Here is a 57354-nt window from a genome sequence, read left to right on the forward strand (position 1 = left end):
ACTGACCCAACTTGTGCACCCGGGTGCGCAGGTTGGGTCGACACGCCGGGCCAATCACCCAACTTGCGCACACGCAACGACCGGCCGACCCCGCGTACGCTCCCTCCCATGCATCGCATCTTCACCCCGAGCTTCGCGTCGGTCTATCCCCACTACGTCACGAAGGTGGAGAGGAAAGGGCGCACGGTCGAGGAGCTCCACACGGTCATCGCGTGGCTCACCGGCTTCGACGAGGCGACGCTGCAGCAGCACCTGGCCGACGAGACCACGTTCGAGGGCTTCTTCTCGGCGGCGCGGATGAACCCCGGCGCGGCCCTGATCACCGGCTCGGTCTGCGGCGTACGCGTCCAGGACGTCGAGGACCCGCTGATGCAGAAGATCCGTTATCTCGACAAGCTCGTCGACGAGCTCGCGAAGGGCCGGCCGATGGAGAAGATCCTGCGTACCTGACAGAACATGTCTGCACGCTGCCGTGAGTACGCGGCAGCGTGCAGACACCTATCGGTACGCCTCAGCCCAGGTTGACCTTGGCACCCTTGGAGAAGAAGCCGTCCTTCAGGACGGCCTGCACAGGCTTCACGTCCTCCGGGACGTCGATGTAGACGATCCCCTTGAGCGTGTTGCCGGGGTTGATCGCCTCCAAGAACATGGCGCCATCCACGAGCCAGGTCTCGCTCGACGACTTATATTCGGCTCCGTTCGCGTCCAGAATCTTGATGTCGTCGTCCGACAGGCGGACCTGGCGCTTGCCGACGTTCTTCGCGGTCACCTTCAGCTGGCAGAACTTGCCCTGCGGCTCGATCTTCTGGAGCGGATCCGACACCTTCACGCCGCAGGCGAAGGACGTCACGGTGAACTGGATGTCGGAGCCCTGCACCGGCGTGTTGAGACCCACCGCGGCATCAGCCGGCTTCTTGGCCGGGGCCTGCGTGGCAGGAGCGGCAGGGGCCGGCGGCGCTGCCGGCGCCGGCGCCTGCGTCGCGGCCGGAGCCTGCGTCGCCGCCGGAGCCGGGGCCTGCGTCGCGGCCGGAGCCTGCGTACCACCGGCGGGCACCGCCGCAGGCGCCTGCGACGCGGCCGCCGGCTGACTCGCCGCCACCGGACTCGCCGATGCCGCCGGTGCCGCCCCCTCCGACCCCCCGCCACATCGACCCAGCAGCGACATGCCGACGATCCCCACGATCACCCAGAACCACCACTTCTTCGTCAGCGGCTTCTTCTGCTGCGGCGGCGGGCCCTGCGGCGCCATCTGCGGGGGGTACGCGGCGTACGCGGGGTTGCCCTGTTGGGGCTGGCCGAAGTTCTGGCCGGGCTGCTGCGGGGGCTGGTGCTGGGACATGCTGACTCCTGATGGTCGGCCGCCGGGTCCGGCGGGTACGACATGATGAGGGAATGATCATCACCGGACTCGTCCTCGCCGCTGCTGCGGCCGCCTTCCACGTCTTCATCTTCGCACTCGAGTCCCTCAAGTGGACCGAACCCGCGACCCGCAAGATCTTCGGCGTCGCCAGCGAGGCGGATGCTGTCACGATGAAGCAGCTGGCGTTCAACCAGGGCTTCTACAACCTGTTCCTCGCGCTCACGGCGCTGCTCGGCGTGGGCCTGGTCATCCTGGGCGCCGTCACGGTCGGCCTGACCCTCGTCTTCGCCGGCACCGGCATGATGCTCGCCGCTGCCCTCGTGCTGATCCTCTCCGACCGCTCCAAGGCGCGCGCCGCGATCATGCAGGGCACGCTTCCGCTGCTGGCCGTCGTCGTCACCGCGATCGGCGTCGCACTGAACTGAGCCGACCCATCGGGGGGTGACAGCGCCTCGCTCAGCCGCCACACTCGTGTGCATGGCTGAGTGGGTGCTGCACGTCGACATGGATCAGTTCATCGCAGCCGTCGAGGTGCTGCGCAGGCCCGAGCTGGCGGGTCTCCCCGTAATCGTCGGCGGGCGGGGAGATCCGACAGAGCGCGCGGTGGTCTCGACCGCGTCCTACGAAGCGCGCGCGTTCGGGATCGGCTCGGGGATGCCGCTCAAGATCGCTGCTCGCAAGGCCCCGGAGGGAGCGGTGTTCCTGCCCGTGGATCACGAGGCGTACGAGGCGGCGTCGCACGTCACATGCGTTCCGGCGCCTCGATCCCCAGCAGGCCCAGGCCCGCGCCCAGCACGTCGCGCGTCGCCGCGACCAGCCCGAGGCGAGAGGTCAGCACGTCGCCCTCCGACCGCAACACCGGGCACTGCTCGTAGAACGACGAGAACGCCGTCGCGACCTCGAAGAGGTAGGCGCACAGCTTGTGGGGCTGCAGGTTCTCGGCGAGCTCGGCGACGACCTCCCCATAGCGCGACAGCGCCATCGCGAGCGTCTGCTCGGCCGGCTCGTCGAGCACGGCGATCGGGCCCACGGCCGGGGCCGGCTCCAAAGCCTCGGCGTTGCGGAGCACCTGGCAGCAGCGCGCGTGGGCGTACTGCAGGTAGGGGCCGGTGTCGCCGGTCGTCCGGCTCATGCGCTCGGCGTCGAACACATAGTCCTTCTGCAGCCCCGACGACAGGTCGGCGTACTTGATCGCCGCCAGCGCGATCTCCGGCGCCGCGGCCTCCTCGGCCGCGTCCAGCAGGTCGACCAGCAGCGCCGCCGAGCCGTCGCGCGACTTCAGCGGGCGGTTGTCGTCGCCGAGGACCATGCCATAGCCGACGTGCTCGGCCGAGACCGTGTCGGGCAGCCAGCCGGCGCGGCGCGCGGCGCCGAACACGAGCTTGAAGTGGCCGCCCTGGCGGGCGTCGGTCACATAGATCATGCGGTCGGCGCCGATCTCGCGCACGCGGCGGCGTACGGCGGCGAGGTCGGTGGTGCCGTAGCCGTAGCCGCCGTCGCGCTTGCGGACGATCAGCGGGGCCTCGAAGCCCTCGACGAAGACCACGAGCGCGCCGTCGTCGATGACGCCGACGCCCGACTCCTCGAGCTCGGCGCACACGCTGGCGAGGTCGGCGTTGTAGGTCGACTCCCCGGCGAGGTCGGCGTCGGTGAGCTTGACGTTCAACCGTGCGTACGCGGCGTTGAAGCCCGCCTTGGACACGTCCATCAGCTGGTGCCAGATCGCGAGCGACTCCTCGTCACCGCCCTGGAAGATCGAGACGCGGGCCCGGGCGCGGGCGGCGAACTCCTCGTCGTCCTTGAAGTGCTGGTTCGCGCGCTTGTAGAGGGCGTCGGCCTCGGCGAGCGTGAGGGTGGAGGCGTCGAGGCCCTCGTCGAGGATCTGCTCGATGAGCATGCCGAACTGGCGGCCCCAGTCGCCGATGTGGTTCTGGGGCACGACGGTGTGGCCGACGGCGGTCAGGACGCGGTTGAAACAGTCGCCGATGATGGTCGTACGCAGGTGGCCGACGTGCATCTGCTTCGCCACGTTCGGGGCCGAATAGTCGATGACGACGGTCTTCGGCTCGGCGGCGGGGACGACGCCGTGGCGGGGGTCGTCCAGCACCGACTGGGCCGTGCGGGCGAGCACGTCGTTGCGGAGCCGGAAGTTGATGAACCCCGGGCCCGCGACCTCGAGCGGCTCGCACAGGTCGGCGACGTCGAGCTCGTCGACGATGCGCTGGGCCACCTCGCGGGGCGGCCTGCCCTCCTGCTTCGCCAGACGCAGGGCCACGTTGGACTGGAAGTGGCCGAACTGGGGCTTGGTGGCGGCGCGCAGCTCGGGGTCGGCGCCGGCGACGGCGAGGACCCGGGCGGCGAGCTCGGAGGGCAGTGAAGACATGTGACCCATTCTTCCACGGGTCCCGCGTACGCCCGGCCGCATTTCGTCTCGTGCCGACCCCCGCCGAGGGAACAAACCGACCATGCGGTTTGCTGTCATGGAGGAAGACCCGTTCGACCACTGAGGAGTGACCATGACGCAGGTTCCCACCATCACCCTGAACGACGGCACCACCATCCCCCAGCTCGGCTTCGGCGTGTGGCAGGTCTCCGGCGACGACATCGTCGACGCCGTGAGCACCGCCCTGGAGGTCGGCTACCGCCACATCGACACCGCCGCCATCTACGGCAACGAGGAGGGCGTCGGCGAGGCCATCAAGAAGTCCGGCATCGCCCGCGACGAGCTCTTCGTCACCACCAAGCTGTGGAACAACCGCCACGACGACGCGAAGGCCGCGCTCACCGAGTCGCTCGGCAAGCTCGGCCTCGACCACGTCGACCTCTATCTCACCCACTGGCCGGTGCCGCAGCAGGACAAGTACCTCGAGGCGTGGCTGTCGATGGAGAAGCTGCAGGCCGAGGGCCTGACGCGCTCGATCGGCGTGTCGAACCACCAGAAGGACCACCTCGAGAAGGTCCTCGACCAGGCCACCGTCACCCCCGCGGTGAACCAGATCGAGATCCACCCGACGTTCGCGCAGCGCGAGCTGGTGGCGTTCAACGACTCCCACGGCATCCGCACCGAGGCGTGGAGCCCGCTCGGCCAGGCGCAGGACCTCGAGTCCGACGAGGTCACCTCGATCGCCGAGGCCGTGGGGCGTACGCCGGGCCAGGTCGTGCTGCGCTGGCACATCCAGCGCGGGCTGATCGTGTTCCCGAAGTCGGTGACGCCGGAGCGCATCCGCTCGAACTTCGCCATCTTCGACTTCGAGCTGTCGGCCGACCAGATGAAGGCCATCGACGGGCTGGACGCGGGCAACCGCATCGGGGCGGACCCGGACACGATGAACAACGTGTGACGTGTGACGCTCCCGTGTGACGTGTGAAAAGTGCACACGTGCGCGCAGAACGCTGCCTGGGTCGGAGTCGGCTCGGCGTGTCTGGCGCACGTGTGCACTTTGCGCGTTCTGGGCGCGGCGGCCGACGCCCCGTACGCTGGCCCTCGACATGACGACATCTCTCCTCCTCCTCGCCCTCACGATCGCGCTGATCCTCGCCAACGGGTTCTTCGTCGCCGCCGAGTTCGCGCTCGTGACGGTTGACCGCACCGCTGTACGCCGGGCCGCTGACGGCGGTGACGCCAGCGCAGAGTCGGTCGGCAAGGCGCTCAAGACGCTGTCGACGCAGCTGTCGGGCTGCCAGCTCGGCATCACGGTGACCAGCCTGATCGTCGGCTACATCGCCGAGCCGGCCATCGCCGAGCTGCTCCGCCCGGGGTTGGCCGCCGCCGGACTGCCCGAGGCCACGTCGGTCGCCGTCGCGGTCACCGGCGCCTTCGTCATCGCCACGATCACCCAGATGGTCTTCGGCGAGCTCGTCCCCAAGAACTGGGCCATCGCCGAGCCGCTGCGCCTCGCGCGCTGGGTCGCGACGCCCCACCGCGCCCTCTCGGCCGCCACGAAGCCGCTCCTTGTCGCGTTCAACGGCGCGGCCAACGTGCTCGTCCGACTGCTCGGCGTCACGCCGCAGGAGGAGCTCGCGTCGGGGCGCTCGGTCCAGGAGCTCAGTGCGCTCGCCCAGCGCTCGGCCCGCGAGGGCACCATCGACCCCGACCTCGCCCACCACCAGCGAGCACAGGGTGATGCCGAGCTGGGCGCCGGCCATCATCAACGAGACCTGCGTCGAGCACGGGTTCTCGCGCTTCCCCGTGGTGGACGACGACGGCCACTGGGTCGGCTATGTGCACGTGAAGGACGCGCTGGCGTTGGGCGACGACCGCGCCGACGAGCCGTTGGCCGATGACGTGATCCGGCCGCTGGCGACCGTGCGGCGCGACGACCCGGTGCGGGACGTGCTGTCGCGCATGCAGAAGGTGGAGTCACACCTGGCCGTCGTCACCGACGAGGACGGCGAGGTCGTCGGCACCGCGATGCTCGAGGACGTGGTCGAGCTGATGATCGGCGAGGTGCGCGACGCGGGGCAGGAGACGCGGCGATAGGTGCGTTCGCGGGGCGATGGCGATTGCCGGTCGTTGATGACCGACGATCGTCATGTCCTCGACGAGGGGCGCGCGAATCCGTGACGATCGTCGGGGGTGTACCCACGACGATCTGCATGGTCGGCCAGCGGTGCCTCGGGCAGCCCTGCGCTGACCGCTCGGTTCGGGCATGATGGGGCCGTCGACGTCGACGCCCGACCCGGAGGAACCATGGCTCACCAGCAGCCCCTGCACCAGCTCGTCACCTCGGTGGCGGCCCCCACACTCGTGCTGTCCCGTCCGAGCGGCGACTTCGGCAGCGGTGACCTCTGGCCCGCCGGTGGCGAGGGCATCTATCACGCGGACCAGCGCGTGCTGGCGGTCGGCCGGCTGACGGTCGACGGCCGTCCCCCCGTCGCCCTGGCCCATCACGCGCGAGACGGCCACGCGGTGTTCAGCTCGCTGGCGCTGGTCGCGACCGAGAATCCGATGCAGGACCCGCAGCTGCGGATCGACCGGCGCCGCGTCGTCACGCCCGGGACGGTGCGCGAGGAGCTGACCGTCAGCTCGATGGCCGACGAGGAGTCGAGGTTCACCCTTGAGCTGCGCCTCGGCACCGACGGGGCGTCGATGAGTGAGGTGCGCGCGGGCGACGACCGCGAGTTGGTGCCCCATGACGCGCGGGAGATCGGCGGCGGGGTGCAGTGGACCCGGGGTGAGGCGACCTACCGGCTCGCGGGTCCCGGGGCGATCATCGACCTCGTCGACCCGACCATGATCACGCTGCGCTGGCTGGGAACGCTCGCGCCCCACGCGACGACGGAGCTGGCGTACAACCTCGAGTGCGACGACCCCGGTGGCGCGGTCGTCGCGGCGAGGGGTGAGGGGCTCGACGTCGCCGGTATCAGCGAGCGACTGGTCGAGGGCACCGACCCGGCCGTGCGCGAGGCCGCCGCCGACTGGCTGACCCAGTCGCTGCACGACCTCAACGGCCTGCGGATGGCGACCGCCGCCCGCCCCGACGACGCGTTCTTCGCCGCCGGTTCCCCCTGGTATCTCACCCTCTTCGGCCGCGACTCGCTGTGGACCGCGCGCTTCCTGGTCGGTGTCGACCTCGCCCACGCGGCCTCGACCCTGCGTACGCTGGCCGCGCTGCAGGGGACGAAGGACGATCCGGAGGCGGCCGAGCAGCCCGGCAAGATCATGCACGAGCTGCGGCGGGCGACCCTGGCGTACGGGTCGCTGCAGCTGCCGCCGCTCTATTTCGGCACAATCGACGCCACCGCGCTGTGGGTCTGTCTGCTGGTGGACGCCTGGCGGGCCGGGCTGCCGGAGGCGGAGGTGCGGGCGTTGCTGCCGAACCTGCGCGCGGCGCTCGCCTGGATCACCGGGCCGGCGGACGCGGACGGCGACGGGTTCGCCGAGTACATCGACACGACCGGCCACGGGCTCGCGAACCAGGGCTGGAAGGACTCCGCCGACGCGGTGAGGTTCCACGACGGGCGCCAGGCGGTCGGCCCGGTGGCGCTGTGCGAGGTGCAGGGGTACGCGTACGAGGCGGTGATGGGGGCGGCGGAGTTGCTGGACGCCCTCGGAGGGAACGACTCGAACGCTCTCCGAGCGAGCGAGGACCCCAACGCTCTCCGAGCGAGCGAGGACCCCCACGCTCTCCGAGCCAGCGCCAGCGAGACGAGGAGCGCCCTCCACGAGACCCAGACCCTCCGCGACTGGGCCCACCACCTCCGCGAGCGCTTCCATGATCAGTTCTGGGTCGGCGAGGGCGATGACCGGTTCGTCGCGCTGGCCCTCGACGGCGACAAGCGACCGGTCGACTCGGTGACCTCGAACATGGGCCACCTCATCGGCACCGGCATCCTGTCGCCCGACGAGGAGCGCCTGCTGGCGCGGCGGCTGGTCGCCGACGACATGGCGTCCCCGCTCGGCCTGCGGACGATGTCGGACCATGATCAGGGATATTCGCCCCTCAGCTACCACTGCGGCTCGGTGTGGCCCCACGACACCGCCGTGGTGATCATGGGCATGCTGCGGGCCGGGCTGACCGACGAGGCCGGCGTACTCGCCCGTGGGCTGTTGCGCGCCGCCCGCTCCTGGGACAACCGCCTGCCGGAGCTGTGGTCGGGCGAGGACGCGAAGGTGCCCTACCCGGCGGCGTGCCGTCCACAGGCGTGGTCGGCGGCGGCGGCCGTAGTGGCCGTGCGGGCCCTGTGACCGGCGCCTGAGCCCTCAGTGCAGCGCGTCCTCCACGCCCGTCTCGTGGCGGCCGAGGGTCGGCGTACGCCGGCTCAGCACGTCCCAGAACGTCTTGAGGTTCGCCGGCACCTCGCGCGCCCGGCCGATCGGATAGAAGTTCGTGCCCCGCTGGCTCGTGTCGCCGACGCCGACCGCCTCGACCCCGACCATGCGGCACGTCGCGATCGCGCGCGGCACGTGATAGTCCTGCGACACGATCGTCAGCCGGTCGACCCCGAAGATCTTCTGGGCCCGCACGCACGAGTCGTAGGTGTCGAAGCCCGCATAGTCGGCCACGACCTGGGTCGCCGGGACCCCCGCGCGGATGAGGTAGTTCCGCATGCCGTCCGGCTCGTTGTAGTGGTCCACCCCGTTGTCGCCAGACACCAGCAGGGCCCGCACCTTGCCGGCGCGGAACAGCTCGACGGCCAGGTCGAGGCGCCCCTTCAGGAACGGCGACGGCGTCCCGTCGGGATAGATCTGCGCGCCCAGGACCAGGGCCACGTCACCCTTCGCCACCGATTCCACCGTGTGCTGGCGGCCGGCCGCGTACGCCTGCACGACCAGCCACGGTACGCCGACCCCCGCGACCGCCAGCCCGGCCAGGGTCGCGGCCGCGACCACGAGCCGCCGACGCAGGGTCACCGTCGGTGCTCGAGGTAATAGTCGATCAAGGAACGCGTCGACGGGTCCTGCGCCGCGAGTGCGTCGGCGTCGCCTCCGACAGCCGGGGTGACCTCCTTGGCGAGCTGCTTGCCGAGCTCGACGCCCCACTGGTCGAACGAGTCGATGCCCCACACGACGCCCTGGGTGAAGGTGATGTGCTCATAGAGCGCGATCAGCTGGCCGAGCACCGACGGCGACAGCTCCGGCGCCATGATCGACGTCGTCGGGCGATTGCCGGCGAACACCCGCGCGGGCACGATCGCCTCGTCGGTGCCCTCGGCCCGCACCTCGTCGGCGGTCTTGCCGAACGCCAGCGCCTTGGTCTGGGCGAAGAAGTTCGCGAGGAACAGCTCGTGGACGTCCTGGTCGCCGTCGCGCGTCGGGTGGGCCGGGTTGGCCACGGCGATGAAGTCGGCCGGGATGAGCTGGGTGCCCTGGTGGATCAGCTGATAGAACGCGTGCTGGCCGTTGGTGCCGGGCTCGCCCCAGAAGACCTCGCCGGTGTCGGTCGTGACGGGGCTGCCGTCCCAGCGTACGGACTTGCCGTTGGATTCCATGGTCAACTGCTGGAGGTACGCGGGGAAGCGGTGGAGATATTGCGCGTACGGGAGGACGGCGTGCGTACGCGCCTGCCAGAAGTTGCCGTACCAGACGTTGAGCAGGCCCATCAGGGCGGGCACGTTCTGGTCGATCGGGGCGGCGCGGAAGTGCTCGTCCATGGCGTGGAAACCGGCGAGCAGCTCGCGGAAGCGCTCGGGACCGATGAAGATCGCGATGGCCGTGCCGATCACGGAATCGACCGAATAGCGGCCGCCGACCCAGTCCCAGAAGCCGAAGGCGTTGTCGGGGTCGATGCCGAACTCGGCGACCTTGTCGAGCGCGGTGGAGACAGCGACGAAGTGTTGGGCCACGGCACGCGACTCGGCGTCGTCGCCGCCGAGCGCGTTCTGCTCGCGGAGGCTGTCGAGCAGCCAGGCGCGGGCGGAGCGGGCGTTCGTCAGGGTCTCGAGCGTCGTGAACGTCTTCGAGGCGACGATGAACAGCGTGGTCTCGGGGTCGAGCCCGAACAGCTTCTCGGCGCAGTCGGTGGGGTCGATGTTGGAGATGAACCGGCACTCAAGACCCAGTTGGCCGTAGGGCTTCAGCGCCTCATAGACCATGACCGGACCAAGATCAGATCCACCGATGCCGATGTTGACCACGGTCTCGATGGCGCGGCCCGTGATGCCGGTCCACTGGCCCGAGCGAACCTGGTCGGCGAAGGCATACATCTTGTCGAGCTCGGCGTGGACGTCGGCGACGACGTCCTGGCCCTCGACCTCAAGCTCGGCGTCGCGCGGCAGGCGGAGCGCGGTGTGAAGCACCGAGCGGTTCTCGGTCACGTTGATGCGGTCGCCGCGGAACATGGCATCGCGGTGCTCGGGCAGCCCGACCTCGTGGGCCAGGCCGATGAGGGCGCCGGCGATGCGCGGGGTGAGGAAGTTCTTCGACAGGTCGACGTGGAGGTCGCCCGCGGTGAGGGTGAGGTGCTTGGCCCGGTCGGGGTCGACCTCGAACCACTGCCGCAGGTCGGGGGTGAAGTCACGGCGCAGGCGGGTGAGCTCCTGCCAGGCGGGGGTGGTGGTGGCATCGACGGGCTTCTGCATGGCCCCATGCTATGCGGGGCGTACGCGGTCTCGCGGCGGGGCTGCGGTGGCACGGTAGGTTCGGACCATGGTTCCAGACGACCCGATCGACCTCGCCGAGCGCCGAGTCCAGCGTGCCATGGCCGAGTCGACGATGTGGCAGCCGCTCACCGCCGGGGCCGAGTCGGAGTTCCGAGTCGACCTCGAGCGGCTCAGGTTCGCTCCCTCGTTCGCGAGGTTGGCCGAGGTGACGCAGGTCGTGACGCCGGGCGCCACCGACGGCGTCGTCCACAACCGGCTCACCCATTCGATCAAGGTCACCGCCCTTGCGCGCGCCATCGCCGTCGGGCTGCGCCAGCTCGCCTCGCCCGACGAGCTCGACCGCTGGGGCGGCCTCGACCACGTGGTCTGCCAGGCCGCGGCCGTCGCCCATGACCTTGGTCACCCGCCGTTCGGACACCTCGGGGAACGTACGCTGGATCGCGTCGCCCGCGAGCGCTTCGGGCTGACCGACGGCTTCGAGGGCAACGCCCAGACGTTCCGCATCATCACCGCACTCGAGGTCCACGGGCCGGGCGATGAGGGGCTGAACCTGACGGCGGCGGTGCGAGCCGGCGTACTCAAATATCCGTGGGGGCGCTTCCATGTCCCCTCGCCCCATCCGACGACCTGGGACGACCGACCGCGCGGGGCCGGTTCAGGGCCCGACGGCGAGGGGGCGGCGAAGTTCTCCGCGTACGTGCCTGATCTTGAAGAGATGATCATGGTACGCGACGCCTTCGGCCTCGCGCCCGGGCGGCAGACACTCGAGTGCGCGGTCATGGACCTGGCCGACGACATCGCGTACTCGCTGCACGACCTGGAGGACTTCCACCGCTCCGGCGTCCTGCAGTTCTCGCCGATCTCGGGCGAGTTCCGCGGCTGGCAGGAGGAGCGGGGGTCGCTGGCGGCGATCCCGGACCGCTATCTGGCCGGCGACCTGCGGCTGGCGGGCGTGGGGCTCGAGCGACTGCGGCGGAATCTGGAGTCGAAGGACCGCTGGATCTATGACGACGACGCGTTCGCCGACGCCGTGCAGACCGTGGGCGAGGAGTTCGTCGACGAGGTGCTCGCGCTCCCCTATGACGGTTCGCGTGCGGCCGAGCGGGCGATCTCTGGCTTCGTCGGCAAGTGGATCGACTACTTCACGTCATCGATCCGCCTGCTGGACGACCCGACGCCGCGGTCGCCGCTGGTGACGCTGCAGCCGGTGGCGTGGCACCAGATGCAGGTGTTGAAGTTCGTCCACCAGTTCTTCGTGCTGCACCGACCCGACCTCACGATGGTGCAGCGGGGCCAGTCGCTGGTGTTGCAGCAGCTCGTCGAGACCTTCGACGCGTGGCTGTCGGACCGATGGGACGCGGCTCGGGCGCCGCGGCGACTGCTGGACCTGGTGGCGCTGTCGCAGGAGGCGTACGCGGTGACGCGCGACCGGCATCCGGCGTGGCTGGACGGCCACACCGACGACGCGGACGTGGCGCGCATGGCTCGGGGCCGGGGGATCATCGACTTCGTGGCGGGACTGTCGGACGGGCAGGCGCTGCGGTATGCGACGAAGCTGGGGCCGAGCAGCTCGGGGCTGCTGTGGGCGTCGGGGGTGTAGGGGCTGGGCGTTCTGGGCTGGGCTCGGGGCTGGGCTCGGGGTGTGGAAAGTGCACAGGTGTGCGCAACACGCTGGGTGGAGCTCGGCTCGGGGTGTGGAAAGTGCACAGGTGTGCGCAACACGCTGGGTGGAGCTCGACTGAGGCCGCGAAAACTGCACACGTGGGCACATTTCGCACGTGCGCAACGCAAACAGGCCCCAACCTGAGGTTGGAGCCTGGGCATCGGGCGGGTCGTCGTCGACCCGTCGGATATGAGCGATCAGAAGTTGCGGGCGTACTGGCGCTGCGACACCATGATCAGTTCGTCGCGGAGAGCGGGGGTGGCGGCGTTGTTGATGGCCTTGTTGATGGCGCGGTTGGTGCGAGCGGCCTCACGACGCTGACGGAGGTTCTGCGCGAACGACATTCGGATCAATCCTTCTGGGAAGTTGGGCGAGCGGGCCCCGATTTCGCGTCGCCGGCCTTCTGCGCGGCAACATCTCCATGATAGACGGGGCTATACGCAATAATCCACCTAGATATGCGCTTCGTGAGTTAACTCACACGTGAGATGAGCCACATCGGTTGGCCCGGGAAGCCGTCATGTGTGCCCCTGCGCGCATTTCGCGGCCTCAGCCCAACTCGGCCGTGCGTGTTGCGCACACCTGCGCGCATTCCGCGGCCTCAGCCCAGCTCCAGCCAGCGTGTTGCGCACACCTGTGCACTTTCCACACCCCGAGCCCAGCTCCACCCAGCGTGTTGCGCACACCTGTGCACTTTCCACACCCCGAGCCCAGCTCCACCCAGCGTGTTGCGCACACCTGTGCACTTTCCACCCCCCGAGCCCAGCCCGGCCCCACCCCCACCCAGAAATGACCACGACCCCCGCCGTCATATGACAGGGCGGGGGCCGCGGAGATCGGGGTCAGCGAACGCTGATGTGCACGTGGTCGCGGTGGTTGGCCGTGGCCGAGCCACGATCGCTCATCGAGCGCCAGCCCTCCGACGCGCGCTGCGTCGTCCAGATCTGCTGGTTGAAGATGACCTCGGTCACGCCGAGCGAGCCGGCGTTGGCGCGGACATAGTTCGCGATGGCCTGGCCCGTCGAGATGTCGGAGACCATCGCGTCGACCGCACGGCCCGACGGGTGCTCCACGTCCCAGTCGGGGCGCACGCCGATGTAGGACGACACACCCGAGCCGAAGCGTGCGCAGATCGCTTGGTGGACGCGCTCAGCGTTCGCGGTCACGCCCGGCAGGGGCCTGCACGCGCCGGTGGTCACCGGTGCCTGCGAACCGGCCTTCGGCGCGGCCGCGGCGGACTTCGTCGCCGGGGCCGGCGCCGGCGCCTTGGCGGCGAGGGCCGGCGAGTTGGCCGGAGCCGACTTCGACAGATATTCCGACGAGGCCCACGCAGCGCGATCGTTCAGGACGACCTGGTGGAAACCGCTCTGGGTCTTGCCGGTGATCGACACCTTGTCGCCACGGGACAGCGAGGCGACCTTGTCGCCCGAAGCGCTCGGAGTGGCGCGCACGTTGAGCGTCTCCGTCGCGAACATCGTGCCGTTGACCGAGGGCTTCTCGCTCGGCTTCGCGGTCTTCGACTGCTCGGGCGAGGCGGGAGCCGCGGGGGCGGCCGGCGCAGCGGCGACCAGGTTCGCCGGGGCCTGGCTCGGGGCGGGGGCCTCCGACGGCGTGGGCTCTTCGGTCGGCGTCGTCGTCGGCTCACCCAGCGGCTCGCGGTCCATGTCGCGCGAGATCTCGGGGGCCAGCGTACGGACGTCGGCCGGCGCCGCGGCCGTGACGGCCTCGGTCGAGCGGGCCGGCGTCATGGCGCCGCCCAGAACACCGAGGCCGACGGAAGCGGCCAGGATGCCGGGGAGGGCATACCTCCGGACGAAGGGGACCAAACCGGTCGCAACTTCGGCGTCAGGGGTGACGGTGGTGCTGGCGGGTGCGTCCGCGAGCTCCTCGCGGTGGGGCTCCTGCTGCAAGATGAAAGTCCTTCGTGTGATGTCTTCGTGACCTGTCGCGAGGAGTCTAAGACGAAGAACCCCAATTTTCATAGAATCCTCAGGAACGAGTCTCCCGTGCGCCGTCCCCACCGAAGAAGGCGCGCTGGATCGTCGGGGCGATCAGCCCGATGGTGCGACGAGCGGCGGCCTCGTCGCCATCGCTGAGCAACACCGTCACCAATCCGTCGGCGATGACCATCATCATGTGCGTGACGACCTCGGGATCCCCGCGCAGCGGGCCGAGCTGCTGCTCGCAGAACGCGATCGCCTGACGCACCGTCCGGCGCGCCGACTCCGTGCGTACGTTCGCCAGGTCCTCGAGGCCCGGCGTACGCAGGGCGTAGTGGTTGATCTCGAACGCCGCGAGCTGGGACCCGCGGTTGGCGAGCACGTGGTCGAGGAAGGCGTCCAACATGGCCTTGACGCTGAACTCCTGGCCCTCGGGGACCTCGACCGAGGCGAGTGCTCCCGACTCCTCCTCGGCCACCGCGCGGATGAGTTCGCGCATCAACTCCTGCTGGGACTCGAACACATAGTGGAAGCTGGCCAGCGGCATCTCCGCCTCGGCCGCCACCGCACGGGTCGTCGCGCTCGCCACGCCGTCGCGGGCGATGACACGCTTGGCCGCCTCGATCAACTTCTGCCGACGCTCTGCTGCGGGCATTCGCTGCATGGTCACACCACTTTCCATCGACGAGCCGGAGGCGCCCGTCGTCAGGGCATTGTTTCACGCCTCGTCACGCGGTGAGACCGCTGTGACCAGATCGTTGGAACGTCCACGGGTCGCGGATCTGCAGGGGTTGGGCGACCGCCTAGGGTTCCGGTGACGACGCACGCGCCACCCGCCTCCAGGAGACACCGTGACCGACCCCGCGCCCAGGACCCCGCCGCAGACACCGGCGGCCAGTGCCGGCGACCGGACCGTACGCCGCCCCGGCGCCCGTATCGGCTGGATCGCCGCGTGGGCACTCAGCCTCGTTCTCGCGTTCGTGCTGGGCCTGCAGAGCCGCCCGGCCGCGCGTACGACCGCGGCCGAGCCCGCAGCGCCGGGCGCGCCGGCCGCCACCACCCAGCCCGGCGCCGACACCCCCGCGGCGCGTCCTTCCCAGGACCCGAAGGTCACCGAGTTCCTGAAGACGCTCCCCCGCCGCACGCCGAACGACCCCACCGCGAAGGGTCGGCCCGACGCCAAGGTCGTGCTGATCGAGTGGTCCGACTATCGCTGTCCGTTCTGCGCGGTGTGGGCCAAGCGGACGATGCCGGAACTGCAGCGCTATGTCGACGACGGCACTCTGCGGATCGAATACCGCGACCTGCCGCTGTTCGGCGAGCAGTCCCTCAACGTGGCGGTCGCGGCCCGCGCGGCGGGGCGCCAGGGGAAGTTCTGGGACTACTCCAACGCGGTCTTCGCCGCCGCCCCCGGGTCGGGCCACCCCAACATCGGGCCGGCCGAGATCCAGACCTTCGCCAGGACCGCGGGCGTCCCCGACCTCGCGCGCTTCACCGCCGACCTGGCCGACCCGCAGCTCAAGGACCAGGTGCTCGCCGACGGCCAGCAGGCCCAGCAGATGGGGATCACCGGCACTCCCTTCTTCGTCGTCGGCACCACGCCGATCAACGGCGCCCAGCCGACCGCCACGTTCGTGCAGGCCATCGAGGCCGCGAAGCGCGGCTGAGCACGCCGTGATCGACATCGGGTACGCCGGGGCGCTGCTGGGCGGCATCGCCACGATCCTGTCGCCGTGCTCGGCGATGATGCTGCCGGCGTTCTTCGCGTACGCGTTCGCCAGCACGCGCCTCATCGTCGTGCGCACCGGAATCTTCTATCTCGGGCTACTGACCACGCTCGTGCCGCTCGGCGTCGCCGCCGGCTCGTTCGGCGCGCTGTTCACCCACCACCGCGGGACGTTCGTGACCGTGGCGGCGGCGGCCGTCGTCGTGCTCGGCCTGTTGCAGGCGCTCGGCGTGACCGTCCCCCTGCCGGGCCGGAGATCGGACGGCCCACCCCAGACCGGCGCGCTGTCGGTCTATCTCCTCGGCACCGTCTACGGCATCGCCGGGACCTGCGCCGGACCGATCCTCGGCTCGGTGCTCTCGGTCGCGGCGGTCGGCGGCAACGCGGTCCGCGGCGGCGTACTGCTCGGGATCTTCGCCGCCGGCATGGTCCTGCCGCTGATGGTGTTGGCGCTGCTCTGGGACGCGCTCGACCTCGGGCGGAGGGCGTGGCTGCGGCAGCGACCGGTCGCGCTGGGGCCGATCAGGACCACGGCGGGCCAGCTGGTGTCCGGCCTGCTGTTCGTCGCGATCGGCGTCGCCATGTGGCTCACCGACGGGTTCGCCGACCTCGGTGGGCTCGTCGGGGCCGAGCAGCAGCAGGGCATCGAGGTCTCCATCCTCGGCGTCGCCGCGCAGGTCGCCGACCTGGTCGTCGTGCTCCTGCTGGTCATGGTGACGGCGAGCTGCGTGGCGGTCCACCAGTGGGCGAGCGCGCGGAAGTGACCCGCGTACGAACCGACCCCGCGTACGCTTCGCCGCATGGACCTGCACGCACTCGCCCGCCGCTACTACGCGCTCGTGGACGCCGCGGACTTCCCGGCCATGCACGACCTGTTCACCGACGACTGCACCTATGAACGGCCGGGCTATGACCCGATCGTCGGGCGGGAGGCGATGGAGGCGTTCTATGGCGGCACGCGGGTGATCAAGCGGGGCCGCCACACGCTGCGCGACGTGGTCGTCGAGGGCGACGTCGTCGCCGTGCACGGCGACTTCGACGGCGAGCTGCGCGACGGATCGCAGGCCCACGAGTCGTTCGCCGACTTCCTGCACTACCGCGACGGGCTCATCGAGCGCCGGCGCTCCTACTTCTTCCGTCCCGCGGTCTGAGCCGGTTCCCGCGCAGGCCTACCCGCGGGTAGGCCGCGGTCCCTACGATGGGGACATGAGCGAACCGATCTCGTACGCCGACACCGTCGCCTCCCTGCGCCGCACGTTCGACTCGGGGCGTACGCGGCCCCTCGAGTGGCGGGAGGCCCAGCTGCGCGCGATCCAGGAGATGGTGGCGACCCACGAGGCCGAGTTCGCCGAGGCCCTGGCCGCCGACCTGGGCAAGCCCGCCGACGAGGCGCGCATGTTCGAGCTCGCCGTGATCTCGGGCGAGGTGGACCACTTCCTCCGCAACCTCCACACGTGGACCGGGCCGAGGCGGGTCGGCGTACCGGCGTCGTTGCTGCCGGCGAGCGCGGCCATCGTGCCGGAGCCGCTGGGCGTGGTGCTGGTGATCGCGCCGTGGAACTATCCCGTGCAACTGCTGCTGTCGCCGCTCATCGGCGCGCTCGCGGCCGGCAACGCCGTCGTCCTGAAGCCGAGCGAGGTGACGCCGACGACGTCGGCGACGCTGGCGCGGCTCATCCCGCGCTATCTCGACCCCGAGGCGGTCACGGTCGTCGAGGGCGGGGTCGCGGAGACGACGGCGCTGTTGAAGGAGCGGTTCGACCACATCCTCTACACGGGCAACGCGGCGGTGGGTCGTGTCGTGATGCGGGCGGCGGCCGAGCACCTCACGCCGGTCACGCTCGAGCTGGGAGGCAAGTCACCCGCGTACGTCGACGAGCACGCCGACCTGGTGACGGTCGCCCGCCGCATCGTCTGGGCGAAGTTCATCAACGCGGGCCAGACGTGCGTGGCGCCCGACTATGTGCTGGTCACGCCGAAGGCCCACGACGAGCTCGTGCGCCAGCTCGGGCTGGCGATCCGGGCGAGCTATGGCGAGCAGCCGCGCACGAGCCCGGACTATTCGAGGATCGTGAACACCAAGCACTTCGACCGGGTCGTGGGGCTGCTCGCGAGCGGGACGGTGGCGCACGGCGGCGAGTCCGATCGCACCCAGCGCTATGTCGCGCCGACGGTGCTGACCGACGTGGCCGAGGACGCGCCGGTGATGGGCGAAGAGATCTTCGGGCCGATCCTGCCGGTGCTTCAGGTCGCGAACCATGACGAGGCGATCGCCTTCGTGAACGCGCGCGAGAAGCCGCTGGCGCTGTATGTATTTTCGGGTGACAGGGACGTACGCCGGGCTTTCCGCGAGCGCACGTCCTCGGGCGGGCTGGTCGAGGGGGCCGCGCTGCTGCACCTGTCGTCGCACGACCTGCCGTTCGGCGGCGTCGGCGAGTCGGGCATGGGCCGCTATCACGGCAAGGCGTCGATCGACACGTTCTCCCACCTGCGCGCGGTGTTCACCAAGCCGCTGACGCCGGACACGCTGAAGATGATCTATCCGCCCTACACGGAGTGGAGCCGGAAGATCATGAAGGCGATGATGCCGTTGAAGGGGCGGAAGGGCTGAGGGGTTGTTGTGGCCGCCCGGGGGTGAAAAGTGCACAGGTGTGCGCATTTCGCGGTCTGGGAGGCGATGAGCTCGGCGTGTTGCGCACAGGTGTGCGCATTCCGCGGCCCGGGAGCGGTCGGACGGGTGAAAAGTGCACACGTGTGCGCACTTCGCGGTCTGGGAGGCGATGAGCTCGGCGTGTCGCGCACAGGTGTGCGCATTTCACATTCTTCCCCTCAGCGCCCCAGAACCCTGTCCAGATAAGGGTTCGCGAACACACGACCCGGGTCGAGCTCGTCGCGCAGCGCCAGAAAGTCGCCGAAGCGCGCATAGCGCGGCTCGAGGTCGACGCGTGACAGCGTGTGCATCTTTCCCCAGTGGGGTCGGCCGTCGTGGGCGAGAAGGATCTCCTCCACCGCACGGAAATAGGCCCGCTCGTCCTCGCGGTGATAGCGATGAACCGCGATATAGCCCGACTCGCGGCCGTGGGCGGTCGACATCCACAGGTCGTCGGCCGCCACTGCGCGACACTCCAGCGGGAACGAGATCTGCCAACCCCGCCTGGCGATCAGCGCCTCGATCTCCCGCATCGCGATCGGCAGTGCCTCCAGCGGCACGCTGTATTCGGTCTCGGTGAACCGCACCGTCCGCTTCGTCGTGTAGACGCTCGTCGACCAGTCGGTCATGGTGCGGTTGCCGGTGAAGCGGTCGGCGACCCTGTTCATCGTCGGCACCACGGCGGGCACGCGGGACCCCAGTCGGCACGTCAGCTCATAGAGCCCGTTGGCGACGAGGTCGTCATCGACGAACCGGCGTACGCGTCCCAGAGGTCTCAACTCCGTGCCGGCCGGCCGACGGTGTTGGGTCTTCGTCAGCGCCGTCGCGGTGTGGGGGAACCAGTAGAGCTCGAAGTGGTCGACCTCGGAAACCCTGTCACCGAAGCGATCCAGCGCGTCGGCGAGGGGTTCGGAGCGCTCCACCGCCTCGAGCACGAACCGGTCGACGCACTGCAGGGTCACCTCGGTGACGATGCCGAGGGCGCCGAGCGACACGACAGCGGCTTTCGCCTCGTCGCCCTCGAGCCGGTGCACCCGGCCGACCCCGTCGACGAGCACGAGACCGACGACCTGGGTCGCCACCCCCCCGAAGCGCAGGCCCGTGCCATGGGTGGACGTCGACACGGCCCCGGCCAGCGACTGCTGGTCGATGTCGCCGAGGTTCTCCATCGCCAATCCCAACGGGGCAAGGATTCCCGGCATCTGGTGCAACCGCGTGCCGGCCTTCAGCGTCACCCGCTTCGCCTCGCGGTCGACCGACACCAGGCCCTGGCAGCGGTCGAGCGACACCTGCACGCCGGGAGCCTCGGCGATCGGCGAGAAGCTGTGCCCCGCACCGACGGCCTTGACGGTGAGCCCGCGGACCGCCGCGTCGACGACGAGCGCCGCGACCTCCTCCGTCGTCGCCGGAAGCGCCACCGCCACGGGATCGCAGCCGACGTTGCCGGCCCAGTTCGTCCACCTCACAGGAATGCCTTCCCCTCGCCGCGATAGGTCGTGAGCTCGTCGACCACGGCCCACCTGTCATCGGAATCGCTGGAATCCACCACCAGGAAGCGATCCACGTGTTCGCTCAGCTCACCGGCCTTGGCGTGGCGCAGCCAGACGCGGTCGCCGACGCGGAGCGTACGCGCGCCCCGGCCCACCAGTGGCGTCTGCACCTCACCGGCCATCTCATTCGGCAGCAGATGCAGGTGCTCGGGCCAGACCGGCGTCGGCTGGCGGTCGACCCCCGGCGGCCCCGACGCGATCCACCCGCCACCGAGCAGCGTCGCGGTGACGGGGTTGGGCCGGCGTACGACCGAGAGGCAGAAGGCCGCCGCCGGGGCCGGGGTGAACGCCCGGTAGTGGTCGAACAGGCGCGGCGCGAACAGTCCCGAGCCGGCGGCCACCTCCGTCACCGACGGGTCGGCCGACGTCGACTCGATCGAGCCGGTGCCCCCGCCGTTGACGAACTCGAGGTCCGCGACCTCGCGTACGGCTGCGACGACCTGCCCGCGGCGCTCGGTGAGCTCGGCGACCGAACGGCGCTGGAACTGACGGATCACCAACGTGCGGGCGCGGGCCGCCACCGCACCGGTGAGCACGTCACCGAGCCCGGCGATCTGTGCCTCGTAGCCCATCAGGCCCACGAGCCGGAACCCAGGTCGTTCGACCACGGCGCGGACCAGGGCGACGGCGTCGGCCGGCGTACGCACCGGCGAGCGGAAGACGCCGACGCGCAGGCCCGGCAGGTCATAGGAGACATCCATCTCGAGGCACACACGGATGACTGCGCGCCGGTCGGGCGCGACGGCCGCGTCCACCAGGTCGAGCTGGTCGACCGAGTCGATCATGATCGTGACGCGGCGGGCGAGGTCGGGGTCGGCGCCCAGCCGGGCCAGGGCCTCGCGGTCGGCCGTCGGATAGCCCACCACGACGTCGTCGATCCCCTGCTCGGCGAGCCAGAGCGCCTCCGGCAGGGCGTACGCGAGGACGCCGGCGAAACCGGGACGCCCGAGGATCTCCTCGAGGACCCCGCGGACGCGTACGGACTTGGAGGCGACGCGGATCGGGGTGCCCGCGGCCCGGCGTACGAGGTCGTCGGCGTTGGCGCGCAGCGCCGCACGGTCGAGGGTCGCGAGCGGGGTCGCGTACGCGCGGGTCGCCTCGGTGAGGGCGGGCCAGTACGCCGGGTCGTGCCAGGGATCGGCGCTCATGTCCCCATCCTATCTGGGTCAGGCGTCCCAACGGGAGGGTTTCGACGCGGAGGCCATCAACTCCGCCGTGGACGAGCTGATCCCGGCCAAGTTCCGTGGGCGCATCGACGTGGTGATCAACGGGTCCTACTGGCTCGGCGCTGCGGGCGGCGCGCTGTTGACGCTGCCATTGCTCGACCCCAATGTCGTGGATCCCAAGTGGGGTTGGCGTCTGGCGTTCGGCCTCGGCGCGGTCTTCGCGCTGGCGATCCTGGTCGTCCGCAAGAACGTGCCGGAGAGCCCCCGCTGGCTGTTCATCCACGGGCGCGCGAGGAGGAGGGCGAGCGCATCGTCCGCGATGTCGAGGACACCGTGGCGAAGCAGACGGGGACGAAGCTGGACAACCCGGACGACTCGATCACGATCCGCCAGCGCGAGTCGATCCCGTTGACGCTGATCGCGAAGACCGTGTTCACGATGTATCCGAAGCGGACCATCCTCTGCCTCGCGCTGTTCATCGGCCAGGCGTTCCTCTACAACGCGTTCTTCTTCACCTATGGCGACGCCCTGGGCTAGTTCTTCAAAGTGGAGAAGACGGGCTGGTACATCGCGGCGTTCGCCATGTCGAACTTCGTCGGCGCGCTGGCGCTGTCGCCACTGTTCGACACGCTGGGCCGCAAGAAGATGATCTCGGCGACCTATCTGATCTCGGGCGTGCTGCTGGCGGTGGCCGGGTTCATGCTGGGCGGGCTGTCGGCGGTGACGCTGACGATCTTCGGCTGCGTGATCTTCTTCTTCGCATCGGCGGGGGCGAGCGCGGCGTACCTCACGGCGAGCGAGATCTTCCCGATGGAGACCCGCGCGCTGTGCATCGCGTTCTTCTATGCGGTCGGGACGGCGGCGGGCGGCATCGCCGGCCCGCTGTTCTTCGGCAAGCTGATCGAGGACGCATCGAAGGCCCACGACATCACGCAGCTGGCGATCGGCTACTACGTGGGCGCGGCGCTCATGATCATCGGCGGCATCGTGGCGATGTTCCTCGCGGTCGCGGCCGAGGGCCAGAACCTGGAGAAGATCGCGGCGCCGCTGACCGCCGACGACGAGACGAGCGAGGACGCGGCGCCGGCGAAGGCGTGAGGGCCGGGTCCGCGTACAGGCCTCGGCTTCGGGTCCGCGTACAGGCCTCGGCTTCGCCTCGGCGCAACTTGTGCACACGCCTGCACGAGTTGCGTCGGGTTGCCGGCGTGTCGACGCAACTTGTGCACAGTCTGCGACCGGGCGTACGCGGCCTCGATGAGCCTGCGTACGACGGCGGCACCTGGATTGCTGACCTCGTACGCCGGCGTCGATGTCACGCATCGTCCAGAGTTCTCCGCCCATAGCCCTCTGTGGCCCTTCTGGAGCATCGAGTGGCCGATTCGTGACACACGGTCCAGCGGACGATTCGTGCTACCAGTCTGCCCCACCCGTCGCGTGTGCACGTACTGCGTCGACACGCCGGGGCGTACACCCAACTCGTGCAGTCGTGTGCACAAGTTGCGCCCGAGGCGGAGCCGAGGCAAGTTGCGCCCGAGGCGGAGCCGAGGCAAGTTGCGTCCCGAGGCGGAGCCGAGGCCGCAGCCGTACCGTGTTCAATACCCCATGGCCCACGATCCGATCACTCGCGCCCTTCGCCTCGCCGTACGCGCCGCCGGTGCACTGCCGACCCCGCTCAAGCGGCGCATCGCCGGGCCCCCTGTCGTCATCGACGGCCAGGAGCTCGACGTCGACGTCCAGCTCGCCCTCAAGGCCCTCAACGCCAACGGTGACACGTTCGAGACCAAGCCCCTCGGCGAGGCCCGCGAGGAGCTCGACGCCGAGGCGTTCGTGTTCGGCGCCGAGCCCGAGGTCGCCACACGCGAGACCACGATCCTCGGCCCCGCCGGCCCCATTCCCGTCCGCGTCCACACGCCGCCCCACACCGACCCCAGAACCAAGACCGCCGGCGCCCTCGTCTATTTCCACGGCGGCGGCTGGGTCCTCGGCGGCTTCGCCAGCGCCGACTCGTTCGCCCGGCGCCTCGTCCTCGACGCGGCCGTCACCGTCGTCAGCGTCGACTATCGCCTCGCCCCCGAGAACCCTTCCCGGCTGCGGTCGACGATGCCGTCGCCGCTTTCCGCCACGTCCGCGACCACGCCGCCGACTTCGGCACCACCCCCGACCGCGTCGCCGTCGGCGGCGAGAGCGCCGGCGGCAACCTCACCTGCGTCGTCGCCCAGCTCACCGCCGCAGACCCCGAGGGAGGCCCCCGATTCCAGCTGCCGATCTTCCCGGTCACCGACGCGAGCCGGCGTACGCGGTCCTATGAGCTCTTCGGCAGCGGCTTCTTCCTCACCGCCGCCCAGATGGAGTGGTATTTCGACCGCTACGTCCCCGACCACGCCGATCGCCGCGACCCGCGCTGCTCGCCCCTGCTCGCCGAGGACGTCGCCGGCGTCGCCCCCGCGTGCGTCGTCGTCGCCGGGTTCGACCCGCTGCGCGACGAGGGCCTCGCGTACGCCGAGAAGCTCGAGGCAGCCGGCGTTCCCACCGAGACCGTGCTGTTCGACGGGTTCATCCACGCGTTCGTCAATGCCCAGGGCTACGGCCTCAAGCCCGCCGCCGCCGCTCGCCGCAGCGCCTCCGCGCTCGCCGACGGCCTGCGCTGACCCCATGAGCCACCCACCCGTACGCCTGGTCGCCACCGACCTCGACGGCACCCTCCTGCGCCCCGACGGCATCGGACCCCGTACGCGCGCGGCCCTCGACCGCGTCCGCGCCCTCGGCGTCGCCGTCGTCCCCGTGACCGCCCGCCAGCCCATCGGCCTGCGGGACCTGATCCCCGCTGCCGGCTTCGACGGCTGGGCGCTCTGCTCCAACGGCGCCTTCTCCTGGCACACCGTGACCGGCGAGGTGGGCTTCGCCACCACCCTCGACCCCGCGGTCCAGCTCGACCTCGCGACCGCCCTCACTCACCATCGACCCGGCGTACGCTTCGCCTCGGTGCGCGGTCACGCCGCCGAGGGATTCCTGGCCCAGCAGGGATATCCCGACCTCGCCGCCTTCTCCGACCACAAGCGCCACCCCGCCGAGATGCCGACCGGAAACCTCCAGGAGGTGACCGCCGAGCCCGCCCTGAAGCTCGTCGCCCGCGAGCCCGACGCCACCCCTCAGGAGACGCTGGAGGCCCTCGAATCCCTTCGCCTCAACGGGTTCACCGCGACCCGCTCCGGCGCCCCGTTCATCGAGATCGCCCATCCCGACGTGACCAAGGCGTCCGGCCTCGCCCGCCTCTGCGCCCAGCTCGGCGTCGACCGCAGCGAGGTCGTCGCGTTCGGCGACGCCCCCAACGACGTCGAAATGCTTGCGTGGGCAGGGATCGGGATCGCCATGGGCGACGCCGACCCGGCCGCCAGGGAGGCGGCGGACATCACGCTGGAGGGCACGAACGCCGACGAGGCGGTGGGGGCGTGGCTTGACTCCTCGACTCGCTGGCGCTCGCTCGCAGAACGGTGAACCACTCGCTCCCAGAACGACGCCTCACCCGCAGGCCGGCGCCCCCGCGTACTTCTTGTCGGCGTCCGCCCACTCGTCGAACGCGTAGCGGCGGCCCAACCAGCCCCGCTCCCAGTCGCCCTGCGTCTTCGGGTCGGCCGCGTGGGCGGCCTCGTCCTTCAGGTGGCGCGTCCAGTCGCTGACCGGCCGATCGGCCGAATCCATGGCCCGCTTGACCATCGTCAGCCGCAGCGAGCACGCGTCGAGCCGCTTCGCCAGGTCCCCCGGCGCACCGGCCACCCACTGACACTCGGGCACCCCCGCGTACGCGGTGATCGCCTCACTGCGGCGCTTCAGCGACGAGCCGGCATCCGCCGCGGTGCGCTGCCACGTCGAGGCCCGCGCCTCGATGGTGATCTTCTGGGCGTCGAAGTCGGCGGTCGCGCCGAGGTGTTCCGCCCATCCCGCGAGGACCGTGCGCGACTCCGCGAGTACGCGGTCACCCGCGACCGCCTTCAGCCGGCAGTTCGCCAACTGGCGCTCGGCCACGGCCTGCTCACTCTCCGTCGGCGTCACGTCCGCCGACGCGGGAGCGACCGGCGCGGCGACCGCGGCCGGCGCGACTCGCTCCACCTCGCGTGAACCGATGGCCCAGAACACGAGGGCTGCCGCAAGCGCGACGCAGATGATGCCGCCGATCACGGCGAGGGCTATACGGGGCGATCGGCGCGGTCTGGGCTGCGGATCAGCTGCTCGGCGGGCGGGCGTGGACATAGGTGCCTCTCGGGGGTGGGATGGCGCCGTCATCGTAAGCAGATGGGGGTCAATCCCGCGAGAGTCCCCTTGCAGGTGTTACCGGTGAGTAGCATACTCGTACCAGAACCGTGAGTGACGTCACAGCGGCGTGCACGAGCCAATCACCACACCTGAGCCACGAGGGATCATGAGCCACTACAAGTCGAATCTGCGCGACACGAAGTTCAACCTGTTCGAGGTCCTCGGCCGCGACGCCGTCCTCGGCACCGGCCCCGCCGAGGACATGGACCGCGAGACCGCCGAGGCCGTCCTCGACGAGATGGCCAACCTCTGCGAGACGAAGATGGCCGACGTCTTCGCCGAGGCCGACCGCGAGCCGCCCGTCTACGACCCCGAGAACCGCACCGTGACGATGCCGGAATCGACCAAGAAGGCCTTCAAGGCCTACATGGACTCGGAATGGTGGCGCGTCGAGCTGCCGGCCGAGCTCGACGGCCAGCCGACCCCGCCGTCGCTGCGCTGGTCGATCATGGAGTTGATCCTCGGCGCCAACCCCGCCCTCTACATGTATTCCGCCGGCCCCAAGTTCGGCGAGGTCGTCTGGCACAACGGCACGGAGCGCGACAAGTTGATCGCCAAGCACATGGTCGACCGCCAGTGGGGCGCCACCATGATCCTGACCGAGCCCGACGCGGGTTCCGACGTCGGCGCCGGCCGCACGAAGGCCTTCCCGCAGGAGGACGGCACCTGGCACATCGAGGGCGTCAAGCGGTTCATCACCTCGGGCGAGCAGGACATGACCGAGAACATCATGCACCTCGTCCTCGCCCGCCCCCAGGGCGTGGAGGGCGTCGGCGGCCCCGGCACCAAGGGCCTGTCGCTCTTCCTGGTGCCCAAGTTCATGTTCGACCTCGAGACCGGCGAGGTGCACACCGACCAGCGCAACGGCGTCTATGCCACCAACGTCGAGAAGAAGATGGGCCTCAAGGTCTCGACCACGTGCGAGATGACGTTCGGCGACGGCGCCCCCGCGGTGGGCTGGCTGCTCGGCGAGGTCCACAACGGCATCGCCCAGATGTTCCAGGTCATCGAGCACGCCCGCATGATGGTCGGCACCAAGGCGATGGCCACGCTGTCGACCGGCTACCTCAACGCGCTGGAGTACGCGAAATCGCGCGTCCAGGGCGCCGACATGCTCACCCCGGCCAAGGACGCGCCGCGCGTCACGATCACCCATCACCCCGACGTACGCAGGTCCCTGATGACCCAGAAGGCCACGTCGGAGGCGCTGCGCCTGCTGGTGCAGTACACCGCGACGCTGCAGGACGACGTCTGGTTCTCCGCCGCCCGCGGCGAGGTCGACGAGATGGCCGAGCGCGTGAACGACCTGCTGCTGCCGATCGTCAAGGGCTATTGCTCCGAGCGCGCCTGGACCCTGCTCGGCACCGAGTCGCTGCAGACGTTCGGCGGCTCGGGCTTCCTGCAGGACTATCCCATCGAGCAGTACGTCCGCGACGCCAAGATCGACACCCTCTATGAGGGCACCACCGCGATCCAGGGCCAGGACCTGTTCTTCCGCAAGATCGTGCGCGACAAGGGCAAGGCCATCGGCAAACTCGCCCAGGACGTCGAGGACTTCCTCGAGGCCGGCGGCCCGCTCGAGGCCGAGCGCGCGCTCCTGCAGCGCGGTGCCGAGGACGTGGCGCTGATGATCCAGCACCTCATCGGGCTGCTCCAGGGCGCCGATCCCCGCAACGGGGGCGACCCGCGCAATGTCTACAAGGTCGGCCTGAACACCAGCCGCCTGCTCATGGCACTCGGCGACATGATCTGCGCGAAGCTGATGATCCAGGCCGGCGAGGTCGCGCTGGCCAGGCTGGAGGGTGCGTCCGGTGCCGACAGGGACTTCTATGAGGGCAAGGTCGCGTCGGCGAAGTGGTTCGCCCGCACCTACCTGCCGAAGCTGACCTCTGAGCGCAAGATGCTCGAGGCCACCGACGTCGACATCATGGAGCTGCCGGAATCGGCGTTCTGATCTTCCCCCCACGTACGCAGCGCCCGGCCGGTCCTCCGGCCGGGCGCTCCTCGACTCGCTGGCGCTCGCTCGGAGAACGTGAGGCTGCGGCCGAGACGAGGAGGCAGCTCCTCGTCTCGCTACGCTCGCTCGGAGAACGTCAGTACGCGCCCGGCCGGTCCTCCGGTCGCGCGCTCCTCGTCTCGCTTCGCTCGCTCGGAGAACGTGAGGCTGCGCTTCGAGACGTCGTCGGCCACGCAATGGTCACGGTCTGTTGAACGAAACGAGAACTTCTTGGGCGGGTGCTTGCCGCGTACCCCCTCCCCGTAGGAGGTTGGCTCAGGCATCCCATGGGCACGAGCCGTGGGGACCCGACACCAAGGAGAGTCAATGCAGATCCCAGGCTGGATTCGAGGGGCCGCATCCGTTTGCGCCCTCGGTCTCGTCGCCGGGACCATGGCCTCGAGCGTTGCGTACGCAGCGCCGACGGCCGCCCCGACCGCGACCCCCACCACCACCGCGACGCCCACCACCACCGCGACGCCGAGCGCCACCGCGACCACGCGTACGCCGGCCACGCCGCAGGCCGCCCCGGCCGAGACGTGCCAGGTCCCGAACAAGCTGACCATCCTCAGCTTCAACGACTTCCACGGGCGCATCGCGAAGTCCGGACCCGACACGGTCGGGTTCTTCGGCGACATCGAGAAGCTGCGCAAGGCGGCGGGCGAGGCCAACACCCTGCTCCTCTCCAACGGTGACAACATCGGCGGCTCGCTGTTCGAGTCGGCCTCCCAGCAGGACAACCCGACGATCGACGTGCTGAACGCGGCCGCGCTCGACGCGTCGGCGGTCGGCAACCACGAGTACGACAAGGGCCAGGGCGACTTCAACGACCGGGTCCAGCCGCGCGCGAAGTTCGGCTACCTCGCGGCGAACATCATCCGCAAGCCCGGTTCCGCGGCGAACGCCAACGACCCCAAGCCCTACCAGATCTTCGACCGCGCCGGCGTGAAGGTCGCGGTGATCGGCGCTGTGACCAAAGACCTGCCGGCGCTCGTCTCGCCCGCCGGCCTCGAGGGCCTGGAGGTCACCGACCCCGTCGACGCCGTCAACAAGGCCGCCGGCGAGCTCAAGGACGGCAACCCCGCCAACGGCGAGGCCGACGTCATCATCGCCTCCTACCACGAGGGCGCCATCGGCAGCGGCGCCTACGCCGACGAGGCCGCCCGCTCCGCCGTCTTCAAGAAGATGGTCGAGGGCACCGACGCCCGCGTGAGCGCGATCTACAACGCCCACACCCACCAGACGTACGCGTACGACGGCCCCGCCGCCGGTGGCGCGCGCCCGGTCATGCAGTCCGGTCAGTACGCCGGCCTCATCGGCAAGGTCGAGATCGCCGTCGACGCGACGACCAAGCAGGTCGGCTCGTGCTACACGAAGGCGAACATCAAGCCGTCGATGACCGCGGCCGACGCCGTGGCCGCCTACCCGCGGGCGGCGACCATCAAGACGATCGTCGACGGCGCCATCGCCCAGGCCGCCGTCGTCGGCGCGAAGGTCATCGGCAACGCCACGGCGCCGGTCACCCGCGCGCTGCCCGGCGGCAAGGAGGACCGCGGCCGCGAGTCGGCGATGACGAACCTCGTCGCCCAGATGTTCAAGGACCAGCTCGGCAAGACCGACCCGAACTTCATCGGCGTCCAGAACCCGGGCGGCACCCGCGCCGACTTCGACGCCGGCGACATCACCTACAAGGAGGCCGCCTCGGTCCTCCCCTTCGCCAACACCCTGAAGACCACCCAGCTCACCGGTGCCCAGCTGAAGACGGTGCTCGAGCAGCAGTGGCAGCGCGACGCCACGGGCGCTGTGCCGAGCCGCGCGTACCTGCAGTTGGGCCTTTCGCAGAACGTGCACTACACCTATGACGAGTCGCTGGCCGAGGGCAGCCGCATCACCGGCATCTGGGTCTCCGGCAAGCCCGTCGACCCGGCGGGGGTCTACACCCTCGGGTCGGGCAACTTCCTGATCGAGGGCGGCGACAACTTCCGCGAGTTCCTCAAGGGCGCCAACACGCGCGACACCGGCCGCGTCGACCTGGAGGCGTGGGTCGACTACATCCAGCAGGTCAAGAGCGTCACGCCCGACTTCGCCAAGCACGGCGTCTCGGTGAGGCCGACCCCGAAGCAGTTCGAGGCCGGCGTCGCCCAGACCTTCGCGGTCGGCGTACCCGTCACCGGCGCCAAGGCGCCCGACACGCTCGACCAGACCTCGACCGGCGCCACGCCGAACACGACCCTGGTGGCCGAGTTCATCCCCGCCGGCGGCAACCCGCGCAAGGTCGGCGAGGCCGCGGTCGTCAACGGCCAGGTCGCGTCGCTGTCCGTCACCATCCTCGGTGGCGGCCCCGGCACGTTGCGCCTCACCGCCATGCCGACCGCGACCATCGCGGAGTTCCCCGTCGTCGCGGGCGGCGGCACCTGCGGCCTGCGCGACAACGGCTGCTTCACCGTGACGCCCGAGGGCTCCACCTATTGGTCGGACAACTCCCCGGCCTCGCTGGTCAAGGGCGCCATCTATGAGAAGTGGGCCTCGCAGGGCTGGGAGAACGGCGCGCTGGGCTATCCGGTCATCAGCGAGGTCTGCGGCCTGGCGCAGTCCGGCTGCTTCCAGCGCTTCCAGGGCGGCCTGATCTATTGGACGCCCGCCACCGGCGCCCACATCGTCACGGGCGCGATCTTCGACAAGTGGGCCTCGATGGGCTGGGAGAACTCGGTGCTCGGCTATCCCGTCACCGATGAGTTCTGCGGCCTGCGCGACGGCGGTTGCGGCCAGCACTTCCAGAACGGCTCGATCTATTGGTCGCCGAACTCCGGCGCCTGGTCGGTCCGCGGCGCGCTCCGCGTGGCGTACGAGGCCACCGGCTGGGAGACCTCCCCGCTGGGCTATCCCACGTCCGACGAGTTCTGCGGGCTCCGCGACAACGGCTGCGGCCAGCGCTTCCAGGGCGGCCTCGCCCTGTTCTCGCCGGCCTCGGGCGCCCACCCGGTGTGGGGCGCGATCTATCGCGAATACGAGCGACTGGGCTGGGAGACCGGCTCGCTGGCCTACCCGACCAGCGGTGAGCGCTGCGGCCTGAAGAATGGCGGCTGCTTCCAGACGTTCCAGGGCGGTTCGATCTATTGGTCGCCCTCGACCGGTGCCCACCAGGTCTGGGGCGCGATCGCCGGCCACTGGGCGCGCAACGGCTGGGAGGCGGGCCGCTACGGCTATCCGACCGGCGGCGAGACCTGCGGCCCGGTCGGCAGCGCCTGGGAGTGCCGTCAGGACTTCCAGGGCGGTCGCATCACCTGGAACTCGGTGCGCGGCTTCATCTGATCCGTACGCAGGACCCCCGACTGTCACGTCGGGCGACCTCGGCCGGATGGCGGGCCCGGTCCCTTCGGGGGCCGGGCCCGTCGGCGTCCCGGGGCGGTCGCGACTCGCTGGCGCGATCAGCGCGTACGCGACCCCGCGTACGGTAAGAATGCAGCCATGTCCCACGACCAGTATGGCCAGAACAATCCCGCTGCAGGCGGGTCCAACCACGATCCCGCGCAGGGGGGCTACGGCCAGGGCTATGGCCAGCAGGGCCAGGCGTACGGCTCCGGGGCCTCCAACAGCTGGGGTGACCCCATGGGCCAGCGCTCGGCCGGCTATGTCGACGAGGGGGCGTACGCGCAGTCGCAGGGCTCGGCGCCCTACGGCCAGCCGTCGGCCCAGTCGCAGGGGTCGGCGTCCCACCAGTGGCAAGCGCAGCAGGGCCAGACGCAGCAGCAGCCGGCGTACGTCGCCTCGGGCAACCAGGGCGCACCCGGCAACCCCGGTGGCGACGAGGACAGCTTCTTCAGGGCGCTGTTCGACTTCGGCTTCACGCGGTATGCGACCCCGACGCTGGTGAAGGTCTATTACATCGTCGGCATCGTGATCGGCGCCCTCTATTGGCTCGGCGGGGCCCTGATGATGATGGTCATGGGCTCGGCCGCCAGCGTGTACAGCTCGGGCAGTGGCAGCGGCGGCGTCGCCGCCTTCATCTGGCTTCTGTTCGGCGCCCCGGTGTTCTTCTTCTACGTCATCGCGCTGCGCGTGCAGCTCGAGATGATGCTCGCGATGGTGCGGACGAACCAGGACACCAAGGTGATCCGGGCCCGCGTCGAGCAGGGCTGACCGCTGGGGGAACCCAACCCGCGCACGCGTGTGCGCAATTTGGGAAAGGGGGGTACGCGGGCCTCAGCGACCCATCACGTTCTCCGAGCGAGGCCGCCTGCGGCCGAGACGAGGAGCGCTCCTCGTCTCGCTGGCGCTCGCTCGGAGAACGTCATGACACGCTCGGAGAACGTCCGACTCAGAACAGCAGCGCCAGCCCCGGGTTCGACAGCACCTGCGCCACGTCGGCCAGGAACTTCGACCCCTGCTCGCCGTCGACGAGGCGGTGGTCGAACGAGAGCGCGAGGGTCGTGACCCAGCGGGGCTCGATGCGCTCGTCGGCGCCCGTGCCGACGACCCACGGGCGGCGCTCGATGGCTCCCATCGCGAGGATGCCGGCCTCGCCCGGGTTGAGGATCGGCGTGCCGGCGTCGATGCCGAACACCCCGATGTTGGTGATCGTGAACGTGCCGCCCGCCATGTCGGCGGGCTGCGTACGCCCGGACTTGGCGACCGTCACGAGCTCGGTCAGCGCGTTCGCGAGGTCGAGCAGCGACAGCTGCTCGGCGCCCTTGATGTTCGGCACGACCAGCCCGCGCGGGGTGGCCGCGGCGATGCCGAGGTTCACCGAGCCGCGATAGACGATCTCCTGCGCCGCCTCGTCCCACGCGCTGTTCAGCTCGGGGTTGCGGCCCATCGCCACGAGGCACGCCTTGGCCACCAGCACGGTCGGCGACAGGCGTACGTCCTTGAACTCGCGGCGGGCCTTCAGCGTCTCGAGCAGTTCCATCGTCGCCGTGGCGTCGATGGTGGTCCACTCGGTGACGTGCGGCGCGGTGAAGGCCGAGTCGACCATCGCCTGGGCCGTCATCCTGCGGACGCCCTTGATCGGTACGCGGCGGTCCTCCAGCCCGGCGACGACGCGCGCGGGCGCCTTCGCGGCGGAGCCGGCGGGCGGCGCGGAGTCGGCCGATGCGCCCTGCGACCGGTACGCCTCCACGTCGTCGCGCGTGACGACCCCGTTGGGGCCGGTGGCGGGGACCTGGGACAGGTCGATGCCGAGGTCCTTCGCGAGCTTGCGTACGGGCGGCTTGGCCAGCACCTTGCCGGGCTTCACGCCGACCTCGGGCTCGGGGGCGTGGCCGGGCGACGGCAGCGCCTCGCCCGACGCCTCGACCGGCTCGGCCGGCAGCGCCTCGCGCACGTCGGCGCGGCGGCCGACCGGCTGCGACGTCGCGAACACGTCGGCGACCTGGTGGTGGGTCTTCGCGGCCGACAGGTCCTTGCCGGTGGGCGACTTGCGGGCGCGCCGCGTGGTCGAGCCCTCGCTCGGGCCATAGCCCACGAGGTTCGGCGTACGCTTTGCCTTCTCGCCCTCGGACTCGCCGCCGGCGGGGGCGGCGGGGACCATGTCGTCGCTTCGACTCGCTGGCGCTCGCTCAGCAAGCGTTCCGGCGGGGACCATGTCGTCGCTTCGACTCGCTGGCGCTCGCTCAGCAAGCGTTCCGGCGTCGCTTCGACTCGCAGGCTCAGCGCCACCGGCGTCGCCCGCGGGACGCCCCTTCTCGTCCACGCCCGTGCCGTCGTCGATCGTGATGATCGGCGCGCCGACGTCGACGGTGTCGCCCTCGGCCGCCATGATCTTCACGACCTTGCCGGCCCACGGGATCGGCAGCTCGACCAGCGACTTCGAGGTCTCGACCTCGACGACGATGTCGTTGACCTTCACGGTGTCGCCCTCGGCGACGCGCCAGGTGATGATCTCGGCCTCGGTGAGTCCTTCGCCGGGATCGGTCAGGTTGAACGTCTTCATGGGTGGGTCACCAATCCTGGTCAGTACGCCAGCGCGCGGTCGACACCGTCGAGCACGCGGTCGAGGTCGGGGAGGTAGTCCTCTTCGACGCGGCTCGGCGGATAGGGCGTGTCATAGCCGCCGACGCGGATCACGGGCGCCTCGAGCGCATAGAAGCACTGCTCGGTCAGGCGCGCGGCCAGCTCGGCGCCGAGGCCGAGCGAGACCTGGGCCTCGTGGACGATCACGACGCGGCCGGTCTTGTTCGCCGACGCGAGGATCGTCGGCATGTCGAACGGCGACAGCGTACGCAGGTCGATGACCTCCAGCGACTTGCCCTCCTCGGCCGCCGCGTTGGCGGCGTCGGTGACGGTCTTGACCATCGGGCCGTAGCAGAGCACGGTCACGTCGGTGCCTTCGCGCAGCACGGCCGCCTGGTGGAGCGGCATCGGCTCGGCGGCGGTGTCGACCTCGCCCTTGACGTGGTAGCGCCGCTTCGGCTCGAGGAAGATGTAGGGGTCGTCGGACGCGATGGCCTGCTGGATCATCCAGTACGCATCGCTCGGGCTCGAGCAGGCCACGACCTTCAGGCCGGGCGTGTGGGAGAAGTACGCCTCCGGCGACTCCGAGTGGTGCTCGACCGCGCCGATGCCGCCGCCGAACGGGATGCGGATGACCATCGGCATCTTCAGCCGACCCGCGGAGCGGAAGTGCATCTTCGCGACCTGGGTGACGATCTGGTCGTACGCGGGGAACACGAACCCGTCGAACTGGATCTCGCAGACGGGGCGATAGCCGCGCAGGGCCATGCCGACCGCGGTGCCGACGATGCCGGACTCGGCCAGCGGCGAGTCGATGACGCGGTGCTCGCCGAAGTCCTTCTGGAGGTGCTCGGTCACGCGGAACACGCCGCCGAGCTTGCCGATGTCCTCACCGGCGAGGACGACCTTCGGGTCGGCCTCGAGCGCCTTGCGGAGGCCGGCGTTGAGCGCCTTGCCCAGGGTCATCTTCTCGATGCTCATCAGTTCTCTCCCTCGAAGGAGGCGGCGTACTCGCGGTAGGCAGCCTGCTGCTCGGCGAGGTGGGGGGTCTGCTCGGCGTACACGTTGTCGAACATGTCGGCGAGGTGGGGGTTCGGCAGCGACAGCGTGCGGCTGCGGAGGTCGGCGGCGATGTCGTCGGCCTCGGTCTCGAGGTCGTCGAGGAACTTCTGGTCGATCGCGCCCTTGCGCGTCAGGTAGGCCTTCACGCGCGCGATCGGGTCCTTGAGGCGCCAGTGTTCGAGCTCGTCGGCGAGGCGATATTTCGTCGGGTCGTCGGACGTCGTGTGGGCGCCCATGCGGTAGGTGTAGGCCTCGATGAAGGCCGGGCCCTCGCCGGCGCGGGCGCGGTCGAGCGCCCACTGGGTGACCGCATGCACCGCGAGCACGTCGTTGCCGTCGACGCGCAGGCCGGGGAATCCGAAGCCGTGGGCGCGCTGATAGAGGGGGATGCGGGACTGGCGCGTGATCGGCTCCGAGATGGCCCACTGGTTGTTCTGGCAGAAGAACACGACGGGCGCGTTGTAGGACGAGGCGAAGATGAACGACTCGTTGACGTCGCCCTGCGAGGTCGCGCCGTCGCCGAAGTAGGCGATGACGGCCATGTCGCGCTCCTTGTCGCCGTTGCCGACCAGTCCGTCGGTGGTGACGCCCATCGCGTACCCCGTCGCGTGGAGGCACTGCGAGCCGATGACCACGGTGTAGAGGTGGAACTGGTTCGCCTGCGAGTCCCACCCGCCCATGTCCACGCCGCGGAACAGACCGGTCAGGCGGACGGGATCGACACCGCGGCACCAGGCTACTCCGTGCTCGCGGTAGGTCGGGAAGACATAGTCCTGCGTACGCAGGGCGCGGCCGGAGCCGACCTGGGCGGCCTCCTGGCCGAGCAGCGAGGCCCACAGGCCGAGTTCGCCCTGGCGCTGGAGGGCGGTGGCCTCGGCGTCGATGCGGCGGGCGAGGACCATGTCGCGGAGGAAGCCCGCGATCTGCTCGTCGTCGCCGTCGAAGGAGAAGTCGGGGTGCGACACGCGCTCACCCTCGGGGGTGAGCAGCTGGACGAGGTCGGGCTCGTCGGCTGCCGCGCTTCGGAGATCGCTCACCGGAGCCGTCCTTTCGGTTGGTGCGGGGTCACCGCACGTCGGGGTGGGCGCGACACGGCAGGCTCGTCGGCCGGAGCATCTTTGCCCGGGGCGGCTCGCCGGGGGTCACCCGCACGAACCTTGGGTAAAGGTAGTCCGTCGCCGTGCCCGCTGGAAAGCCGGGCTGAGAGCCAGCCAAGCAGATGGGAGGGAGGGGGCGTACGCGGGGGCGCGTCAGCCGCGCTCCAACCCCTTCGCCCCGCCCGACAGCTCCGAGATCGCCGCGCCGAGCTCGTCCGGCGTACGGTCCAGGCGGTCGAGCGCGAACGCGTACCCGATGGGGCTGACCAGCAACTGCGGCTGCGTACCGTCGGTGAGCACGAACCGCACGTCGGCCCACGCCGTCGGGTGGTGTCGCGGGAAGTGGACGCCCTCGCGGTCGAGGCGGAACATCCAGACGGCCTCGGCGGCGCGGTCGCGGTCGCGGACGTGGGTGGCCCAACCGCTCCACAGGGCGACGAGGCCCCCGACGACGATGACGATGCCGAAGAAGAGGTTGTTGCCCTGACCGAACAGCCCGGTCAGGACGACGCCGACCACGACCATGATCACGCCGGGAGCCGTCATCAGCGCCAACCCGGCGCGGCCGCCCCAGAACTCGCGGTTGCGCGCGATGGCGCGGCTGCTGGGGCCCACGACGAACTCGTCCACCGCGCCAACCTATCCTGCAGAGGCCGGACACCGGCCGCGGGAACCCGCGGCCCGATAGCGTCGTCACAGGCAACGTTAACGATTGCAAATCGCCGAGCGTCCCCACAGGAGTCGTCGTGTCCGTCCCGCAGCACAACCTGCAGCCCGCCGCGCCGTACGCGCCCCACCACCCCGCCGCGTTCCCGCCCGGGTGGCCGAACCTGCGCCGCAAGCCCCAGGCCATGGTCGTCCCGATCCTCGTGATCGCGCTCGGCGCGATCGTCGCGCTGGGCCTGATCCTCGTCTTCGGCGCCATCAGCCTGAGCAAGAACGGCGGCGGCTCCTGGATCGTCGCCATCGTCTTCAGCGCCGTCATCGCGACGATCGGCATCATCTATCTCAACTGGCTCGACCGCTGGGAGCCCGAGCCGCCCCACCTCCTGTGGGCCGCCTTCCTGTGGGGCGGTGGCGTGTCGATCCTGCTCGCGCTGATGTTCGGAGCCCCGTTCGGCGGGCTTCCTGCGGGCCTGCAGGCCGCGATCGTCGCCCCCCTGACCGAGGAGTCGGCCAAGGGCCTCTTCCTCGTCGTGGTCATGCTGGCCTCGCGCCGCGCCCGCTCGGAGTTCAACACCCTCACCGACGCGATCGTCTATGCGGGCTTCATCGGGATCGGCTTCTCGGTCGTTGAGGACATCATGTACATCGCCGGCAACGCGACCGTCGGCGAGGCGGGCGTCGTCGCCGTGGTCCGCGGCCTGGGAGGCGCGTTCGGCCACTCGGTCTACACCGCCATGACCGCGATCGGCCTGTGGAAGGGCCTCATGTCGAGCGGGCCGATGCGGTTCGTGTGGCCGGTGCTCGGCTGGTCGGTCGCCGTGGTGCTCCATGGGCTCCACAACGGCTCCACCCTGTTCGGCATCGGCGCCGTGATCGCCGCGCTCCTGATCTTCGACCTGGGCGGCTTCATCGCCTTCCTCATCATCGGCATCCGCTCCCACCGCAACGAGGGCCGCGTCATCGCCGCCCAGCTCCACCCCATGGTCGCCAACGGCTGGGTGACCCCCGCCGAGGCCACCTGGCTGTCGACGAAGCAGGGGCGCAGAGCCCACCTCAAGTCGGTGCCCCCCGCCGACCGCAAGCGCCTTCTCGGGTTCCGCGACGACGCCACCGAGCTGGCGTTCGTCCGCGACCGGCTCGACGCCCAGGTCGCTCGAAACGTCCAGCCGAGCCCCGAGCTCCTCGCCCACCACGACGAACTCGTCGGCCTGCTGAAGGGCAGCCAGCAGTGGGTCGGCGGCCACCTGCCGGCGGCCAACCCGGCCGCGCTCGGCGGCTGGAACTCACCGGGCTGGGGCGGGCCCGAGCTGCGCTGACCCCGCGTACGCGGTTCCCCGTCGGACCCCGCCCCTAGACTTCGGGACATGTCAGCACCGTGGGGTCCCGGGCCGCCCGCGTGGGGTCCGGCACCCACCGCCCCGTGGCGGCCGGCCGCGCCCAACCTGCGCCGCCCGCAGGCCGTGGCCTACCCCCTGGTGACGACCATCCTCGGCTCGATCGTGCTGGTGTGGATCGTGGCCGCCAGCCTCGTCGCGCGCCGCGACCCCGGCACGGGGGGCGCCGCCATCGCCCTGTGCGCCCTCGCGGCAGCGCTCGGCGCCGCGGTGCTCCTCTGGTTCGATCGATGGGAGCCCGAACCGCGCCACCTGCTCGTCGCCGCGTTCTTCTGGGGCATCGGGGTGGTGCCGCTGGCCGGCCTGTTCACCGAGATCTTCGACGCGTTCGCCCGGAGCGGCAGCTGGCAGGGCTATGTCCTCCGTCCGCTGTTCGCCGAGCTGTTCAAACTCTGCTTCCTCCTTCTGGTCCTGCTCGCGTCGCGGCGGGGCCGCAACGAGCTCACGTCGCTGGCCGACGCGGTCGCGTACGCGGGGTTCGTCGGCCTGGGCCAGGGGTTCGCGCTGTCGGTGATGACGGTCGGCGGCATGCACACGTGGTCCAGCGTGCTGCGGACGGGCTTCGAGGAGCTGGTGCTGGGCGCATACGTGCAGCCCGTCGCCGCCATCATCGCCGCGTGCGGGTTGTGGCTGGCGATCACCGCCCGCATGCCGAGCCGCGTCGTCGCGCCCGTCCTCGCCTTCGCTGGCGCCGTGTGCCTGTCGATCCTGTCCGGATGGGCGTCCGACTGGGTCGCCGTCGTCGCGCGCCTGGTCGCGCTGGCACTTCTCATCTGGTGGGTGCGCCGGGCCGCGGGCGAGCAAGACGGCGTCCTCTCCCGCCACCTCCCCGCACTGGTCCAGCGCGGCTGGGTCGACCCTCGTGACGCCGCGTGGCTGGGCGACCTGGAGGCCAGGCGTACGCGGCGGAAGGCCGCGCGGGCCGCGGGGCCCACCGAGCTGAACCGCGTCGACGCCCTCCGAGACAACGTCAGCGAGCTGGCCTTCGTGCGGGAGCGGCTGGACGCCCAACACGCTGCGGGACGGAAGCCCGGTCGTGAGCTGCTGGCCCAACACGACGAGTTGGTAGGGCTGCTGCAGGCTTATCGCGACACCGCTCCGCCTCCGCCAGCGCCGCCCACGCCACCGCCGCCTCCGTCCGGGTGGACGATGTGACGCGGCCCACACCAGCCATTGTGAACAGTTAACGCCCCACGTGAATTGTTAATCGACTCCTGAGTGCCCTTGGGCCTTCCGCGACCCCGGCGTGCGCTGCCAGTCTTCGGTCACCCCCGAAACCGACCTCACGATGAGGTCACGCAAGGAGTGAGAGATGACCCGACCCCTGGCACGTCTGGCGGCGCTCGGCGCCGTCACGGCCCTGACCCTGACCGGCGCCCTGACCGCCACCTCGCACGCGGCGCCGCACGCCGACCCCGACGCCCACGCCCACCCCGAGCCCGACGCCGACGCCGATCCCCGGCGGGAACCTGATCACCAACGGCACCTTCGAGGCCGGCCCCACGGGCTGGACGGGTGACACGTTCACCATCAACCAGGACGACTACGCCGCCGCGAGCGGCACGTGGAAGGCCTTCCTGGTCGGCTATGGCACCTCGAAGACCGAGAAGATCGAGCAGGCCGTGACGGTCCCCGCCGACGCGACCCGCGTACGTCTGGCCTTCAAGCAGCGCGTCGACTCGGCCGAGAGCGGCACCACGGCGTACGACACGCTGAAGGTGCAGGTCTACAGCACCTCCGGCACGCTGCTCAGCACCATCGCGACGTTCTCGAACGCCGATGAGACCGCGACCTACCAGGCGAAGTCGTTCGACATCTCCGGCCTCGCCGGACGCCAGGTCGTGCTGCGGTTCACCGGCGCCGAGGACTCGTCGCTGCAGACCTCGTTCCTCGTCGCCGACGTGTCGCTGGCGAAGGTCTGACCCCAGGAACGTTCGACCCACCCACCCCCACCGAGGGCCGGCCCATTGCGGGTCGGCCCTCGCTCTTTCTCGCGATCTGGGCGATCGTCCACGCTGGCGGACGGCGCCCGGTGACTCGCTGGTAGCCTCCACCCCACCCCCCGACGAGAAGGCTGCCCATGAACGATTGGCGTGACGACGCCGGCGACCCCAGCGCGACCGCCGAGTTCGCGGACGCCCTGAACCGGGCCATCCGCAACAAGGGGCTGACGCTGGAACGCGTACGCGCACGCCTGGGCGCCACGGGGACGCCCGTGTCCATCGCGACGCTGTCCTATTGGCAGACGGGCCGCTCCCTGCCCACGCGCTCGGCGAGCCTGAAGGTCGTCACCGAGCTCGAGCGCATCCTCGGGCTCGAGGAGGGCACGCTGTCCGACCTCGTCACCGACCAGCGTCGGCGGCGGCAGCACGACCTGCAGGACTGGGAGGCCGTCGTCCCCTCCCCCGACATCGTCGCGCGGCTCATCAGCGACATGGGGCTCGACCCGACGGGCGACCTGACCAGGCTGACCCTGCACGACTCGCTCACCATCGCTGCCGACCGCACCGAGTCGACCGAGTTGACACGCCTGGTGCTGCGGTCGGAGCGGACCGGGGCGTGCCGGTGGGCGGTGGTCTACGAGCAGGACGCGGACCCGGGCGTGATCCCGCAGGTCGAGGCTGTCTCGGGCTGCATGGTGGGCGAGACCGTCGTGATCCCGGAGCGCAACCTCACGATCGCCGAGATGATCCTGCCGCGCCCGCTGGAGCGGGGCGAGATGGCGCTGGTGGAGATCATGGTCACGTGGGCGCCGACCGACGTCCACAGCTTCCGGGTCGAGCGGTCATGCGTGACGGCGATGCGCGAGCTGGCGCTCGAGGTGAAGTTCCACAAGTCGGCGCGGCCGCGGCGGGCGGTGGCGTACCAGCGTCCGCAGATGGAGGGCGAGACGGAATATGACCTGGTCGAGCTCCCCATCGGCCCGGGCCCGGTGCAGAGCATCCGGCACGACGCGAACCCGGGGGTGTACGGGGTGCGGTGGGAGTGGGACTGACTCCCTCCTCGTCTCGTTCGGGTCCTGTCGGTCGCGCCCGGTAGATTCGGGGCCGTGACGATCACCGTACGCACCATCCAGCCCGCCGAACACCTCGCCTTCATCGAGTCACAGGGCTCCGCGAGCTTCCTCCAGACGCCCGCCTGGGCGAAGGTGAAGAGTGAGTGGCGCGCCGAGTCGCTGGGCTGGTTCCGCGACGGCGAACTCGTCGGGGCCGGGCTCGTGCTCTATCGCGCGCTGCCGAAGATCGGGCGCTCGCTGGCCTACCTGCCCGAGGGGCCGGTCATCGACTGGGCCGCCCAGGACCTGGCCGACTGGCTCACCCCGATGGTCGCCCACGTGAAGACGGTGGGCGCGTTCGGCGTCCGCATCGGCCCACCGGTCGTGCAGCGCACGTGGGACACCGAGACCGTGAAGGCCGCGATCGCCGACGAGGCCGTCGACTCGCTGGAGCAGGTCGCGCCGACGACGCGCGAGCAGGTCGCGACCCGCGTCCACAACACTCTGCGCCACGCGGGCTGGCTGCCGCCCAAGCCCGAGGGCGAGGGGTTCGCCGCGGGCCAGCCGCGGTTCAACTTCTGGCTGCGGCTCACCCACCCCGACGGCACGCCGAAGACCGCCGACGAGCTCAGCAGGGGCATGAACCAGCTCTGGCGCCGCAACATCAAGAAGGCGGCGAAGGCGGGGGTCGGCGTACGCCTGGGTGGGCGCGACGACCTGGCCGCGTTCCACCGGGTCTATGTCGAGACGGCCGAGCGCGACAACTTCACGCCGCGGCCGCTGGCCTACTTCGAGACGATGTGGGACGCGCTGACGGCCGAGGACCCGGGCCGCATCAGGCTCTACCTCGCCGAGCACGAGGGCGACCTCGTGGCGGCGACGACGTGGGTGCGGGTCGGAACGCACGCGTGGTATTCCTACGGCGCCTCCACCAACGCCAAGCGCGACGTGCGGGGGTCGAACGCGATCCAGTGGCAGATGATGAGCGACGCGCTCGAGGCCGGTGCGACGATCTATGACCTGCGCGGCATCACCGATTCGGTCGCGAACGACGACCCCCACCTCGGGCTGATCCAGTTCAAGATCGGCACCGGCGGCGAGGCCGTGGAATACCTGGGCGAGTGGGACCTCCCGCTGAACCGCCCGCTGTATCTGCTTTTCGACGCCTACATGAACCGCAACGCCCTGAAGGCGAAGGCGCGCGGGCTGGCCGGCCGCGCCGGTCGCGTGGCGGGGTCGGCGAAGGGACTGGCCGGGAAGGTGCGCGACCGCACCCGATAACGTGGCGTCCGTGACCGGACTGACGCTGACCATCGACGAGACCCGCTGGCGCGACCACCTGCGCGCGGTGGCCGACCGTACGCCGGGGCTGGTGCCCGTCGCCAAGGGCAACGGCTATGGCTTCGGGCTGGAGCGCCTGGCCGACGAGGTGACGCGCCTGGGGCTGCGTACGCTCGCGGTCGGCACGCCCACCGAGGCCGCGCGCCTGCGGGAGGTGTTCGACGGCGACATCGTCGTGCTGCTGCCGTGGGAGGCGAACGACCCCGAGGCCGTACGCCTGGCCCGCGACCCGAAGGTGATCATCACGGTCGCGCGGCTCAACGACTTCGAGGTGCTGGCGAACCTGGGCGGCGACCGGCCGCGCGTACTCGTCGAGTGCCTGACCTCGATGAAGCGCCACGGGCTCGACGCCGACGAGATGCAGGCCGTGGTCCACATGGCCGACGCGCTGCAAGTCGAGGGCTGGACCATCCACCTGCCCGTGTCGGGCGACCACGCGACCGAGGCCGAAGCCGTCGGGCGCCGCGCGCGCGACATCCTCTCGGCGCCGCTGTGGTTCTCGCACGTGCCGCTGGGGGTCTACACGCGACTGGCCGAGACGCTCGGGCCCGACGGTGCGCGGCTGCGCATGGGCACTGACCTGTGGCTGGGCGCGTCGTCGGCGCTGTCGGTGACGGCGACGGTGCTGGACGTCCACCCCATCAAGCGTGGCGAGCGGGCGGGCTATCACCAGCGCCCGGTGTGGACCGATGGGTCGGTCGTCGTGATGTCGGGCGGCACCGCCAACGGCATCGGGCTGGAGGCGCCGACGTCGGCGAAGAGCGCGCGCCAGCGGGCGATCTCGCTGGCGACGGGCGGGCTGGAGGCGGCGGGCCTGGCACTGTCGCCCTATGAGATCGACGGGGCGAAGCGCTGGTTCATCGAGCCGCCCCACATGCAGAGCTCGCTGGTGTTCGTGCCGGCGAAGGCGAAGGTGCCGTCGGTGGGCGACGAGATCCCGGTGAGCGTGCGGAACACGATTGCGACGTTCGATCGGGTGGTGGATAGGCCAGAGGTCTAGCGGGGTTTGGTGGTGGGGTGGGGGTCTGGGAGCTTCGGTTTGCGGCTGGGACGCCGAGCACATGGCGCCGCTCCGCGGCGCGATCGGCCTCGCGCGCACAATCCGGTGTCTTCGGACACTCTTCGCGACGCGGCCCGGCCTAGCTCGAGGGCTGCGGTTCGGTGGTAGGCCGCGCCGCTCATCGGCCCTCCAGACACCGGGCGCGCGAGTCCAGGCGTGGCTGGCCATAGACGTTCTCCGAGCGAGCACTTCGTCTCGGCCGCGGGCGGCCTCGCTCAGCACAGGCTCCGCGAGACGAGGAGCTGAGCGGCTGACCGCGTACCGCCGCACTCGTGATCGGACACCGACTCAGCGTGGACGATGTGCACCGACTGGCGAGTAGCGCCGCATCTGGGCCGTCAGGGCTCCGATCTGCGCACATCGTCCAGAGTGGCGGTGCCCCGACCACGACGGACCCTGCGTACAGACCCGCGCGCGTACCTGTTGGCGAACCGTCCTGCAGTTGGCGAACCGTAGTTGTCCTCGCGAATGCTGCAACGTTCTCCAACGCAATTTCGGCACTCCAACTGCACGAGCGTTCGCCAACACGCCTCCATCGAGCAGCTTGAGTCCCGAAAAGTCGTTCGAGTCGGTTCGAACAGCCTCAAACAACCTTTCGGGACTCAAACGCGGTCGCCCCGCTCCTCGTCTCGCGGAGCCTGTGCTGAGCGAGGCGCCCCGCGGCCGAGACGAAGTGCTCACTCGGAGACAGTGGGGCGCGGGCGGGGCGTAGGCCGGGCGACCCGCGAGTTCGGCGAAGTGGCGTAAAGGCGCCGCGAACCCAACGCGACCAAAGAAAATACGACCCGGCGTCCCAGCCGCAAGACGAAGCTCGCGGAGCCCGGCCGACGCCCCGCCCGCGCCAACCCCGCTCACGACAACAGCTTCCCCCTCATCGCCCTCGTGTCCTCCTCCGTCCACCCCAACCGCTCCAGCAGCGCCTCCACCCCGCCGTACTCCCGCTCCACGAACCCCAGGAACGCGTCCATCGACTCCGGGTTCGTCAGGTGGGACGACACCGGTCGGCCCTCGAGGTTCGCCCGATAGGTCTCCGACGCCATCAGCTTGTCGACGATCTGCTGCATGCGTTCCGAGCTCGCCGCATAGTCCGCGACGATCGCGTCCCGTTCGGCCCCGGCCAGCGAAAGGGCCAGCGCGACCGTCGTCCCCGTCCGGTCCTTGCCCGCCGCGCAGTGCACCAGCGCGACCCCGTCCGCGTACGCGATGGCGCGCAGCGCCGCCACGACCGACTCCGGGCGGTCCGCGAGATAGGACAGGTAGTGCGACGCGAACGCGTCGTCGACCTTGATCGCCGGGTCGAGACCGACCCACGGGAGGGCCTTGCCGGGCAGTTCCTCGGCCTCGACCTCCTCGTCCTCGGCGTGATCGGGCAGGTCGGTCGCCTGCTGCTCCTTGAGATAGGAGTGCTGGTGGAACGTCACCCGCGGGTGCCCGACGAGCGGGCCGTCGCCCTCGTGATGGACCTCGTACGCCGACCTCAGGTCGATCACGTCGGTCACGCCGAACGTCTCGAGCTGCTTGATGTCGGCGGGAGTGAGCGACTGGAGGTTGTCGGTGCGGATCAGCCGCAGGGGCTGGATCATGCCGCCGTCGGTGGTGGGCGTGCCACCGACGTCGCGGGCGTTGACGAGGGAATCGAAGGCGAGCCAGGAAGTCACGGTCCGAACCTAGCGGGCCCCCAGGCGACCCCCGGTTCGCGGGGTGCCCGCCGTCCACAGCGTCCTCGCGCCGGCCCGCTCGACGATGACCACAATGCCAGCGGATCCGCCCCCCACCGCGGCGATCGGGATGCCGTCCGGCCCGACGGTCTCGACACCACCACCGACCCACCGCATACGCCCGTCCCGCGCAACCACGACGCCCGGACCGTCACCGACGACCGCCAACACGACGGTGTCCGGGTCGACGGTGACCCGGGGGCAGCTCGACCCGCTCGGCAGAATGCGACGCGGCTGCGGCGCCCACGCGCCAGAGCGCCGCCTGCCCGGCGGCCACGCCTCCGATCCAGCACGCGTCCACCCCGCAGGCGACCGAATCGGCCCTACCGGCCCCTCGGACGGGAGCAGAAGGCGGCGTACTGGCTCGTCGCGGCGCGGCCACACCCAGGCCACCGGGACCCGATGCGGGGTCTCGCCGAGCTCGATCGACTCCCCCGCGACGACGACCAGGGAACCCGCGGCCCCGGCCGCCCGCGCGCCCCGCTGCGAGCTCGGCGACGACGCGAGCTCGGTCCCCTCCGACGGCATCCGCTCCCACGTGTCACCGCGGGCCTGCCAGAGGGCGATGTCCATGCCATTCGCGCCGGCCCAGCCGCCGGCCACCAGGGTCCCGTCGGGCGTGGCGACCTGCGCGACCATCGTACCCGCCTCGTGCCCGCCGAAGACCCAGAACACCTGCTCGTGTTCCACGACGCGATCCGCATCGCCCGACCAGACCGTCCAGCGGATGTTGCCGTGGGCCCCTCCGAGGAGATCGATGCGCCCACCGGGACCGGCGGCCACGGCGACGACGTCCGCGACCCGGCCGTACGGAGTGGCGGGTTCCAGCGGTACGGGTCGCCCACGCCCGGCCTCCAGGACGAAGAGAGCAGGCGCGGGTTCGGCCGGCGCGACCGCGTCCGGCGAAGGACGGGGACCGGCCTGCCCCCGACCAGTACGCGGCCACCGGCCGCGGCGAGGGCCACGGGGCGGACACCCCCGAGGTCGACCTCACGCCAGTGGACGGGCCGGCCCGCGAGGAGGCCCGACGACGCACCCACCACGAGCGCCGCCACGAGCCATCGTCGGCCCGACCCCATGTCGGCACCGTACTCGTCGCGAGGCTTCGACTCGCCGGCGCTCGCCCAGCCGGCGTGACGGGTGGTTGAATCCTCGGGACCGAGGGGGAGCATGAGCGACGAACACCTGTGGGCGCCGGGCGCCACGCCCGATCGTGTCGCACCCGCACACGACCGACTGCCTCCCCGCGCGACCGGCCGCCGCAGCGGCGGCGCTCTGCCGCCACCCCCACACCCGACACCCGAACAACGAGCCGGCTCCACCGCCGCCCCCGGCGACACCCCCCAGCGCCCCCGCCTCGCCTCGGTCCGGCGTACCCTCGCCGCCCAGCCCCTCAGCGCCTGGGTCGTCGCGGCCCTCACCTTCCTCGCGTACGCCCTGCTCTCCACCCAGCAGTGGCGCCGCTTCGAGTCGCCGTCCTACGACCTCGGCATCTTCACCCAGCTCCTCCAGCGGTACGCCGCGTTCCAGGCGCCGATCGTGACCGTCAAGGGCCCCACCTACAACCTGCTCGGCGACCACTTCCACCCGCTGCTCGCCGTGCTGGCGCCGATCTACGCCGCGTTCCCGAGCGCCTACACGCTGCTGATGCTGCAGGCGCTCCTCCTCGCCGCGTCCGCGTTCTTCGTCGCCAAGACCGCCCACGAGCACCTCGGCCGCGGCGCGGGCTGGCTGATGGGGCTCGCGTACGCGTTCTCGTGGGGCGTCCAGCAGGCGGCCAACGTGCAGTTCCACGAGGTCGCGCTGGGGGCCCCGATCCTCGCGATCAGCCTGTGGCTGCTGCTGCGCCAGTCATGGACGGCGGCGGCGATCTGGGGCGGGCTGCTGGTGTTCGTGAAGGAGGACCTGTGTCTCACCGTGGTCGTGCTGGGCCTGGTGCTGATGTGGCGGTCGCGCCGCCTCGTCCTGGGATCAGCCCTCGCGCTGTGGGGCCTGGTCTGGACCGTCCTGACGTTCAAGGTGATCCTGCCGGGCCTGAACCCTGACGGACAGTATGACCACGGCGAGAGCCTCAAGATCTCCACCGTCCTGGCCGATCCCGTCGGCGTCATCGGCGGCATCCTCACCACCGAGAAGAAGATGGCCACGCTCCTGCTGCTGTGCGTGTGCGTGATGTTCCTGCTGCTCCGCAGCGAGATCGCGCTGCTCGTCCTCCCGACCCTCGCCTGGCGTTTCCTGTCGGCGAACGAGGGCCACTGGGGCCAGACGTGGCACTACTCGCTGATGCTCATGCCCACCGCGTACGCGGCCGCGATCGACGCCTGCGTACGCCTCCGCGCGTCCCGGTGGGCGCCGCTGCGCGGCTGGGGTCTGCATGGGCCGGCGATGGCGCTGGCGGTGACGATCGCCCTGTTCAATCAGATGCCGCTGTGGCAGCTGCGTGACCCGGCCCGCTGGGAGCTCAACCGGCGCCACGCCGCCGCGCGTGCCGCGGTCGACCTCGTCGGCAAGGACGCGATCATCGCCTCCGACGTGTCGCTGATGAACCAGCTGGTGGCGCGCGGGCACGTCTACTACATCGGCAACAAGGGCAATCCCGTCGCCGACTGGATCGTCATCGACAACGTCGCCGGCGGCTGGAACATGAAGGTCGACGGAGCCCAGTACGCGTCCCAGATCCACCCCGGTACGCGGTGGCAGACGGTGTTGGACGCGGAGGGATATCAGGTGGTGCGCCGGGTGGGCTGACGCTCCCCACCCGGCCCCCAGATCACGCGTGGACGAGTCGTTTCGGCAGCATCCGCGCGAACTTCTCCGGCGACATCGTCCGCTCCCGCATCACCGCGCCCACGCTCGCGACCAGCGCCACGACCAGCCACAGCAGTGACATGCCCACCGCCCCCGTCACGCCGGGCGCGTCCGTGATGATCGCCCGCACCCCGTTGAGGACCGGCGTCAGCGGCAGGATCGGCGTGATCGCGTCGAAGAACCACGGCACCGCCGAGATGATCCCGGCCGCCGCCGTGAGCGTGACCATCACGATCGAGATGATGCGCCCCGCTCCGCCGAACCACGCCACGAGCGCGTGGTTCACGGCCACGAACACCGCGCCGCCGAGCAGCAGCAGCGCCAGCACCGAGAGGGTCTTGAACAGCGACAGCCCGAGCACCATCTGGCCGATGACCGTCAGCGCCAGCGCCTGCACCGCGGCGATCGCCAGGCCCGGCGCGATCGACCGCGCCGCGAGCCACCAGGTCGGCCGGGACGACGTCAGCGCGCGCGACGACACGGCCTGCACGACGAGATAGGTCGCGAGCGCGCCCAGCCAGAGCGCGAGCACCATCACCAGCGACGTCGACGCCGCCTCGGGGATCAGGTCACCCGCGCCGCCCCGGGCCACCGGCTCCGCGACGACCTTCTTCAGCGCCTGGCGGTCGGCCTCCGAATAGGTCGGGATCTGCGTGGCGCCCTTGGCCAGCCCGTCGGCCATCTCCTTCTGGCCCTTCGCCAGCTCCTTGCCGCCGTCGGCCGCCTTGCCGAGGCCGTCGGCGAGCTCACCCGTGCCGTCGGCCAGCTTCTGGCCGCCGTCGGCGAGCTGGTTCATGCCGGTCGCGAGCTCCCGCGTACCCACCGCGGTCTGGCTGACGCCGTCGGTGTACGCCTTCACGCCGGTCGCGTAGGTCTGCGTACCCGTCGCGAGCTGACGGGCGCCGGTAGCCGACTGGGCGATGCCGCCGACGAGCGCCGGCATCCCGTCGGCCAGCTTGTCGGAACCGTCGGCCAGCTGCTTGGCGCCGCCGACGAGCTCGGGGACGCGGGCGTTGCCGGCCTCGACCTGGGAGGCGAACTGGTCGATGCCGCCCAACAGGGCCTGGCCGCCCGGCTTGAGCTGGCGGATCTTCTGGGCCTCCTTCAGCAGCGTCGGCAGCTGCGGCAACATCGTGCGCGTCTGGTCGATCGCCTTCGTCAGCTCGGGATCGTTGGCGAACCCCTGCGCCCACTCCACCGGCGACCGGTTGCCGGTCTGCGGCGACCGGGTGGTCAGCAGTGCCTGCGTCTGCGCCCACTGTGCACAGACCTGCGCCTGCTGCTGCGGCGTCACCCCCTCGATCTTCGGGCAGGGCGCCTGCGTGGCCTTCTCGAGCTGGGCGGCGTACGCCTTGGCCTGGCTCTGGGCGCGGGCGAGTTCGGCCGAGGCGGCCTGCAGCTGCTCGGGCGTGATGCGCCCCTCGATCTGCTGCAGCGCGTCCAGGGCCGGCTCCATGCCGGTGACGAGCTGGTCGACGCCCGCGACATACTGCGCGACGCCGGGGCGCAGCTGCGTACGCAGGGCCACCGGGATCTGCTGCATGCCGTTGCCGAGGGCCTCGACGCCGGTCGCGACACCCGCGGCGCCGTCGGCCATCGCCCGCGTCTGGGCGGGCAGGTCCTTGGTCTGGGTGGCCATTGTCTCGAGGCCGGTGGCGAGCTTGCCCGTGCCCGTGGCGAGTTCCTGGGCGCCCGAGGCCAGTGGCGCCCCGCCCGCCGCCAGCTTGTCCATGCCGTCGGCGAGCTCGCCGGTGCCGTCCGCGGTCTTGCGGACGCCGTCCGCGTACGACTGCGTGCCGGTCGCCAGCTCGCGCGATCCCGTGGCCGACTGGACGAGGCCGTCCGAGAGCTGGGTCGTGCCGTCGGAGAGCTTGCGGGCGCCGTCGGCGACGGTCTGGAACTGCTTGCCCATGTCGTTGAAGCCGATGTAGATGTTGTCGAGATAGCTCTCGGTCAGCATGCGGTTCACCGTCGACGCGGCGGTGTCGGCGATGATGCGGGCGACGGCGGCGTCGGCGATGCCGGTCACCTTCGACGTCTCGACGTTGATGGTGGCCTTCTGGGCCGCCTGGGGCGTGCCGGAGAAGGACGTCGCGTTCTTCGAGAACTCCTTGGGGATGGTCACGACGGCGGCATACCGACCGGACTCGAGCCCCTGCTTCGCGTGTTTCGCGTCCGCGAGCGTCCACTTCATGTTGTCGTCGCGGCGCTCGACGAGCCCGGCCGACAGCTGGCGGCCCAGCGGGATCGTCTGGCCGTTGACCTCGACCATCTGGTCGAGGTTGACGACGGCGGCCTCCACCCGGTGGAGGCGGTCGGCCGCCCCCCAGGTCGCCCCGAGGAACCCGAGGCTGACGAGGATCGGCACGAGCAGGACCCCGACGAGGGTCCACCACTTCACGGGGCGGTCGTGGTTGGCGCGTTCGAGGCTGAACATCACAGCTCCTGACTCAGGTGGTTCGAGGTCGTGACGAGGTCGTGGTCGTGGTGGCGATCGGGTTGCGGGGTCGGGCGCGGCTCGCCGACGTGGAGCTCGTACGCCCCCGCCGGCAGCAGGTCGGCGACGACGTGGGCCTCACCGACGCCGAGGACCACGGCTGGCGGCGTGACGCCCTCGGGCGGCTGGCGCACCGCGTGGGCGAGCTCGGCGATGGCCGCGCGCTCGTCGTGGCTCGGCACGGCGTCGGCGCCGTCGATGACGACGAGGTCGATGCGCGGGTCGGACAGGGCGCGGTCGAGCTCCTCGCGGATCGACGCGTGGGCCTCGACGCCGTCGCGGTGGAGGCAGTCGACCAGGGCGACGCGGCCGCGTACGCTCGCGGCCTGCTCGGGCAGCACCTGACCCGCGATCTTCGCCTTGCCCGTGGTGCCGGTCAGGCGGCCGGCGAGGCCGAGCAGCAGCGGCGTACGCCGGACCACCGGCCCCTCGACGACGAGGACGTCGCCGGGGAGCAGGCGGATGTCGACCGGCGCGGTGAGGTCGCCGGACGGGTTGTCGTGGGTCGGGTGGGCGCGTACGCCGAAGTCCTCGACCGCGACGACGTGGGGGTCGTCGGGGGCGGGCCAGTCGCGCAGGTCGAGCATGTGGGCGAGCGCCTCGCCCTCGACGTCGAAGCTCGGCAGGCGGCGGTCGAGCCACTTCGGCAGCCACCAGGCTTTGTCGCCGAGGAGGGCGAGGACGGCGGGGACCAGGGTCATGCGGACGATGAAGGCGTCGACGGCCACGCCGACCGCGAGGCCGAACGCGATGGCCTTGATGGGCCCCTGGCCCTCGGGGACGAAGAACGCGAAGACCGCGATCATGATGAGGGCGGCCGCGACGACGACGGGCGCCGACCCGATGAAGCCGCGGTGGACGGCCTCCTTGGCGGACGCACCGTGGACGTACTCCTCGCGCATGCGGGACACCAGGAACACCTCGTAGTCCATCGCGAGGCCGAAGAGGATGCCCATCAGCAGGATCGGATAGAACGAGATCACGGCCATGGGCTTCTCGAGGTGGACGAGGTCGTTGAACCAGCCGTGGGTGAACACGAGCGCGGTCGCGCCGAACGAGGCGGCGACCGAGAGCAGATAGCCCACCGTCGCCTTGATCGGCACCGCGATCGACCGGAACACCATGGTCAGCAGCACCAGCGAGAGGCCGACGACGAAGATGCCGAACGGGATCAGGGCGCGGGCCAGCTGGTCGGAGATGTCGATCTGCACCGCGGTCATGCCGGTGACGTTGGTGTCGACGCCGTAGCGGTCCTTCCACTCCGGGGCCCTGGCGATGAGCGCGGCGACGAGTTCCTTGGTGCGCTCGTCGTCGGGGGCCGTGGTCGGCACGACCTGCATGAAGCCGGTGTCGGCGTTGCGGTTCGGGGTCGACATCGGCACCGACTGGACGCCCGGCACCTTCTCGACCTCCTTCTTGAGGTCGTCCATGAGCTTCAGCGGATCGTTCGAGCCGATGATCTCGGCGGTCACGATGAGCGGGCCGTTGTAGCCGGGCCCGAACTTCTCGGCGATCAGGTCATAGGTGACGCGGTCGGGAGCCCCCGCGGTGTGCTGTCCCGAGTTGGGCAGCGACAGCCGCAGGTCGGTCGCGGGGATCGCCAGCGCGCCGAGCCCCAGCACGACCAGGGCGATGGTAAGGGCGGGGACCTTGGTGACGATGCGTACCCACCGGCCGGACGGGCCGCGCGCGGCCTTCGCGCGGACGGCCGCCTCCTGCTCGGCGGTGTATTCCTCGCCCGGCTTCGGGGCCTTCTTCGGACGCAGCTTCTCGCCCGCGAAGCCCATCAGGGCGGGCAGGAGCGTCAGCGCGATGACGACGGCGAAGGCGACGGCGACCGAGGCGAAGACGCCCATGACGGTGAGGAACGGGATGTTGGCGAGGCCCAGGCCCATCAGGGCGATGATGACCGTCAGGCCGGCGAAGATGACGGCCGAGCCGGCGGTCGCGACGGCGCGGGCGGTGGACTCCTCCACCTCCATGCCGTGGCTGAGCTGCTCGCGGTGGCGGGACAGGATGAACAGGGCATAGTCGATGCCGACCGCGAGCCCCAGCATCACCGCCAGCATCGGCGTCGTCGAGCTGATCGACGCCAGCCCGGTGGCGCCGAACATGATGGCGACCGAGACGCCGACGCCCCAGATCGCGGTGATCAGCGGCATGCCGGCGGCGACGACCGAGCCCAGGGTCACGATGAGGACGATGAAGGCGACGATCACGCCGAGCCCCTCCGTCGCGGTCATCTTCGGGATCTCGACCGAGAACGCGTCACCGCCCATCGACACTTTCGTGCCGGACGGGAGCGTCTTCTCGATGTCGGCGGCGGCCTTCGTCAGCGTCGCGCGCTGGGCGTCGGTGACGTCGGTGGAGGCCACGTCCAACATGACGTTGGCCATCGCGGCGGTGCGGTCGGGGTTGATCATGCCCTTGACCATCGGGTCGAAGGGCGACGTCGCGGTGCCGACCCAGGGGTGGGCGGCGTCGAGGTCCTTGAGCCCCTTCTCGAGCGGCTCGCGCAGCTCGGGGGCGTCGACCGACTGGCCTGGAGCGGCCACGACAAGCATCGAGGCACGGGTGCCGGCGACTTCCGGGAAGGTCTGGTAGAGCTGCGTCAGCGCCTCCTGCGAGCGGGCGCCGGGGATCTCGAACTCGTCGGAGAACTTGCCGTGGATCACCGCGGCGACACCGCCGAGGACGATCATGGCGGCCAACCACGCGGCGAGGGCGCGGCCGCGGTTGCGGAAGCACCAGCGGCCGAGGCCGTAGAGATAGCTGGACAAGCGCGGGATCCCGTCGTTCGATACAGATGCGTATTCGATGCACAAATGTATCCGATACACTTCTGTACGCAAACCGCGAAAGGATGCTTGGATGACCACCATGGCCGAACCCCCGATCACCGCCCGGCGCGAGAAGACGCGCCAGCGGCTAATGTCGGCGGCGGAGTCGGTCATCGCCGAGAAGGGTTTCGCCGCCGCGAGCGTCGAGGAGATCTGCGAGCGGGCCGACTTCACGCGCGGCGCGTTCTATTCGAACTTCGCCACCAAGGAAGACCTGGCCTTCGCGCTGATGCGGGCCCACGCCGACGCCCAGATGGCAGCCGCCGAGGCCGCGATCGCCCAGGCGACGACGACGCCGGCCGACGACGACTCGCTCGAGGACCTCATCGACCGCGCGGTCAACACCTTCGTCGCCTCCCAGCCTGACGGGCGCGACCAGATCCTGCTGCAGGCCGAACTCCGGCTCCACGCCGTCCGCCACGCCGAGTTCCGGGAGGCGTACGCGGGCTTCTCCTGCGAGATGACCGACCTGTTCGCCGCGACCATCGACGGAACCCTGCGTACGCGGGGCTTCGCGCTCGCCATCCCCGCCGACCGAGCCGTGACGCTGCTCCACGGGGTGCAGGAGTTCGCCAGCATGGACGCTCTGCTCGGCGGCGCGACCGACATGGGCGACAAGCTCAAGACGGTGCTGCGCACGCTGGTGCGGCCGGCCTGACCCCTCCCCTCGGAGTCAGCAGCAGCCCTCCCCGCTCGTCGCCGAGCCGAGGAACGCGCGCACGGTCTCCAACACGTCCGGCACCACCGCATAGTGGGCCCAGCGCCCGCGCTGCTCGCGCGTGATCACGCCCGCGACCACCAGCTTCTTGAGGTGGTGGCTGAGCGTGGGCTGGCTGATGCCGAGCTGGTCGGGCAGGTGACAGGCGCAGACCGTGCCGCCGTCGGCGGCAGCGAGGTGACCGACCAGGCGTACGCGGGTGGGGTCACCGAGGGACTTGAACACCGCGGCGAGACAGGCGGCGCGGTCGGCCGGCATCAACGCGGTGGCGCCCGCCGCACAGCACTCGCTGAGGACGGGCGGTTCAGTGGCTGTCATGACCGGAGCCTAACGCCCACATTGACAATCATCAATGCATTGGCGGAAGATTCAGGCGATGCGCGAACGATCTCCGAGCGAGCGCCAGCGAGACGAGGAGCCCATGACCACCACCACCACCGAGCCCGAGGCCCCTGTCGCCCAGCGCCTGTCCACCCTCGACCGGTTCCTGCCCGTGTGGATCCTCGGCGCGATGATCCTCGGCCTGCTGCTCGGGCGGCTCGTCCCCGGCCTCGGCCGCGCACTCTCGGCCGTCGAGCTCGACGGTGTCTCCCTGCCGATCGCGATCGGGCTGCTGGTGATGATGTATCCGGTGCTCGCGAAGGTCCGCTATGACCGACTCGACACCGTGACCGGCGACCGCCGGCTCCTCGCGGCCTCGCTCGTGCTCAACTGGGTCCTCGGCCCCGCCCTGATGTTCGCGCTCGCGTGGCTGTTTCTGGCCGACCTGCCCGAATACCGCACCGGGCTGATCATCGTCGGCCTCGCCCGCTGCATCGCGATGGTGATCATCTGGAACGACCTGGCCTGCGGTGACCGGGAGGCCGCGGCCGTGCTGGTGGCCCTCAACTCGGTGTTCCAGGTCATCGCCTTCGCCGGCCTCGGCTGGTTCTATCTCAGCGTGCTGCCGGGCTGGCTGGGCCTCGAGACCGCCGGGCTGGAGGCGTCGCCATGGCAGATCGCGAAGTCGGTGCTGATCTTCCTCGGCGTCCCCCTGCTCGCGGGCTTCCTGTCGCGCCGCGTGGGCGAGAAGCGGTGGGGACGCGAGGCGTACGAGGAGAAGTTCCTGCCCCGCGTGGGGCCGTGGGCGCTCTATGGGCTCCTGTTCACCATCGTGGTGCTGTTCGCCCTGCAGGGCCACCAGGTCACCTCACACCCCCTCGACGTCGCCCGCATCGCCCTGCCCCTGCTGGTCTATTTCGCCGTGATGTGGGGCGGCGGCTATGCGGTGGGACGCGCGCTGCGCATGACGTACGCGCGCACTACCACCCTCGCCTTCACCGCCGCCGGCAACAACTTCGAGCTCGCGATCGCCGTGGCGATCGCCACGTTCGGCATGGCGTCGGGCCAGGCGCTGGCCGGGGTCGTCGGTCCGTTGATCGAGGTGCCGGTGCTGGTCGGGCTGGTCTATGTGTCGCTGTGGCTGCGGCGGAGGTTCAACCACGCCTGACCCGGCGTACGCCATGACCATGTCACGGCCGTTTGGGGACATCTGTCACCCGTCCCGGCCCGAATCGCGGGCCAGAGTGGAACCATGTCCACGCACGCCGTTCCCGCCCCGTCACCCACTCCCCTCGCCCGCGTCGGGTGGGGCGCCCACCTGGCCCTGCGCCTCGGGGTCGCCTTCATGCTGTTCGTCTATGGCTGGACGAAGGTCTTCACGATGCAGATGGGGCGGTCCGACTTCGGCGACGCGCTGATCAACCACGGCGAGATGAGCCCGATGGGCCTGCTGTGGCGCTGGATGGGGTTCTCACCCGCCGTGCAGGTGATCGCCGGCGCCGCCGAGGTCGCCGCCGCGGGCCTGCTGCTGTGGCGCCGCACCGCCCTGGTCGGCGCCCTGCTCGGCGCGGCCGACATGGCGGTCGTGTTCGGGTTCAACCTCGCGTACGACGTGCCGGTGAAGCAGTTGTCCCTGATGCTCACGCTGGGCTGCGTGATCATCGCCCTCCCGTACGCCCCGCGCCTCGTCCGCGCACTGTTCACCCGTGGCCCCGTCGCGGCCGGGCCGCTGCCGACCCTCGTCGACGGGCGCGCCGGCCGGGTGACGAACGTCCTGGGGCTGCTGACCGCGCTCGCCCTCACCGTCGCCAGCGGCGTGGTGTTCTGGTCGGTGATGGGGTCGAAGCGCCCCACCGAGGTGCACGGCCCGCTCGTCGGCGTCCACCGCGTCGCCCGCGACAGCGCCGCCCCGGCGCCGCAGCTCGCCGACGACGCCCGCTGGCAGCACATCGCGTTCGGCCAGTGGAAGAACCGAAACGGCGCCCGCGTGACCGTCCGGCAGGCGAACGGCGACCTGCGGGTCGGCACCTATCGGGTGACGTCGCCCGACAGGGTCACGATCGCGCTCCAGCCGGTGCTGCGCGGCGACGCGAAGCTGAACCAGAAGCCCACCGACACCCTCGAGCTGCGGTTCGCCCACACCCCCGACGGCGTACGCCTGGTCGGCGCGGGCCAGGACCTCGTCATCACTCCCGACCACGAGCGCCGCTATCTGTTCGACCGCCGCTTCTCCTGGGGCGGGCGCGGGCCGGTCAACCGGTGAGCGGGCTGTTCGGGACGGTCAGCTCGACCACTGGCCGTTGTAGAACGTGGCCGCCCACCAGATGCCGACGCCGATCGACGTCACCACCCACGCGATGAGGGCCAGGCCCTTCACCGTGCGCGTCGCCACGCCGTCGGGCCGCCAGCGGATCAGTTCGGCCGCGATCAGCCACACCGGGAACCACAGCAGCACCGCGCGGTTGACCGAGAACAGCCAGTAGGACGTGGCGAACGCGAGCACCTGCACCGCCACCCACGCCGCCTCGGCCCAGGCGCGGCGCGCGAACAGCCAGCCCGTCGCGACCAGGCCGACGATCATCGAGATGACCTCGAACCGGAAGACGATCGCCCAGCCGGGGTGGTCGGCGTACCCGCCCGGGACGATGACGGGCACCGTGTTCATGACCGACTGCCACGGCCAGGTCCAGCCGCGCGACCAACCGGCCTGCTGGGCCTCGTTCCACGCGTTCCACGAGCCGGTGAGGCCGTGGAGATAGACCATGTAGGCCCCGATGACCGCCACCGGCAGCACCAGCCAGACGCCGCGGCGGAGCCACCCCTTGAGGCGGGACTCGCCGTCATGGACCGGCCACGTCAGCACCATGACCGCGAGCGCGAACACCAGGAACAGGCCCGAAACGCGGATGGACGCGGCCCCGGCCGCGCACAGCCCCGCGATGGCCCACCGGTCCTGGCGCGCCCACACCCACGCCCAGAACGCGAACGCGCAGAACAGCGCCTCGGTGTAGGGCACGAACGTGAACACCATCGTCGGCGCGACTAACCACAGCGCGGCGGCCCAGAATCCGCCGAGGCGATAGAGGGCGGCGGCCGCGACCAGCGAGGCCACCATCGAGACGACGATGCCGCCGGCGACCGCGGGGATGCCGACGGCCTTGAAGCCCGCCAGGAGCAGCGGGAGGCCGGGGAAGAACGCCATGCGCTTCGGATCGGCCAGATAGCCGTGCTCGGCGATGCCGACGAAGTGGGCGACGTCCCAGTTCGAGAACGCCTGCGCGAACGTCTTGTCGGTCGAGGTCGCGACCACATAGATCGCGACCCCCACCAGCAGCAGCCGGCTCGCCAGCCAGACCCCGCCGACCCACCACAGTCCGCGGCGGTCGGGGCTGGTCCGCCCGGGGCTGGTCAGTTCGGGGCGGGCAAGGTCGGCCCGGAACCCCGGGAGCAGTACGCCGGGTCGCGGCGCCCGCGGGACGACG

50 protein-coding genes and 2 pseudogenes (2 of these 52 running past the window's edge) are annotated in these 57354 nt (G+C 70.6%); 32 read left to right on the forward strand and 20 right to left on the reverse strand.

Annotated features, from left to right (window positions below):
• Both ACYVAG_RS13245 and ACYVAG_RS13250 read left to right on the forward strand, forming a co-directional pair.
• Positions 1–5: the 3' portion of a cation:dicarboxylate symporter family transporter gene (locus tag ACYVAG_RS13245; protein ID WP_460770369.1), read on the forward strand. 1330 nt of this gene lie to the left of the window's left edge; the window shows 5 of its 1335 coding nt (coding positions 1331–1335); its start codon lies off the left edge, out of view; its stop codon occupies positions 3–5.
• Between the two features lie 103 nt (positions 6–108).
• Entirely contained in the window at positions 109–450 is a 342-nt protein-coding gene (locus tag ACYVAG_RS13250) for a DUF2200 domain-containing protein (protein WP_460770371.1), read from the forward strand.
• Positions 451–511: 61 nt separating this feature from the next.
• On the opposite strand, the gene ACYVAG_RS13255 is transcribed toward ACYVAG_RS13250, so the two are convergent.
• Complete coding sequence (locus tag ACYVAG_RS13255) at positions 512–1339, reverse strand: DUF4352 domain-containing protein (protein ID WP_460770373.1); 828 nt, start codon at positions 1337–1339, stop codon at positions 512–514.
• A gap of 53 nt (positions 1340–1392) precedes the next feature.
• Here ACYVAG_RS13255 and ACYVAG_RS13260 point away from each other — a divergent pair, with 53 nt between their 5' ends.
• Entirely contained in the window at positions 1393–1785 is a 393-nt protein-coding gene (locus ACYVAG_RS13260) for a DUF1304 domain-containing protein (RefSeq protein ID WP_460770375.1), read from the forward strand.
• Positions 1786–1864: 79 nt separating this feature from the next.
• Positions 1865–2089 (forward strand): annotated as a pseudogene (locus ACYVAG_RS13265) (Y-family DNA polymerase); the annotation flags it as partial.
• Positions 2090–2102: 13 nt separating this feature from the next.
• Here the strand turns inward: ACYVAG_RS13265 and argS are convergent.
• Positions 2103–3743 carry an arginine--tRNA ligase gene (gene argS, locus ACYVAG_RS13270; protein ID WP_460770377.1) on the reverse strand — a complete coding sequence of 547 codons (1641 nt, stop codon included), beginning with the start codon at positions 3741–3743 and terminating at the stop codon, positions 2103–2105.
• A 133-nt stretch (positions 3744–3876) separates the two neighbouring features.
• Between argS and ACYVAG_RS13275 the strand changes: the two genes are divergently transcribed.
• The 4 genes from ACYVAG_RS13275 to ACYVAG_RS13290 all read left to right on the forward strand — a co-directional run bounded on the left by ACYVAG_RS13275 (position 3877) and on the right by ACYVAG_RS13290 (position 8048).
• On the forward strand, positions 3877–4701 hold the full coding sequence (locus tag ACYVAG_RS13275; RefSeq protein ID WP_460770379.1) for an aldo/keto reductase: 825 nt from the start codon (positions 3877–3879) through the stop codon (positions 4699–4701).
• 148 nt (positions 4702–4849) lie between these two features.
• The gene (locus ACYVAG_RS13280; RefSeq protein WP_460770380.1) at positions 4850–5644 is read left to right on the forward strand and encodes a CNNM domain-containing protein; all 795 of its coding nucleotides are present in this window, start codon (positions 4850–4852) and stop codon (positions 5642–5644) included.
• Positions 5553–5840 (forward strand): CBS domain-containing protein, encoded by a 288-nt coding sequence (locus ACYVAG_RS13285; protein ID WP_460770382.1) that lies wholly within the window; start codon positions 5553–5555, stop codon positions 5838–5840. Before ACYVAG_RS13280 ends, ACYVAG_RS13285 begins: the two co-directional genes overlap by 92 nt.
• A gap of 210 nt (positions 5841–6050) precedes the next feature.
• Complete coding sequence (locus ACYVAG_RS13290; RefSeq protein ID WP_460770383.1) at positions 6051–8048, forward strand: glycogen debranching N-terminal domain-containing protein; 1998 nt, start codon at positions 6051–6053, stop codon at positions 8046–8048.
• Positions 8049–8063: 15 nt separating this feature from the next.
• On the opposite strand, the gene ACYVAG_RS13295 is transcribed toward ACYVAG_RS13290, so the two are convergent.
• Together ACYVAG_RS13295 and pgi are read right to left on the reverse strand one after the other, a co-directional pair.
• Positions 8064–8714, reverse strand: a complete 651-nt coding sequence (locus ACYVAG_RS13295; RefSeq protein ID WP_460770385.1) for a SanA/YdcF family protein — start codon at positions 8712–8714, stop codon at positions 8064–8066.
• Complete coding sequence (pgi, locus tag ACYVAG_RS13300) at positions 8711–10381, reverse strand: glucose-6-phosphate isomerase (RefSeq protein ID WP_460770387.1); 1671 nt, start codon at positions 10379–10381, stop codon at positions 8711–8713. The genes ACYVAG_RS13295 and pgi overlap by 4 nt, the downstream gene beginning before the upstream one ends.
• Positions 10382–10448: 67 nt before the next feature.
• On the opposite strand from pgi, the gene ACYVAG_RS13305 reads away from it, so the two are divergent.
• Positions 10449–12002: a deoxyguanosinetriphosphate triphosphohydrolase family protein gene (locus ACYVAG_RS13305; protein WP_460770388.1), complete on the forward strand. Its 1554-nt coding sequence runs from the start codon at positions 10449–10451 to the stop codon at positions 12000–12002.
• A gap of 260 nt (positions 12003–12262) precedes the next feature.
• Here ACYVAG_RS13305 and ACYVAG_RS13310 read toward each other — a convergent pair whose 3' ends face one another.
• From ACYVAG_RS13310 to ACYVAG_RS13320, 3 genes are all read right to left on the reverse strand, one after another.
• Positions 12263–12409, reverse strand: coding sequence for a hypothetical protein (locus ACYVAG_RS13310; protein ID WP_460770390.1), 147 nt, complete (start codon positions 12407–12409; stop codon positions 12263–12265).
• Between the two features lie 498 nt (positions 12410–12907).
• A complete protein-coding gene (locus tag ACYVAG_RS13315) occupies positions 12908–13975 on the reverse strand; it encodes an SH3 domain-containing protein (protein WP_460770392.1) in 1068 nt (355 codons plus the stop codon).
• A 79-nt stretch (positions 13976–14054) separates the two neighbouring features.
• Positions 14055–14660 carry a TetR/AcrR family transcriptional regulator gene (locus tag ACYVAG_RS13320; RefSeq protein ID WP_460770393.1) on the reverse strand — a complete coding sequence of 202 codons (606 nt, stop codon included), beginning with the start codon at positions 14658–14660 and terminating at the stop codon, positions 14055–14057.
• 196 nt (positions 14661–14856) lie between these two features.
• Between ACYVAG_RS13320 and ACYVAG_RS13325 the strand changes: the two genes are divergently transcribed.
• From ACYVAG_RS13325 to ACYVAG_RS13340, 4 genes are read left to right on the forward strand one after another with little or no spacing between them, the layout of a single operon-like run.
• A complete protein-coding gene (locus tag ACYVAG_RS13325; RefSeq protein ID WP_460770395.1) occupies positions 14857–15672 on the forward strand; it encodes a DsbA family protein in 816 nt (271 codons plus the stop codon).
• A 7-nt stretch (positions 15673–15679) separates the two neighbouring features.
• Entirely contained in the window at positions 15680–16495 is an 816-nt protein-coding gene (locus ACYVAG_RS13330; protein ID WP_460770397.1) for a cytochrome c biogenesis CcdA family protein, read from the forward strand.
• A gap of 36 nt (positions 16496–16531) precedes the next feature.
• On the forward strand, positions 16532–16882 hold the full coding sequence (locus ACYVAG_RS13335; protein WP_460770399.1) for a nuclear transport factor 2 family protein: 351 nt from the start codon (positions 16532–16534) through the stop codon (positions 16880–16882).
• 55 nt (positions 16883–16937) lie between these two features.
• Positions 16938–18341 (forward strand): aldehyde dehydrogenase family protein, encoded by a 1404-nt coding sequence (locus ACYVAG_RS13340; protein WP_460770401.1) that lies wholly within the window; start codon positions 16938–16940, stop codon positions 18339–18341.
• Between the two features lie 218 nt (positions 18342–18559).
• On the opposite strand, the gene ACYVAG_RS13345 is transcribed toward ACYVAG_RS13340, so the two are convergent.
• Together ACYVAG_RS13345 and ACYVAG_RS13350 are read right to left on the reverse strand one after the other, a co-directional pair.
• On the reverse strand, positions 18560–19846 hold the full coding sequence (locus tag ACYVAG_RS13345) for a D-arabinono-1,4-lactone oxidase (protein WP_460770402.1): 1287 nt from the start codon (positions 19844–19846) through the stop codon (positions 18560–18562).
• Positions 19843–21078: an amino acid deaminase/aldolase gene (locus ACYVAG_RS13350; protein WP_460770404.1), complete on the reverse strand. Its 1236-nt coding sequence runs from the start codon at positions 21076–21078 to the stop codon at positions 19843–19845. The genes ACYVAG_RS13345 and ACYVAG_RS13350 overlap by 4 nt, the downstream gene beginning before the upstream one ends.
• On the opposite strand from ACYVAG_RS13350, the gene ACYVAG_RS13355 reads away from it, so the two are divergent.
• The 5 genes and pseudogenes from ACYVAG_RS13355 (at position 21077) to ACYVAG_RS13375 (ending at position 24591) form a co-directional block, all read left to right on the forward strand.
• Entirely contained in the window at positions 21077–21508 is a 432-nt protein-coding gene (locus tag ACYVAG_RS13355) for an MFS transporter (protein ID WP_460770406.1), read from the forward strand. The two genes, ACYVAG_RS13350 and ACYVAG_RS13355, sit on opposite strands and share 2 nt — an antisense overlap.
• Positions 21430–21633 (forward strand): hypothetical protein, encoded by a 204-nt coding sequence (locus ACYVAG_RS13360; protein ID WP_460770476.1) that lies wholly within the window; start codon positions 21430–21432, stop codon positions 21631–21633. Before ACYVAG_RS13355 ends, ACYVAG_RS13360 begins: the two co-directional genes overlap by 79 nt.
• Positions 21634–21642: 9 nt before the next feature.
• Positions 21643–22194, forward strand: coding sequence for an MFS transporter (locus tag ACYVAG_RS13365; RefSeq protein ID WP_460770408.1), 552 nt, complete (start codon positions 21643–21645; stop codon positions 22192–22194).
• A gap of 504 nt (positions 22195–22698) precedes the next feature.
• Positions 22699–23744, forward strand: a pseudogene (locus ACYVAG_RS13370) (alpha/beta hydrolase).
• 4 nt (positions 23745–23748) lie between these two features.
• On the forward strand, positions 23749–24591 hold the full coding sequence (locus tag ACYVAG_RS13375; RefSeq protein ID WP_460770410.1) for an HAD-IIB family hydrolase: 843 nt from the start codon (positions 23749–23751) through the stop codon (positions 24589–24591).
• A gap of 24 nt (positions 24592–24615) precedes the next feature.
• Here the strand turns inward: ACYVAG_RS13375 and ACYVAG_RS13380 are convergent, their stop codons facing one another.
• Complete coding sequence (locus ACYVAG_RS13380) at positions 24616–25272, reverse strand: hypothetical protein (protein ID WP_460770412.1); 657 nt, start codon at positions 25270–25272, stop codon at positions 24616–24618.
• 241 nt (positions 25273–25513) lie between these two features.
• Between ACYVAG_RS13380 and ACYVAG_RS13385 the strand changes: the two genes are divergently transcribed.
• From ACYVAG_RS13385 to ACYVAG_RS13395, 3 genes are all read left to right on the forward strand, one after another.
• Entirely contained in the window at positions 25514–27361 is a 1848-nt protein-coding gene (locus ACYVAG_RS13385; RefSeq protein ID WP_460770414.1) for an acyl-CoA dehydrogenase, read from the forward strand.
• Positions 27362–27796: 435 nt separating this feature from the next.
• Complete coding sequence (locus ACYVAG_RS13390; protein ID WP_460770416.1) at positions 27797–30715, forward strand: 5'-nucleotidase C-terminal domain-containing protein; 2919 nt, start codon at positions 27797–27799, stop codon at positions 30713–30715.
• A gap of 156 nt (positions 30716–30871) precedes the next feature.
• The gene (locus ACYVAG_RS13395; RefSeq protein WP_460770418.1) at positions 30872–31543 is read left to right on the forward strand and encodes a DUF4282 domain-containing protein; all 672 of its coding nucleotides are present in this window, start codon (positions 30872–30874) and stop codon (positions 31541–31543) included.
• Between the two features lie 178 nt (positions 31544–31721).
• Here the strand turns inward: ACYVAG_RS13395 and ACYVAG_RS13400 are convergent, their stop codons facing one another.
• The 4 genes from ACYVAG_RS13400 to ACYVAG_RS13415 form a co-directional block, all read right to left on the reverse strand.
• On the reverse strand, positions 31722–33335 hold the full coding sequence (locus ACYVAG_RS13400; RefSeq protein ID WP_460770420.1) for a dihydrolipoamide acetyltransferase family protein: 1614 nt from the start codon (positions 33333–33335) through the stop codon (positions 31722–31724).
• A 20-nt stretch (positions 33336–33355) separates the two neighbouring features.
• Positions 33356–34336: an alpha-ketoacid dehydrogenase subunit beta gene (locus tag ACYVAG_RS13405; RefSeq protein ID WP_460770422.1), complete on the reverse strand. Its 981-nt coding sequence runs from the start codon at positions 34334–34336 to the stop codon at positions 33356–33358.
• Entirely contained in the window at positions 34336–35454 is a 1119-nt protein-coding gene (pdhA, locus tag ACYVAG_RS13410) for a pyruvate dehydrogenase (acetyl-transferring) E1 component subunit alpha (RefSeq protein WP_460770423.1), read from the reverse strand. Before pdhA ends, ACYVAG_RS13405 begins: the two co-directional genes overlap by 1 nt.
• 213 nt (positions 35455–35667) lie before the next feature.
• Entirely contained in the window at positions 35668–36144 is a 477-nt protein-coding gene (locus ACYVAG_RS13415) for a hypothetical protein (RefSeq protein WP_460770425.1), read from the reverse strand.
• A gap of 116 nt (positions 36145–36260) precedes the next feature.
• Here ACYVAG_RS13415 and ACYVAG_RS13420 point away from each other — a divergent pair, with 116 nt between their 5' ends.
• From ACYVAG_RS13420 to ACYVAG_RS13450, 7 genes are all read left to right on the forward strand, one after another.
• Positions 36261–37496, forward strand: coding sequence for a PrsW family intramembrane metalloprotease (locus ACYVAG_RS13420; RefSeq protein ID WP_460770426.1), 1236 nt, complete (start codon positions 36261–36263; stop codon positions 37494–37496).
• 48 nt (positions 37497–37544) lie between these two features.
• Positions 37545–38729 (forward strand): hypothetical protein, encoded by a 1185-nt coding sequence (locus ACYVAG_RS13425; protein WP_460770427.1) that lies wholly within the window; start codon positions 37545–37547, stop codon positions 38727–38729.
• Between the two features lie 157 nt (positions 38730–38886).
• Positions 38887–39093: a hypothetical protein gene (locus tag ACYVAG_RS13430; protein WP_460770429.1), complete on the forward strand. Its 207-nt coding sequence runs from the start codon at positions 38887–38889 to the stop codon at positions 39091–39093.
• Positions 39094–39196: 103 nt separating this feature from the next.
• Entirely contained in the window at positions 39197–39496 is a 300-nt protein-coding gene (locus tag ACYVAG_RS13435; RefSeq protein ID WP_460770430.1) for a hypothetical protein, read from the forward strand.
• Positions 39497–39654: 158 nt separating this feature from the next.
• Positions 39655–40569: a hypothetical protein gene (locus ACYVAG_RS13440; RefSeq protein ID WP_460770432.1), complete on the forward strand. Its 915-nt coding sequence runs from the start codon at positions 39655–39657 to the stop codon at positions 40567–40569.
• A gap of 54 nt (positions 40570–40623) precedes the next feature.
• Positions 40624–41850 (forward strand): lipid II:glycine glycyltransferase FemX, encoded by a 1227-nt coding sequence (locus tag ACYVAG_RS13445; RefSeq protein ID WP_460770433.1) that lies wholly within the window; start codon positions 40624–40626, stop codon positions 41848–41850.
• Positions 41851–41860: 10 nt separating this feature from the next.
• Complete coding sequence (locus ACYVAG_RS13450) at positions 41861–42910, forward strand: alanine racemase (RefSeq protein WP_460770435.1); 1050 nt, start codon at positions 41861–41863, stop codon at positions 42908–42910.
• A 911-nt stretch (positions 42911–43821) separates the two neighbouring features.
• On the opposite strand, the gene ACYVAG_RS13455 is transcribed toward ACYVAG_RS13450, so the two are convergent.
• Together ACYVAG_RS13455 and ACYVAG_RS13460 are read right to left on the reverse strand one after the other, a co-directional pair.
• The gene (locus tag ACYVAG_RS13455; protein WP_460770436.1) at positions 43822–44628 is read right to left on the reverse strand and encodes a tyrosine-protein phosphatase; all 807 of its coding nucleotides are present in this window, start codon (positions 44626–44628) and stop codon (positions 43822–43824) included.
• Positions 44629–44637: 9 nt separating this feature from the next.
• Positions 44638–45471, reverse strand: a complete 834-nt coding sequence (locus tag ACYVAG_RS13460) for a hypothetical protein (protein ID WP_460770438.1) — start codon at positions 45469–45471, stop codon at positions 44638–44640.
• Positions 45472–45858: 387 nt separating this feature from the next.
• Here ACYVAG_RS13460 and ACYVAG_RS13465 point away from each other — a divergent pair, with 387 nt between their 5' ends.
• A complete protein-coding gene (locus ACYVAG_RS13465; protein ID WP_460770439.1) occupies positions 45859–47436 on the forward strand; it encodes a DUF2079 domain-containing protein in 1578 nt (525 codons plus the stop codon).
• Positions 47437–47458: 22 nt separating this feature from the next.
• On the opposite strand, the gene ACYVAG_RS13470 is transcribed toward ACYVAG_RS13465, so the two are convergent.
• Together ACYVAG_RS13470 and ACYVAG_RS13475 are read right to left on the reverse strand one after the other, a co-directional pair.
• Entirely contained in the window at positions 47459–49933 is a 2475-nt protein-coding gene (locus tag ACYVAG_RS13470) for a YhgE/Pip domain-containing protein (RefSeq protein WP_460770442.1), read from the reverse strand.
• Entirely contained in the window at positions 49933–52773 is a 2841-nt protein-coding gene (locus ACYVAG_RS13475; protein ID WP_460770444.1) for an MMPL family transporter, read from the reverse strand. Before ACYVAG_RS13475 ends, ACYVAG_RS13470 begins: the two co-directional genes overlap by 1 nt.
• A gap of 91 nt (positions 52774–52864) precedes the next feature.
• Here ACYVAG_RS13475 and ACYVAG_RS13480 point away from each other — a divergent pair, with 91 nt between their 5' ends.
• The gene (locus ACYVAG_RS13480) at positions 52865–53491 is read left to right on the forward strand and encodes a TetR/AcrR family transcriptional regulator (RefSeq protein ID WP_460770446.1); all 627 of its coding nucleotides are present in this window, start codon (positions 52865–52867) and stop codon (positions 53489–53491) included.
• Between the two features lie 15 nt (positions 53492–53506).
• Here ACYVAG_RS13480 and ACYVAG_RS13485 read toward each other — a convergent pair whose 3' ends face one another.
• Positions 53507–53869, reverse strand: coding sequence for an ArsR/SmtB family transcription factor (locus ACYVAG_RS13485; protein ID WP_460770448.1), 363 nt, complete (start codon positions 53867–53869; stop codon positions 53507–53509).
• Between the two features lie 103 nt (positions 53870–53972).
• Between ACYVAG_RS13485 and arsB the strand changes: the two genes are divergently transcribed.
• Together arsB and ACYVAG_RS13495 are read left to right on the forward strand one after the other, a co-directional pair.
• The gene (arsB, locus tag ACYVAG_RS13490; RefSeq protein WP_460770450.1) at positions 53973–55040 is read left to right on the forward strand and encodes an ACR3 family arsenite efflux transporter; all 1068 of its coding nucleotides are present in this window, start codon (positions 53973–53975) and stop codon (positions 55038–55040) included.
• 84 nt (positions 55041–55124) lie between these two features.
• A complete protein-coding gene (locus tag ACYVAG_RS13495; RefSeq protein ID WP_460770452.1) occupies positions 55125–56135 on the forward strand; it encodes a hypothetical protein in 1011 nt (336 codons plus the stop codon).
• An 18-nt stretch (positions 56136–56153) separates the two neighbouring features.
• On the opposite strand, the gene ACYVAG_RS13500 is transcribed toward ACYVAG_RS13495, so the two are convergent.
• Positions 56154–57354 carry the final stretch of a glycosyltransferase 87 family protein gene (locus tag ACYVAG_RS13500; RefSeq protein WP_460770454.1) on the reverse strand. Its footprint extends 1448 nt past the window's final position, so 1201 of the gene's 2649 nt are visible here — the last part of the coding sequence; its start codon lies off the right edge, out of view; it ends in the stop codon at positions 56154–56156.

The sequence above is a fragment of the Mariniluteicoccus flavus genome (assembly GCF_054776655.1).

Bases quoted from the DNA above. Each gene is read 5' to 3' on its own strand.
- ACYVAG_RS13305 (WP_460770388.1), top strand. From the start codon at position 10,449: ATGGTTCCAGACGACCCGATCGACCTCGCCGAGCGCCGAGTCCAGCGT.
- ACYVAG_RS13350 (WP_460770404.1), bottom strand. From the start codon at position 21,078: ATGAGCGCCGATCCCTGGCACGACCCGGCGTACTGGCCCGCCCTCACC.
- ACYVAG_RS13485 (WP_460770448.1), bottom strand. From the start codon at position 53,869: ATGACAGCCACTGAACCGCCCGTCCTCAGCGAGTGCTGTGCGGCGGGC.
- ACYVAG_RS13250 (WP_460770371.1), top strand. From the start codon at position 109: ATGCATCGCATCTTCACCCCGAGCTTCGCGTCGGTCTATCCCCACTAC.
- ACYVAG_RS13495 (WP_460770452.1), top strand. From the start codon at position 55,125: ATGTCCACGCACGCCGTTCCCGCCCCGTCACCCACTCCCCTCGCCCGC.
- ACYVAG_RS13255 (WP_460770373.1), bottom strand. From the start codon at position 1,339: ATGTCCCAGCACCAGCCCCCGCAGCAGCCCGGCCAGAACTTCGGCCAG.
- ACYVAG_RS13260 (WP_460770375.1), top strand. From the start codon at position 1,393: ATGATCATCACCGGACTCGTCCTCGCCGCTGCTGCGGCCGCCTTCCAC.
- ACYVAG_RS13480 (WP_460770446.1), top strand. From the start codon at position 52,865: ATGACCACCATGGCCGAACCCCCGATCACCGCCCGGCGCGAGAAGACG.
- ACYVAG_RS13470 (WP_460770442.1), bottom strand. From the start codon at position 49,933: ATGTTCAGCCTCGAACGCGCCAACCACGACCGCCCCGTGAAGTGGTGG.
- argS (WP_460770377.1), bottom strand. From the start codon at position 3,743: ATGTCTTCACTGCCCTCCGAGCTCGCCGCCCGGGTCCTCGCCGTCGCC.
- ACYVAG_RS13465 (WP_460770439.1), top strand. From the start codon at position 45,859: ATGAGCGACGAACACCTGTGGGCGCCGGGCGCCACGCCCGATCGTGTC.
- ACYVAG_RS13395 (WP_460770418.1), top strand. From the start codon at position 30,872: ATGTCCCACGACCAGTATGGCCAGAACAATCCCGCTGCAGGCGGGTCC.
- ACYVAG_RS13335 (WP_460770399.1), top strand. From the start codon at position 16,532: ATGGACCTGCACGCACTCGCCCGCCGCTACTACGCGCTCGTGGACGCC.
- ACYVAG_RS13440 (WP_460770432.1), top strand. From the start codon at position 39,655: ATGAACGATTGGCGTGACGACGCCGGCGACCCCAGCGCGACCGCCGAG.
- ACYVAG_RS13375 (WP_460770410.1), top strand. From the start codon at position 23,749: ATGAGCCACCCACCCGTACGCCTGGTCGCCACCGACCTCGACGGCACC.
- ACYVAG_RS13290 (WP_460770383.1), top strand. From the start codon at position 6,051: ATGGCTCACCAGCAGCCCCTGCACCAGCTCGTCACCTCGGTGGCGGCC.
- ACYVAG_RS13310 (WP_460770390.1), bottom strand. From the start codon at position 12,409: ATGTCGTTCGCGCAGAACCTCCGTCAGCGTCGTGAGGCCGCTCGCACC.
- ACYVAG_RS13400 (WP_460770420.1), bottom strand. From the start codon at position 33,335: ATGAAGACGTTCAACCTGACCGATCCCGGCGAAGGACTCACCGAGGCC.
- ACYVAG_RS13385 (WP_460770414.1), top strand. From the start codon at position 25,514: ATGAGCCACTACAAGTCGAATCTGCGCGACACGAAGTTCAACCTGTTC.
- ACYVAG_RS13430 (WP_460770429.1), top strand. From the start codon at position 38,887: ATGACCCGACCCCTGGCACGTCTGGCGGCGCTCGGCGCCGTCACGGCC.
- ACYVAG_RS13320 (WP_460770393.1), bottom strand. From the start codon at position 14,660: ATGCCCGCAGCAGAGCGTCGGCAGAAGTTGATCGAGGCGGCCAAGCGT.
- pgi (WP_460770387.1), bottom strand. From the start codon at position 10,381: ATGCAGAAGCCCGTCGATGCCACCACCACCCCCGCCTGGCAGGAGCTC.
- ACYVAG_RS13355 (WP_460770406.1), top strand. From the start codon at position 21,077: ATGTCCCCATCCTATCTGGGTCAGGCGTCCCAACGGGAGGGTTTCGAC.
- ACYVAG_RS13280 (WP_460770380.1), top strand. From the start codon at position 4,850: ATGACGACATCTCTCCTCCTCCTCGCCCTCACGATCGCGCTGATCCTC.
- ACYVAG_RS13425 (WP_460770427.1), top strand. From the start codon at position 37,545: ATGTCAGCACCGTGGGGTCCCGGGCCGCCCGCGTGGGGTCCGGCACCC.
- arsB (WP_460770450.1), top strand. From the start codon at position 53,973: ATGACCACCACCACCACCGAGCCCGAGGCCCCTGTCGCCCAGCGCCTG.
- ACYVAG_RS13390 (WP_460770416.1), top strand. From the start codon at position 27,797: ATGGCCTCGAGCGTTGCGTACGCAGCGCCGACGGCCGCCCCGACCGCG.
- ACYVAG_RS13340 (WP_460770401.1), top strand. From the start codon at position 16,938: ATGAGCGAACCGATCTCGTACGCCGACACCGTCGCCTCCCTGCGCCGC.
- ACYVAG_RS13275 (WP_460770379.1), top strand. From the start codon at position 3,877: ATGACGCAGGTTCCCACCATCACCCTGAACGACGGCACCACCATCCCC.
- ACYVAG_RS13405 (WP_460770422.1), bottom strand. From the start codon at position 34,336: ATGAGCATCGAGAAGATGACCCTGGGCAAGGCGCTCAACGCCGGCCTC.